Below are 57671 nucleotides of genomic sequence, written 5' to 3' on the forward strand. Positions count from 1 at the left end.
GATGCGCCCCACCAACGTGGACGACACCCGGATGCTCACCGCCGCGGTCGACGCGGGCCTGCATTTCCTGCGCATGCTCGAACTCGACCCGGCCGGCGCGAAGTACCGGGCCGTGTTTCGCACCCGCTACCCCGTGCCCGACACGCAAACCGACGACGCCGCCACCACCCGGTTTCTTCAGGCCATGGCCGGCCGCGCGGTCGACGCGCGGCAGCTGGTTCCGGCTTTCGCGATGCAGCCGATCGTGTTCGACCCCACCCTGAGGATCGCCGCCGCCGATGTCCCCGCCTTGCAGCGGGTGGCGGCCGGGTGGCTTTCCTGGTACAGCGCGCTTTTCAGCGAACCGACCGGCCCCGGCGATGATGCCTGGGATCCGGCGCGCCTGGAGTACTCGGCCTCGGTCGCGGCGCGGCTGGCCGACGAGCCGATCACGCTGTCCGCCGCCGAGTTCAACGGCGGCCGGCTGGACTGGAGCAGCTTTGACGTCAACCGCAAGTCCAATCTGGACACTACCGGCGACCAAGGCACCACCACCCTGAGCAAGGTTATGCTCCCGGCACCCATCGTGGTCCGCGGCGCGCCCGCGCCGCGCTTCTGGGAGGTCGAAGACGCCAAGGTCGCCTACGGTCTGCTCCCCACCGGGCCCACCGACCTGGCCCACCTCATGCTCATCGAGTACGCCAGCACCTACGGCAACGACTGGTACGTCGTGCCGCTGCAGCTGCCAGTCGGCACCCTCACCCGGGTCGACTCGCTGGTGGTGACCGACACCTTCGGCGTAAAGAATCTGCTGCGGCCCATCGGCGATCCAACGCTACCCGCCCCCCACTTCTCCATGTGGCAGCTGTCCGACCTGCGCGCCCCCGGCGAACGCCTCGGTGTGCTGCGCGACGCCACCCGGCCGCTGGATCCGCGGGTTGGTTCCCCTGTGCCCAACCGATTTTTCCTGGCGCCCGCGATCGGCCGCAGTCTCGACGGGTCCACTTTGGAGGATGTGCTGTTCATGCGCGACGAGATGGCCAACGTGGCATGGGCGATCGAGCAGAGCGTGGAAAGCCCGGTCGAGCTTGCGGTCGCCCGCGACAACGGCGTCGCGCCCCCGCCTGTCGCCGGTGAGCTCGCGCGCTACTTGCTGGCCTCCAGCGTTGCGGACAACTGGATTCCGCTGCTGCCGGTCCAGCTGCCCGCCGGCCAGGACCACCCGGCCCAATCCCGGCTGCGGGTCGGCCAGGTTCTCCAGCCCGACGGCACCGGCAAAACCCATCCGGCCATCGGCCAGATTCTGCCCGCCGACACCGGTTTTCTCCTTTACGACGAGGAGATCCCGCGCGAAGGGGTGAGGGTGACGCGCTCCCGGCGGATGGCCCGCTGGAGTGACGGCAGCACCTGGATCTGGGCCGCGTTACGCAAACAGGCCGGCCGCGGCGAAGGCAACAGCGCGCTGGCTTTCGACCAGCTCATCGAGCCGTGACCGCAAGTTGCCCGAACTTGATTCATCGGGTTGAGGTGGCGATACGATGCTTCTGACCAGCGTTTCATTGGCTGAACAGCGATCTGAGCGAGGGGGAGCCGCGATGACGAAGCCAGTGGGAATGACGGGCAGTGGGGCCTTGCTCGCTGAGGGAGAGCTGGACCTGTTCGACATCGACCTAAGGGTCTCGGCGCTGCATACAGTCCACGCCGAGGAGCCCGGGCCGCAGCCGACGCAGGGTGAGTTCACCTGCGAGCCCGCCTGCGACATCAGTGGGGTGAAGGAGTGCAACCCGAGTCCGGGGACGGACGACTGTTGCGAGGGCGGAGCCAGCATCATCCCGATCTCCGACGGCGCGTTCACCTGCGATTGCCCTGATACGGCAACATGCCCCAAGTAGCGGGGGTCCGCTTTCCGCCAGGGCACATGACATCCGCCGAGGCCGCCGTAGCGCTGCCGCTCGCTGAGCGGTGCACGGCGGCCGTAAGGCGGCTGGCGGACCACCTTCGCGACCCGCAGCGGGTGACCGCGGCTATCGCGTCGCATCGCAGCCAGACCCAGTTCCCGCGCACCGCCCATTGGCGGGCGGCCAGTATTGCTCAGGGCGACGCCGGAATCGCCCTGGCGTGCGGCGCTCTCGACGCGGCGTATCCGGACGAGGGATGGGATCGCGTCGGCCACCTGTGGCTGTCGCGTGCGGTGCTGACGCCCACCCCCGGCAAACAGCCTGGCGCGTATGGCTTACTGACCGGTGCGACCGGGCTGAGCCTGGCGGCGTGGCGGCTCTCCCGCGGTGGCCGCCGCTATCGGCGGCTCCAGGACAGTCTTGACTCCGGCATGCTTGCCGGGATCCACCAGCAGGCTCAGCGGGTCAAGGAATCGCGGCATGGGGTGGCCAACGCCGACTACGACGTGGTGTCCGGGCTGGCCGGCATGGTCGCCGGGTTGCTGCCCCGCCAACAAAACCCAGACGTGCACTCTGCGCTGCTCTCGTGTATCGATGCCCTGGTTACCCTCGCCGACCCGGCGGTTCCTCCGCGCTGGTTCACCCCGCCGGAACGCACCGCCGATCGCGGCCTGCTGACCGCCCATCCGCGAGGTCACCTGAACCTTGGGATGGCGCACGGTGTTCCGGGCATCATCGCCGCTCTCGCGCTCGCGCACCGCTGCGGGTTGCGCCGCAACGCCATCCAGGACGCGACCGCCCGGCTGACGCGATGGGTGCTCGGCAATCGCGTCGACGACCGGTGGGGGCCGAACTGGCCCAGCGCTGTCTCCGTGGACCCGCCGGAGGTCGCCCCGCGCCCGTGCCGTGGCGCGTGGTGCTATGGCGCGCCGGGGATCGCCGGTGCGCTCGGGATGGCTGCTGAGATTCTCAACGATGACGCTCTCGCCCTGCTGGCGGTCGACGCTGTGCTTGCGGTTCATCGACGGCCTGCCGCCGTACGCAATATCGAGGCGCCGACCGCGTGCCACGGAATGGCTGGTTTGCTTCAGGTGACGCGGCGCCTGGCAAGTACCTGCCAAGACCCCCGGCTGCTGCGAGCCGCTGACGACATCGCCGAGTCGATCCTGCACCGAGAGGAACCGGATTCGCTTATGGGCTACCGAAATCTCGAGCCGGGCGGGCGGCCGGTCGACCATCCGGGCTTGCTGGATGGCTCGGTCGGGGTAATGCTCGCGCTGCTCGACCTGACCACCGACACCGGGTGGGACCGCGTCCTGCTCCTGGCGTGAGCCGATGTCGAACACGACCGTGTTGCGCCCGTTCGGAGAGGCCATGGTGCGCACGCCACTGCTTCCGGTCGAAGCTGCGATGGATCTTCTCACCGACCGGGATGCGGCCCTGGACCGTCTCGTGGCCATGCCCGAAGTTCGGCGGGCCTTGCTGCTGAGCAGCCCGGCACTCTTCGACGCCGTCGAGCGAGGGCCATCGCGGGACGAACGCACTCGGTCGGCGTTGCTCAGGTACCTCATGCGGATGGCCACGCGCCCCACACCTTTCGGCGCCTCTGCCGGGGTCGCCTTGGTGAGCTTCGGCAAGGAAACCACTGTCCAGCACGCGGGCGAGTCGATGCGCACCCGTTCGCGGCTGGATCTGGAATGGCTCGCCGGGCTGATCCAGTCCCTCGAGGAGAATCCCGATGTCCGGCGCAGACTGCGGTTGCGCACGCATCCCGCGGCATGGCGACGCGGCGGTCGCGTGGTCCTGGCCGAGCGTGCGCCACGGATAGGGGCTTCCCGCGAGCAAGTCTCCGTCCGGGCGACCGAGGTGGTGCTGCGAACTCTTGAGGCTGCCAGCCAGCCCATCGTGTACGCCGACCTCGTCGACCGCGTTTCGCTGACCGCGCCCGGCGCGACGTCGGAACAGGCCGCGGCGCTCATCGACGCACTGTGGCGCAACACGTTGCTGGTCAGCGACCTATGGCCGCCACTGACCTGCCCCGACCCGGCGTCCTATCTTGTGGAGCGCCTTGACGGCATCTCCGAGTCCGGAGAGACCGCCCATCGCCTGCGCGCGTTGGTAACCGCCGCCACGGCGTTGGATGCGGGCGGAGTCGACGCGACGGTGGGAGGCCATCGCCAGGTGGTGCAGATGGCCCGCGCCCTCTCGCCACACGCCGCGGACCGCCCGCTGATGACCGATAGCCGGATCACCCTGCGCGGCGACCGCATCAGTGCCGTCGTCGGCGCGGAGGCGGCGCGCGCGGCCTCGCTGCTGCTGTCGATGACTCCCCTGCCCGACGGCCCGTCCTGGCTCGCAGCCTGGCGGCGCGCTTTCGTGGCCCGGTACGGCATGGACCGCACTGTCCCCGTGATGGAAGCGCTAGACCCAGCCACCGGGATAGGTCCCCCACCGCCCGGATCGCCGGTGGCACAGGTGAGCGCCGGGGTGGCCGCACGCCGCGAAGCGGCTCTCGTGCACCTCGCGGCCGGTGCCCTAGCCGCCGGAAGCGTCGAGGTGAATCTGGACGAGACGGTGCTCGGCCAGCTGCGAACCTGGTCGCCGTCGTCGACGGCGCCACCATCGGTCGATGTCAACGTGTTTGTGGCGGCCACCTCCGCGGCGGCGATCGACTCGGGCGACTTCGAGATCGTGGTCGGCCCGAACACCGGTGCGCGCCGAGCCGGCAAGGGCCTTGGCCGCTTCGTCACACTGCTCGGCGCGGGCGGCCGCGGCCTCGCCGAGCGTTGCGCGGCCGTGCTCCCGCAAGGCCGCCTGCCGGTGGAGCTGGTCTACCTGCCGTCCAACGTGCGTTCCGCGAATGTCGCGGTGAGACCGTCGCTTGTGCGACGGGAGATCTGTTTGGCGGTGGCCCCCGGAGTCGCCGACGAGCAGGTCATACCCATAGACCAGGTCCAGGTCGCCGTTCGCGACGGCCGCCTCGTGCTGCGGTGGGGCGCGCAGGATGCGGATTTGCACGTGGTGTCCTCCCACATGCTCAACAACCTGCAAGCGCCCGCCTTCTGCCGGTTCCTTGCCGACGTGGGAGACGACGGGGTGGCGCAGCTGGCGCCTTTCGACTGGGGCACCGCCGCACGGTTCCCACGCCTGCCCCGAGTGCGTTGCGGCAAAACCATTCTGCGGCCCGCGCAGTGGCGAATCACCGCGCATGCGCTGAACACAGAGCTGGCCGCCGCAGAAAAACGCCATTTTGGTACGGCATTCGCGCGCTGGCGGGCTACCTGGTCGGTCCCGCAGCACGTCTATATCACCGCCGCGGACAACCGCCTTCTGGTCAATCTCGACGATGGCGCGCATGTCGAGATCCTGCGCCGCGAAGCATCACGAGCTCTGCGCACCGCAAACCAGCTGCGCCTCGAGGAGGTCTACCCGCCGCTGGATCGCGCGTGGCTGGCGGGTCCGAAAGGTCACTATCTTGCCGAGTTGACCGTCCCCCTCGTGACGGAAGCTCCTGAGCCGGCGTCCGCGCCCGAGCCTGCCTTGACCGTGCCGAAGCTACCCGAACCGGGTGGCCACACCGCCTTGCGGCCTGCGCTGTCGGCCACGGCATACCGGCAATCGCCCGCAGGAAGGTGGTTGTGCGCGCACCTGCTGCTTCCAGCCGACGCCATCGACGACGCCGTCGCCGGCCAGATCGGCCGGTTCGCCGAATCGATGAGAGCGGCCGGGCATGCCCGGTCGTGGTTCTTCGTCCGATATGCGGATCCGGATTCCCATCTGCGGCTGCGTTTCCTCGGCGATTCCAACAAGCTGCACGCGCGCGTGCTGCCAGCCCTGGCCGCGACCGCGGACGCGCTTATCCGCGAGGGCATCTGTGCGGGATGGTCGATCGAGCCATACGACCGTGAGGTGGAACGGTACGGCGGCAACGAGGCGATGGAGCTCACCGAGGAAGTCTTCGCGGCGGACAGCCGCGCGTGTGCCGAACTCCTCGCCGCGATTCAGGCCCGCCGCACGCCGCTAGACCGGCTGACCCTGGCCGTGCTCAGCATCGACGACCTGCTGAGCTCTTTCGGACTGGACGTCCAGCAACGGCTCGGCTGGTGCCGTGCCTTGGTTGTGTCACGACAAGCGGCGGGCGCGGCCTTTCGCGATTCCAAGGCGACGCTCCGGCGGCTTCTCGGCGTCCCCGGCGAAGCAGCCCAAATCGCCGGTGGCGCAGTGGTTTCCGCCCTTGACCGCCGCCACGGCGCGCTGTCGCCCAGCGCCGGACGCCTCGCCGAGTTGGAGGCAGCGGGACGGTTGAGCCGGCCGCTGCCCCACATCCAGCGCGCCCTGGTGCACATGCACTGCAACCGGCTGTTCGGCATCGATCGCGATCCGGAAAACCAAGCCCTCGGACTTGTGCTGCGCACGCTGGAGTCGCTGGAGCGAGCGCCTGTCCGGCTCACCGAAACCACCACGGTGCACATTGCGCACACCGGTGATTCAAATGCCGAATACGCAGGTCAGGTCCAGGTCGGGCGTGGTTGACTAAATCTGGACGGACGGCGACGCACGTCCTATGTGAATCCGACGGCAGTCAACGACGACCGACCGCCCGACAGGAGGATCAGGTTGCGGCATGACTGGTAAGAAGCAAGCCCGCGACGCGGCCGGCCCGCTTGCCGCAGCCACCAGCCAGCTGGCCTCCTGGCTCAAACAGGTCACCGGCGTCGCGGTGCTTTTCGGCGACACGACCGACGAGCAGTCGCCGGACGACACCGCACCTGCGGTGGGCGCGCTGCGTTTGTGGCCGCTGGGGCTGCGTCCCGAAACGCAGACGCGCATGCCTGGCAGCACAGATCCAGCCGCCTTCCGGGTACGGCATCTGGTCGCGCCGGCCGATGCGCCGATAGGCCCGGACTCGTTGCGGCTGCTCGACATGGTGCTGGTGGCCGCGGTCCAAGCGGGAGAGCCGACGATCTGCCCGGAGCCGCCCGATGCGCTGCTGTGGCTCGCGCTGGGCACGACGCCGCGTCCCGGTCTGCTGGTGGACGCCACCGCGCACGTCCAGCACGAGCCGCCAGCCACGTCGCCGCTTGTGTTGCAACCGTTGCGGCTGCAGTCGCTGGACATGCGGCCGCTGCAGGGACGCGTGCTCGGGCCGGGCGATCAGCCCGTGGCGGGCATGCGGGTCACTGTCGCTGGCATGTCCGGCGCTGCTTACACCGATCCACGTGGGATGTTCCAGTTCGCGGCTGTCCCGCAGCACGGCCCGGTCCGCCTCGAGCTGAGGGGCCGCAACCGTTCGCTGATCGCGCAGGTCGAACCCGGCCATGCCGAGCCGCTCGTCATCCGATGCGACTTCGAGGAGTCATGATGGGCCCATACGACGCGCCAGGCATATATGTCGAAGAGGTACCCGGTGGTGCGCGGCCAATAGCGCCGGTCGGCACGAGCACCGCCGGTTTCGTCGGCCGCGCCCCGACCGATGCCGCGATCGATGAGCCGAAAATTGTCAACAGCTGGGCTGACTACTTGCGGATCTATTGCGAGAAGAAGGGCAACGAAACACTGGAGAGTACCGACCTGACCCGGGCGGTGTTCGGCTTTTTCGACAACGGCGGCAGCACTTGCTGGGTCGTCAACATTGGCAACTCCAAGTCGATCACTGGCACCCAGGGACGCCGTTCCGGCCTGGACCTTTTTGAGGCTATCGATGAGATAGCCATTGTCGCCGCCCCGGGCTTCGCCGACATCGGCTCGCACATTGCGCTGACCAACTTTGCCGCCAACCAGACTTTCCCGATGGCCATCCTCGATCCCACGAAAGACCGTGTCACAGACGTTAGCCAGTTGCTTGAGGTGGAGACGGAGGGCGGCTCGCCGCAATCGGCGCCAGCGGCGGCCAAGCCACCGGACAAGAAGCCGCCAGAAAAGAAGGCGGACAAGGACTCCGAGTCCGACAGCGCCGAAGGGGCCGAGGGCGCCGACACACCCGCCCCGCCGGCCACACCGCCCGCGCCGACCAGCGGGGGCGGGCTGCGCCCGGCAACGTCCGTCAACGCCGCGTTCTACTTTCCACGGATCTCGATCAAGGATCCGTTTACCGGGCTGACAGTCAACGACGTGCCGCCGAGCGGACACATCGCGGGCGTCTGGGCGCGCACCGACGCGCTCCGCGGCGTCCACAAGGCGCCGGCCAACGAGCCGCTGCGCGGAGCGACCGGCGTGGCCTACCGGGTGACCCGCCAGGATCAGGAGAGGCTCAACCCCCAAGGCGTCAACTGCATCCGCTACTTCGCTTCCGAGGGCATCCGGGTCTGGGGTGCCAAGACCCTCACTCAAAAGGGAGACCCTTGGGAGTACATCAATGTGCGCCGCCTTTTCAACGCGGTGGGCAGATCGATCGAGCTGGGCACCGGCTGGATGGTATTTGAACCCAACGACTACACACTGTGGCGTTCCATCAAGCGCGATATCACCGCCTACCTCACGGGGGTGTGGCGCGATGGCGCGCTGCTGGGCCGGACGCCCCAGGAGGCCTTCTTCGTCAAGTGCGACGAAGAAACGAACCCGCCGGATCAGCGAAACATCGGCATAGTCATGGCTGTCATCGGTCTGGCCGTGGTCAAACCGGCCGAGTTCGTGGTGTTCCGGCTCAGCCAGTGGGCCGGTGGTTCCCAGACCGAAGTCGTCGGAGGGTGAGTTCAATGACACAAGCCGCTTCGCAGCCCGGCGGGTGGGTGGACCCCTACCGGGACTTCAACTTCAAGCTCCTGATCAACAACATCACCAACGGTCATTTCACCCGGGTCAGCGGGCTCGGTGTGAAGGTCGACGCCATCGAGTACCGCGAGGCCGGCGACAACGCGACCGTGAAAGCGATCCCTGGGCGCACCACCTACCTGCCGGCCACATTATGGTACGGCGCAACGGCCTCGACCGAGGCGTGGGACTGGCTGCACAGCACGATCACCGGAAAGGTGAGCAGGCGCAACGTGTCGATCGCCCTGCTTGACGTCGCCGGGTCCGCAGAAGTCATGCGATGGAACCTCACCAACGCTTGGCCCTGTGAATGGCGCAGCGAGTCGCTGGACGCGATGAGCCGGGAGATATTGCTCCACTCGCTGGTGATCGCCTACGAGGGACTCGACCTGGAGCCGGGCAGTGGCGGCGGGTCGTAACCGGCCGCGCGAGCTGGTCGCGGCGGCGCTGCTGCGGCTTGCCGCCCTGGCGCAGCGGGTGGCCGCCACGCTGATGCGCGCGCCGCAAGACAAGCCCGGGGCGGCCGCCGCCGCGCTCGACTCCGGCCCGCCCGAGGCGTGGCTACAGCTCGTACGCACGCGCACCGGGGATCCCGCCGCCCTGGACACGGATCCCGCCCAAACCCACGCCGGCAGGAGGCCACCCGGGCCAGCTTCACCGGCAAGCACCTGGCCGACGGTTGAGCGGCTGGGACTGACGAGAGTGCCTGGCCGAGTCCAGAAGGCGACGCAATGGGTTACCGGGCCGCAGCCCATCGGCGATCCGGAGTCCCCCTACTTCGCGCCGGGACCCACCGCGAGCCGGGCCGCCGGCCAAATATCGGATCCGTCAAGTCATCCAGCCGCCACGACGGCAACCACCCACGTCGCGCCAAGCCCACCCGACACAGCCGCTCAAGCCCAGCCCCACCCGCCAGCGGCACCGCCCCTTACGCAAACACCAACGCCGCCAAGGGATGCGCGAAGGCGAGCGACACTGGCCGACGCCCAAACACCACCGCCGCCATCGGCTGCGCACAAGCCAGCGACACCACCCGACTCCCAAACACCACCGCCGCCATCGACTGCGCGAAAGCAAGCGGCGCGGGCTGACGCCAAAACACCAGCGGCACCATCGAATGCACACATGCCAACGACACCAGCCGACGCCCAAACACCAACGCCGCCATCGAATGCGCACAAGCCAGCCACGCCGTCAGATACTCAAACACCAATGGCGCCGTCGGATGCGCATCGGCCAGCGGCGCCTTCCCCTGTGCAAACGCTAGCGACGCCGTGGCATGGGCCAGCGACGCTGTCTCTTGCGCAAAAGCCTGCGGCGCTGGGGGATGCGGCAGCGTCTGTTGCGCAGACGTCGGCGGGCGTGGCGGCGCCCGCCGCCACGGCTGCTGTGCCTCGGCTATTGGTGGGTTCCCCGCCCTGCGCGGTCGCGCCCGTGGTCCCTGTGGCGGCCGACGCGCCGATCGCGCCGCCGACCGGCGACCGGCGGAAGCTGTTGGGACCGCACGGTTTGACGCCAGCCAGCCAAACGCTTCGCCGGAATCCACCACCGGCCGCCGACGCCTCCACGCGAGGACCTGACGTGGCACACGATCCTTGGCCGGCACCCGACACAGCGGTAGCCGCGCACGCAATGCCATTCAGCTTCACCGCTATCGGGCAGCCCGGTGTCCCGGCTTACGAGGCGGGGGCCGAGGTGCCCGGCGACCAGTGGCCCGACCTCCCCGACGACAGTGCTGTTTGGACTCCGCCGGTCTGCGACGACGACCCCGACCACCTGCTCCGGCTCGCCCGCGAACAGCGGGGTGAGTGACGGATGGAGCGTGTCGCCTTCCTCGTGGACGCCACCGGCGAGCGGGTGGACTGCTTGCTCAATCCCGAAACGGTGCAAGTCAACCGGCTGGCCGGGGTACGTGTGCGCGGCACCGCCGCCGGACAGCTGACCGGCGCCGGGCTAAGCGACGACCCGCTGGTGTTCACCGGTGGCGGCCGCACAGAGATTCGGCTCGATGTGCTCTTCGACGTTGATCTGGTCCCCGGGCAGTCCCGTCCCGAGGACGTGCGGGCGCTCACACGCAAGCTGTGGGTACTGGCGGAAAACTCGGCACAGCAAGACGGCGCCCTGCGGCCACCGCTGGTTCGCCTGGTGTGGGGCAAGGCGTGGAACGTCCCCGGGATAATCGCCGCCATCGCCGAAAGGTTCGACTACTTCACGCCCGGCGGCAACCCCCGGCGGTCATGGCTGCGAATGAGGATGATCCGCACCGCGGAGAGCACGGCACAGGTACCACAGCAGATGGTGATGGATGAGTCCCAGACGCCGACGGACAGCGGGCCCGCCGGTGAGACCAGAGCCGAAGCCCATGCCGCCGCACCGGCCGCCACCTCGTCCTCTACGCCCGCCGCGGCAGGCACGGCAGGCACGGCCGTGACCGTCGTGGGTGACGGCCAACCGGTGGGGCCGGGCAACGCGGCCGAGGGTTCCGGGTACAGCGGAGTGCGTTTCGACCTCGTCTCCAACGAGGTGCTCGGAAGCCCGCTGCCCTGGCGGTCGCTGGCCGAGCACAACCACATCGACAATCCGCTCACGCTGAAGCCCGGTACGGTCATCTTCGCGCCGCCGCCCGGTACACCGGCACCGGTCCTGCCCCTTAGCGGCACACCCCCTCGGCGGGGGCTGCCATGACCGCACAGGCCGATCGCAAGTCCCTTACCGCGTCGATTCCCGCGCTGCTGGTGCGCTCCGACGGACGCAAGCTACCCCCGGAGGTGATCGCCAGACTTGTCACCGCCCGGGTCAGCGCCGCGCTTTCCCAACCAGCCCAATGCGAGCTGTCGTTCGTCACCCGTTCTGGCAGTGCCGCCGAGGAGGGCCTGTTCGCCTTGGGCAGCCAGTTGACCGTCCAGGTCCATCCGGACTCGACGCAACTGTTCGACGGCGAGGTGACCGCATTCGAACTCGTCCACGCTGCGGACGGCGCTGCGACCCTGCGGGTGCGCGCCTACGATCGGCTGCACCGGCTGCGAAAAAGCCGCCACACGCAGGTATTCGAGGCTACGAGCCCGTCCGAGCTGGCCCAGACGCTTACCGGCATGCCGGTCACCGCCGAAAACGGCGGACCGCGCTTGGACCGCGTCGTCCACCACCACCAGCACGACCTCGAGCTGCTTGTCGAAGTGGCGAACGGCGCCGGACTGCACCCGGTCATCGACGGCAAGAAGGTGCGGTTGGTCAGCCTCGAAGGGTACGGCGACCCGGTGGCGCTGCGATTGGGAACAGCACTGCTGTCGGCGCGGGTGGAAGCCAACCTGGATCGGGTGGTGCAACAGGTCCGCGTGCTTGGCTGGCATACCCAACGCGCCGCGCTGATCGACCAGCGGGCGGACGCGGCCCGTACCGGACGGAAGGTCAGGTTGCGTCCTGACGCCAAAAACGTTGGCGGACAACCCGAACGGCTGCTCGTGGAACGACCCGGCTGCGGCGAGGACGAGATGCGGGCGGCGGCGCAAGCGGTTCTGGACCACGGCGCCGCGGCCGCGGTAACGGTGTCGGCGATAGCGGTGGGCGACGCCCGGCTGCGACCCGGCGCACGGGTGCGGCTGGAGGGCATCGCCGCCGGCGTCGCCGGAGTTTACGTGCTCACCGAGACCACTCACACGGTCGACGCCAGGGGCTACCTGACCCAGTTCAGCACCGAACCGCCACGCCCCGCGGCGCAGCCGCGCGCCACCACCCTGACCATGGGACGGGTAACCGAAGTCGAGGACCCGGACGGCTGCGGCCGGGTCCGGGTCAGCCTGCCCACCTACGGGGATCTCGACGCGGGATGGCTGAGCGTGCTGTGCACCGGGGCCGGACCGGGACGCGGCCTGGTCGCGTTGCCGGACGTCGACGACACCGTTCTGCTGGCTCTGCCGCATGGCGAACCCGCGGCCGGCATCGTTCTGGGCGGTCTCTACGGCACCGTCAGCCCGCCCGATGCCGGCACCGCGCACGGCAGGGTACGACGATGGTCGCTGCAAACCGCCGGCGGCCAACGCTTGCTGGTCGACGACGACAACCAAAGCCTGATCCTGCGCAACAATGCGGGAAGTCACCTCGATCTGGGCGAGAAAGACGTGTTGTTGCACGCGGCGGGCGACCTGGTGATCCGGGCGCCCGGGCACTCGATAAAGATCCAGGCGGCGAGCGTCGATTTCGTACAGGCGCTGGTGCCCACCGAAGGAGGCATCTGACGATGCTCTGGCTGGACGAGGGTTCCGTGCTGACGTGCGACCATCAGGGCCGGGTCATGAACCTGGCCTCCCAGCGCTGGGTCACCATCGGGGCGGTGCCGGTACTCGTCGAAACCGACATCCCGGGGCGGGTGATCGTCGGCTGCCCGAACGCGGGCCCCAACATCAAGCCCTGCACCTCCACGGTGCTGCCGGCGGCCGGCGCAAGCATCTTTGTGCGCGTGGGCGGCATGCGCCTGGTGACCGATGCCCTGGCCGGGCTGACCGATGGCACGCCGCCCGGCGTCACCAGCTTCCGGGTGCTCGACGCGCACCAGCATTTCGTGGGGACCGACCGGTGACACCGCCTCCTCGCGCCATACTCTTCAACGGCGCCGGGTTCGTCGCTGAGCCCCGCAGCGGATTCGTGCTGACCCAAGGCGGGGTGCTCGGCTTGGCCGACGGCGACGCCGCGGTAAGGCAGGCGATCCTGCTCCTTATCTCCACCGCCCCCGGCGAACGGGTGATGCGGCCCGGCTATGGCTGCCACCTGCACCGGCTGGTCTTCGCACCCAACGACGACACGACGGCAGGACTGGCCATCCACTATGTGCGCCAGGCGCTGCTGCGGTGGGAGCCGCGAATAGCCATCATTGACATCGATGCGGGCGCTGACCTGGACTTTGCGTCATACCTCAACATCCGTCTGGACTATCGGATTCGCCGTTCCCAGGCGGTCGACACGATCACCTTCGCCCTCGACCTGCAGAAGGTGTAGAACGCCTATGTATCTTCCCGTACCCAATCTCGACGATCGCGACTTCAAGCATCTGCTCGACGCGGCGTGGGCACGAATTCACGAGGTCTGTCCAGATTGGACAGATCGATCCCCGCACGACCCGGGTGCGGTACTGCTGGAGGCTTTCGCCTACCTGACCGAAGTGATGATCTATCGGCTGAACCGGTTGCCGGACAAGGCGTACGTCGCCTTCCTGAACCTGCTCGGCACCAGCCCGCACCCGCCCAGCGCAGCCTCGGTGATGGTCGAATTCGTACGCGCCGACGGCACGTCCGGACCCTTGGTGATACCCAGGGGCACGCAGGTGGTCACCGCCGGCGGAGCCGGCAAGCCGCCAGTCACGTTCACCGCCGTCCAGCCGGTGTCCGCGGTCGCGGGCAGCGAACCGGTGCGTGTGCTGATGCACCACTGCGAATTCGTCGAGGGCGAGCTGATCGGGGTGGGAAACGGCCAAGGCGGCCAGATCATGCAGACGAAGTCTTCTCCGATCGTGCACACCTCCCACCCCGACGAGGGCGTCATGCTCGCGGTCGAGGTGTCGCCGAACGCCTCGGACGCAGACCGGCCATTCGAGTTCGCCGGAAGGGTTTTCGAGGCTTGGGAACGGGTGGGCGCGTTCACCGGCTCCGCCCTGGGCCGAAAGTGCTACCTGATCGACCTGGCCACCGGAGTGATCACCTTCGCGCCGCGCCTGGACCTGCGCCCGCCCGGCTGGAAGAGCGCCGAGGAGGACCTGCCCCCAGATGAGCAACCGGACAAGAACGCGTCGCAAACGGGCGGGTTGATCGCGGACGTTCCCGGGGCGGGCCTACAGGTACGGCTGTGGTACGCCACCGGCGGTGGCCCGGACGGCAACGTGGCTGCCAACACCCTGACCCGCCTGGTAAAACCGATCGACGGGGTGAAGGAGGTCGGCAACCCCATATCCGCGCAAGGTGGCCTGCCGGCCGAGCCTTTGGAAGCGGCTCTATTGCGCGGCCCTTACGAGTTCTTCTCCCGGCAAAGGGCTGTCACCGCGCGCGACTTCGAGATGCTGGCCATCTCGGGCCGCTCCGAAGTCGCGCGGGCCTACGCCTTCACCAGCGCTGAGATGTTCCGGTTCGCGCCGGCGGGCCAGGTCGATGTGGTGCTGGTGCCGGAGGTGACACGCAAGCAGCCCGACTTCCGGTTGTCGGTGGAGGAGATCTTTGCCGAACAGCAGAGTCATGCCCTGGACCTGACCAAGAACGATCTGGACAATCGCCGCGCGCTGGGCACCAGTGTGCGAGTCAGCTGGGCGAAGTACAAGGCTGTATCCATCAAGGCCACCGTCGTTGTCCAGTCGCAGCAGCATGTCGCAGCCGTCCGGAAGACCCTGCACGAGCGCCTGTACCAGATGATCAGCCCGCTGCCCGCGGATAAGAATACTACGGGCTGGAAATTCGGCGAGCCGCTGCGACTGTCCAATGTGTACCGTGCGCTGGAGGGGGCCGACCCGGCGGTGCGCTACGTCAATGGAGTAAGCCTCCTGGTCGACAGCGTGCCCTATGAGCAAGTCGGCACGGTCGCCGCCGACCAGTACCAGCCGCTGACCTTCTATGCCGGCGCTAAGGAAATGTTGTTTCGCTCCACCAACGCCGGCCGTGGCTGGGAAGAGGTGAAGCGATTCACCGGCGAGACCGTGCGGCACATCGCACCTGCGCCTGCCCGGGTGCGCCCCGGCATAGTGGAGCGGCCCGGTTGGGTCGCTGCCGTGACCGAGCGCAGCACCGCGGACGGCATCACCGGCTCGCGGGTGTGGGTGTCGAAGGATCTCGGCGACGCCTGGCATCAAGTGGCCGAGCTCGCCCCTCGCATCAACGATGTGGCCTGGTCCGGTCGCGACGGCAACAACGGTCTCCTGCTGGCCACCGACGCCGGGCTGTTCGAGCTGGCGTTGGGAGAACACGATGCCATGCCGCTGCCGATCCAGGTCGACGCCGCCGACGCGGACCGCGGCTTCTACGCCGTATGCGCATTCGTTTCCGAACACGGCGAACGCGGCGTGGCCCTGGCGGCCCTGGGCCAGTTGGGCACCTACCTGTCGCTGGACGAAGGCCGCTCCGGCACCTTCCGCCACATCGGATTGAACAATGTGGACACCAGGACGCTCGCCGTGCAGTACGACGGCCCGACAACGTGGCTGTGGACCGGCGTTGGCGAGGCCGACCCCCAGATGGAGGGCCAAGGCTGCTTCCGGGCCAGGCTCTACGAGGCCGACGTCGCCTGGCAGAGCGTTCAGGCGGGCTGGAAGGGCGGCACGTGCCGCGCCCTGGTATTCAGCGACCGCATGGCAGTGGCGGCCACCCACCGCGGCGGTGTCATGTTCATGGACACCGGGATCGAGCAGCCGGCCTGGCAGTCAGTGGGCGTCAACTGCGGTCTGCCGCTGCGGGACCCGCGCGGGTTCGAGCCCGTCGAAGCCATCGCGGTGATGACCGCCGATCCGCGGGCAGCCGAGCCGGTGACGGCCGCCGACCCGAACACGACCGAGTCACCGGCGAACCCCACGGGGCTGCTGCTGGCCGGTGGGGCGCATGGCGTGTACCGCAGCGCCGACCTAAGGCATTGGAAGCCGTCGGCGAACCGGGATGCCGGCGAGACGGTGACCATCCCGGGCGCCTGGCTCATCTGTTCCGGCGAGCACGACATCGAGGTGACCACCCGCGATGAGACGCGACGCGATTGAACGTCTGCTGCCGGCCGTATTCCAAGCCGCGGCACAAGCCGACGGCGGCCGCAACCCGATGGCGGCATTGCTCGATGTCATGCAGATGCTGCACGAGCCGACAGAAGGCTCGCTTGCCGCCCTGGACAACCTGTTCGCGCCCTACCGGACCCCCGACAAGTTCATGCCCTACCTGGCTCGCTGGGTTGCCGTCGAACACCTGGGAGGCGATAGCGGCGGCATACCCGTGGCACGGCTGCGCGATCTCGTCCACCAGGCGACCACGCTGGCCAGGTGGCGAGGCACAAAGGTCGGTCTGCTGCTGGCGCTAAAGCTCGCGACCGGAGTCGACGGCTTCACCATCGAAGAACCTCGAGCCTTTCATTTCATCATTCGGGTACCGGATACGGCCGCCGATCAGCTAGAGCTCGTCAAAACGCTGGTGGCCGCCGAGAAACCGGCCGCTACCACCTGCGAGATCATCGTAGCGCCGGACGCGGAAGGAGCGCCATCATGACCACCCAATGGGCGATCACCACGGCCGGAAACCGGCTCACCCTAAACGCGGAGCGTCGCGGCGAGATCGCCTTCACCGTGACCCACGAAGGTCCCGCCTCAGATCTGGCCGTGTTCGGCGTGGTTCCCAGCGCCGGAACCGATCCGTCGTGGTTCACCGTCACCGACCCCATTCGCAATGTTCCATCGGGCGGCTCGGTTTCGTACCTGGTAGAGGTTGCCGTTCCGGCCAATGCCCCGCCGGGCCACTACTCCGTCGCCGGCCGCGTCTATTCGGCCAACCTGGCGCCGGAAGAGACCAGCAAGACCAGCAATTCGGTGGTCTTCGACCTGGTGGCCCCGGCCCCCGTAGTCCCCCCGCCGCCTCCTCCTCCCCCACCACCGCCTCCCCCGCCGCCACCGCCGCCTCGCAAGCGCCGCTGGCCGATCGTCGTTGCCGTCGCCATTGCCGCGGTATTCGCTTTAATAATCGGCCTGGCCGCAATCAGTGCGCTCTTCGGCGAAGGCGAAACCGATGTCACCACCATCATCGAGGACGATGCCACCATCATCGAGGCCGAGGACCAGCAGATCGTGACCGACCCGGGCGCTGTCGCCGAGGTGCGGGAACCGTTTTCCGACAAAGCCTCCGGCGGCAAGTACATCCTCTTCCAGGCTGACTACAGAGGTCCGGCGATGAGCCTGAAATTCGACATTCCCGAGAGCGGCCGCTACATCATCTCCACGAAGAGATCACGCGGTCCGGACCATGGCAACGTCGTCCTCAGCATCGACTGGAAACAGCTCGGCGGGGAGTTCAAGGGCTTCGACCATTTCGAAGAGATCACCGATTGGCAGACCGACGGCAGCCTCTATCTCGAGCAAGGCCAACACACCTTCGGTCTCACCATGCGCGGCAAATCCCCAGACTCCTGCTGCTATCGCGCCGGAATCGATGCGATCAAGATCGAAAAGGAGTAGTACCCGTTCGTGTCGGGGTTCTGTCAGGGATGCGATTCAACATTGGGTTGCCGCAGCGTATGAATAGTGTGGTGAGGGCCGAGGAAGGGTGGCGACATGTTCGAGGCGCAGCTGACGGCACCGAAGACGACGGCCGCTGCCTCGAGCCGGACCACCTTCCCGCCGAGCCGGGACATCGACGCTGACAGTGCGAACGAACAGGCTTTCTCGCGCGGCACTTGGGATTTCCGCACGCTGCCGATCCAGGCCAAGTTGCGGGTCGGCGCGGCCGATGATGTCTACGAGCGCGAGGCCGATCGGATAGCCGACCGGGTGATGGGCTCGGCCGGCCCGGTCGGGCCGGTGAGCCCGGCGGTCGCGCCGCAGGTCAGCCGGGCCTGCTGCGGCCCTTGTGAGGAGCAGGGCGCCAGTTGCGGGGACGAGTCGCCCAGCGGGGTGCGCGAGGCGCTCGGCTCGGCCGGCCAGCCGCTGGACTCGGCGGCACGGGCCTTCTTCGAGCCGCGATTCGGCCGTGACCTTTCCTTGGTACGAGTCCATACCGGAGAGGCCGCAAGACGCTCGGCGGCGGCCATGAACGCCCGCGCCTACACGGTCGGCAGGGACATAGTCTTTGATTCCCAAGGATATGCACCGTCCACTAACGAGGGACGACGGCTGCTTGCCCACGAGCTGGCGCATGTGCTGCAGCAGGACGGTCACGAGGAGCGCGTGCAGCGCAGCTGTCAGCCCGCTGAGCTCGGAGCGCCCAAACCCGACTGCCAGCCGAGCCAGGCTGGTGTCGTCGGTGAGCAGTTCCTGTTCAAGGTCGGATGCGACGATCTGCTGCCCGGCGAGGAAGCCAAGCTTGACAAGCTCAAGGTGGGGTACCAGCTCGAGATCCACGGGTTCGCCAGCATCGAGGGCGATGCCGACTTCAACACGGACCTGTCCTGTCATCGCGCCAACGCCATCGCCAAGCTGGTAGCCGCGCAGCGCGCCGACTGCCCGATCGTCGGGATCTTCAAACATGGCGCGAGTCCGGGGTCCGCGCCCGGAGTTCCGAAAGATGTTCAGCCGCGGGACTTCTGGCGCATGGTCATCGTCCGGCAGACCCCTACGCCGCTGGAGTCGGGTGAGGCGTTCCTCGATCCAGCCTCGGCGATCAACCTGAGCCGGGCATTGCTCAATCGAGCCAAGGTGAATCCGACTCAGGCGAACCTTGACCTGATCGCGAAACGGCGAGCCGACCTCAAGACCTGGGTCACCACCATCTTCAAAACGATCGCCGCCGACCCGAACAGGCAACTGGACCGGCGTAACCTCGACGACTACCGCCGGTTCTACGGGCGTGCCGAAACAGTCTGGGCCGACATCGATGCGCTGCTCGCCCTCAAGAAGCACCCAGAAGCGGCCAAGGACACCTACGCGGATTGGGCCAAAGGGACCGGGACCCGCGACCAGGGCCCCGACGCGCACGCCAAAGGTGTCACCACCGGGAGGTACCACATCGACCTCTTCGGTGAGGGATTCTTTCCCGGCGCCGCCAACATCGGCATCCAGGATCGCACCACCACTACCGGAGTTTCCGGCTCGCGCGTGCCCAACTTCATCTACCGAAAGTTCTCCGGAAGCGACATCAAGGCCAACAAGATCCCCATCGCCGATCACGTGGCCGACGTGGTTACTGCCGAGAACGGCCCGATCGGATTTCCCGGCATCGCCGAAGAGATCGCCCGGATCATCGCTCCCGGCGGCACGATTGTGCTCTACAACCCGGCCACTCAGGAAGCCGAGCATGACAAGGTGGCCAAGGCCGTCGGCGGCAAGGTGTCCAAAGTGAAGGGCAAGATAAGCAGCGTCGAAACCATTCAGACCACCATCGTCGCCCCGGGGCCGTGACCATGCCCTATCAAGTCAGCAACGATGTCGATGGCCGGCCGCGAATCACGCTGACCGGCGAGCCCTCCTACTGCCACGCGCTCGACAGCGCCACCCCGACGGACGGAAGGCAAGGCACCTGGCTGGTCATGGATTTCGCGGCGTGGAGTGTGTCCGACGTGGTGGCCGTGCAGACCGCCCTGGACGCGGCACGGCACTTCGGCGGCGCGCTCAAGCTCGGCCTGCTGCCCTACACCGATCCGGAGGATCTTGAGGGGTGGCCCTGGCACGAGGACGCTGATGGTCCAAGCCCGCATTGGGTTTTGACGCGCGATGGCGCGGTGAGATGGCGGCACAGCGGGGCGCTTGCGCTTGACGAGCTGATCAAGGCCATCAGCGATCAAGCCACCGTGACGTGACCGTGACACCTGTGCGGACCATGGCGGCATGCCTTCTCTGCTGCCGAGCGACTACGAGATCCTCACGAGGGTCTCCCTCGACCTGAAGCCGGTGCTCGACGCCGCTCAGGACGTCATCGACTCGCCCGACTATGCCGGCAGCGAATGGCTGGAGTTGTGCTGCGGCAACCGGTTGCTGCCGCTCTACGTAATGATCGACTTCTGCGGCAACATCCTGCACGTCGAACGCGAGGCGACCAGTTTCGCCGACGAGAAGCTGACGATCACCTATCTGCCGTCGTGGTTCGCCACTATCCTGACCCACCTGCCGGCGACAATGGTGGCCCGCTACCGCAGCGGCAGCCGGATGGAGACGGTCAACGTCCAGGTCAGCGATAGAGACGCGGCGGTCCCGCAGCGTTTCCAGATTTCGGTGAAGCGCCCGACGAACACCCGGCTAACGCTGACGCCACCCGGGACGACGCCGCTGCCCGGGGCGGTGTCGCGGACCGCGCTACTGCCGCAGATCAGCTACGACCTGCAGCCGTCGCAGGGCAGCATGCTGCTCGCCGAGGGTGTCGATCCGGCGAAGGTCGCGGCGCTGAGCCCGGCCGAGGGCGCCGTTTACGTCGACCGCATCCACTGGATCGCGCCGTCGCTCAAGGTCATCGCCGGTCCCGGCGTGACGATCGAAGTGAGCGAGCTGTTTCCGGTGGTGGACTACGACTTCGACCCGTGGTCGCTGGACTTCTCCAGCGGCGTGGACGCGCTGGCGTCCTCGCCGTTCTGGGGCTACTTCGTCATGGAGGCGGCGCACCGGCTCGATTCGGCCGCCCGGATGGGTTCGAAGGCGCGGTCCACCAGCCAGCAGGCGCTGCAGTTCCTCCTCGAGCGCTACCAGAACACCGAGGCGGTGCCGCCGCCCGGCGCGCCCCGGCGGGGCACCGGTGTGTCCGAAGTGGAGCTTCTCGGCGCCGATTTCCTGCCGCTGGCCCGGTTCGAGGAGCAGACCCGGCCCGACGGCGTCGACCTGCTGTGCCTGACCTCCGTCGCGGCGATGGCGCTGGCCCGGCAGCGGGCCGACCCGATCTCGGCGATGCGCTCGGCGATGCAGGTCTACCTCTCCGGCATGCACGGCGGGTTGCCCATGGACGCCGGTATTCCAATCAGTATCCGCATCGATCCGATGAGCCCCGACGACCGGTTCGCTTACTCGGTGACGGCGCTTGACGGCGGGCGGCCCACGACCGGAGTCCCGCGCGGTTCCGGGCCACTGTTCCGGCTCAGCGTGATCCGTACCGAATCGGTGAAAGTCAAGGTGGACTGGTTCTTCAGCGGCGAGGGTTCCCGCCAGATCGCCGAGATCGTCGACTATCGCGAGCAGATCGCGGACTTCGATGACGTACCCGTCGTCATCCTCGACCATGGCGAACGTCTTCCCGCCGGGCGTCTGGAACGCCGGGAGCTGACCAACTACGAGATGGGCGACCTGTTCCTGACCGCCCTCGGGATGATCCCTTTCCCGCCCTGCCAGGTGCTGTCCGACCTCAACGACTATGCGACCCTGCTGCGGTACCTCTATGACGGCAAGGACACCTTCGGCCGGGAGATGACGCGGGTGGACTTCGCGGTCAGCCTGGCCGGCATCCTCCTGCCCGAGGTGCTGGAGGCGGTCGCGAAGAAGGGCATCCGGCTGGTGGCCACCTATGGCCAGCCGGGGGTGAGGATCGTGGAGTCCTTCCTCGGCGTCAAGCCCGCCGCGCTGGCCGCGACGGTCACCCCACTGCTCAAGCCGGTGACGCCGTGAACCTCTCCCTGGACACCCTCACCGACCTCGTCCGCCGGGGCCTGCACAAGGATCTGGCCGAGGCGTTCATGCACCCGGCGCTGGCCCGGACCGTGGACACCATCTATCCCCGGTCGCTGAGCGCCTATCATCGGGTGCTCCTGGAGCCGTTCGAGAAGGCGCGGGCGGCCAACCCGTTCCTCACGCTGCGCGAGTTCATCGCGACCTCCGGCCGGCAGCAGCAGAACATGCTGCGCAAGGCGCTCGGGCCCGACGGATACGTGATGGCCGTCGAACATTCCGGCGCGAACTACTTCGCGGCGCGGCTCAACGCGCTGAAGGCCGGACGGCCGGCCACCTCGCCGGTCTCGGACCTGCTCGGCTGGGGCCATTGGGGCCGCACCGTGCCGGTCATCGACACCACCGGACGGCCCTCCCGGATCCTGCCGCTGGATTTCCCGGTGCAGCGGCGGGTCAACGGGGTGGTCCAGTGGGTGTATCCGGACTTCAACACCGGCCGCCAGCGGCTGTTCTGCAACCTGGGTTTCCTTGAGCTGCAACGGCGCAACCCCACCATCACCATCCCGACCAGCGGCGGCGCGGCCGACCTGCTGCGCACGCTGAACCTGCCACACGACCCCACGCCCAAACCCTTCCCCGGTGTCGCCGGACTGCACCTGAGCGACCTGCAAGTGGCCAAGATGCTGCAAACCGGCTCGGTGCCGCCTTACAAGACGATCCTTCTCAAGCCCGGAACGCCTGCCCCACCGGGCTTCGAGCTCTCGGCGGGCAAGGGGCACTTCGGCGCCGCCGACGCCCGCTGGGAGCTGGCTTCCCGGCTCGGCAATCCGGATCTGGTGCTGTCGGGCAGCTTCGACCGCAACATCGCCAAGCATCCGACGGCGATGGACACGACCGCACCCACCGGTGTGGTGAACCCGGACCACCCGGTCACCACGCTCAGCAACGCCGAGCTGGTGGCGATCGCTCGTTACGAGGTCGGCTGCTGGGAGGTGGCGCAACAGACCTACCAGGTCGAGCACAGGCGGGCACAGCGCACGCTGCGGCAACTTCAGTCCATTATGGACGCCGTCGACGCCGACGTGGACACCAGCCTGCTGGCCAACCTCGTCGGCCTGTGCGACCCGCACAATCTGGCCATCGTCACCCCCGAAGGGCACGGCGCCGCCGACTTCTTCGCCTACTACGTGCAGAGCTACGGAAACTGGGTCCCCAACACCGTCCGGGCCGGATCGCTGAAGTTCGACAGCTTCGACGCGCATCCGGATTTCCCCCGGTCGGTGAACGCCTTCACCGCTTTCTCGCCCTACCACCTCGAACCGGTAGGAGCGCTGTTGCGCGATCCGAAGGTGACCGATTTCATCGCCACCAAGGCCCCACCGGAGGTGGTCGAGGCCTACAACCACCTGTCCGGCTGCATATCCGCCGCCATGCGCTCCTACGAGATGGACCGATCCGTGATGCCTCTGATTTTCGTGAAAGGACAATGGTTATGAGCCAGACCCCAGCGCCCGCGCTGTTCCGCTTCGTCGGCGTACGCCGGCCGGCCCCGCCACAACCGCCCCTGCCGCCACCGGACGACGATCTGATCGACAAGGCGTTCGACTTCACCGACGCGCTGCTACCCGTGGTGGCACAGGTGTTGCAGCGCGACGACCGCCAGCTCGCCATGAAACTTGTCCGCACGCTGTTGTCCCCGCTGCCCAAGCCGCTGGCGACACTGGCCACCAGGGTGCGCAAGCTGCGCCGCCGGGCCGGTGTCGACGACACGCTGACCCTCGGCGACGCCCGCCCGCACCTGCCGCCGCCCGGAGCGGGAAACGGTTCCCCGTACAGGGATCTGGCCCAGCGCGCCGCGACGGTCGTGGTCCTCGTGCGCTGGCTAGGCCAAGCCACCTCGCCGGAGATGGGGCGAGCCGCCGGACTGCTGCGGGGGCTGGCCATCGCGCGGCTGGCGCAGTCCCGCCTGGACGACCGCTACATCGTCGCTGACCTGACCCGCGGGCATACCATCCAGCTGCCCGACGTGGTACGCGACACCGAACCCAGGCCGGGCCTGGATACCAAACGCGTCCAACAGGATCTGCGGCGGCTGACCGGCCGCGCGGCGGCGCTCGGCCGCCAGAGTGATCCAGCTCTGGACGGGCTGCAGGGCGAGGGTTTCGCCGACCTCGCCCCGGCCGCCGAACGGGTGACCGAGGCGGCGCAGCGGTACGGTCTCCCGTCGCATTCGCGATCGTCCTCGCTGGCCCGGATCCTGGACGGCGAAATCGTCCAAGGTGGAACCATCGACCCCGACATCTTCGACACCCTCCCCGGCGGCTTCCCGACCACCTCGCTGCCGCCGCCAGCCCTGCCGGTCTTCGACGGCCGCGCCCGCGTCCTGGGCCGCGGCGACCTCATGGTGGTCCGCATCGAGCATCTGCGCTACGACTTCGGCGAGATCGCCTATGTCGAGAACGTGCTCAAGTCCGAGCTTCGCGGCCGGACGCTCATCGTCGACACGCGAACCAGCGAGAAAGTTGTCGAGTCGTCGAGCAGCTTCAGCGAAAGCACCCACGAGCTTTCCACCGATGAGCGGTCGGAGTTGCAGGACGCGGCCAGCTCCACCAACACCTCCACCAACGCGATGTCGGCCGGCATGAATGTGGCCGGCGGCTGGGGGCCGGTAAAGGTCGGCATCGACCTGAACGCCAGCCACTCCAGCACGACCACCGAAAGCAACAGCTCGTCGTCGAGCTACGCCAAGGAGGTCACCGACCGGGCCACCGAGACGATGCGCAGCGAGGCGTCGAGCAAGCGGGTCACCACGACCAGGACCCGCATCGCCGAGACCAACAAGCACGACTTCGACAACCGCGCCGGGGCTGACCACATCCGCGGCGTCTACCGGTGGCTGGAGAAAGTCGACCGGGCACAGGTCTTCAACTACGGCGAGCGGCTGCTGCTGGAGTTCGTGGTGCCCCAGCCGGCCGCGCAGTTCGTTTACCTGGCCAACACGAGCGCTTCCGAGGGCGAGCCGGAACCGGTGCAGGCGCTGGATTTCCGGCCGCACGACATCACCGAGCAGAACTTCGTCGGCTACGGGCTGCGCTACGAACTGTCCGGTTTGGACCGGCCGCCGCCCGCGCAGATCGCCGTCCCGGCGACGTTCAGCTTTCCGCCGACCCGCACCACGAAGGAGGTCAACCCGGATCCGAAGAAAGACCCCGTCCCGATCATGATGGGCAGCGGGGTCACCACCGGCGAGGTGACGATCCCCAGCGGGTACGCGGCGGGCACCATCATCGCGTCGGTGGCCCACGGCGGCGACTTCGCCGACACCGAACCGCTACCGCCGAACTCCGGTGTCCCGTCGGCGATCGTCCGCCAGGAGCCGGTCCAGATCGCCGCGGGCGGGCAGCGGTTCAACATCTACCTCGGGGACACGGAACCGGCGAAGGTGGTCGAGCTGGAGGCACGTAAGACCGGCAACCTGCCGATCGCCATCGGCTCGCAGCAGATCGACGGGCAAGCGATCTCGATGCGGGTCATCGCCTACCGTACCGACGAGGCGATGAAGGCCTGGCAGCACGACACGTTCGAGCGCATCCAGAAGGCGTACCAGTCGAAGGTGAGCGAGTACGAGTCGGCGCTGTCAGTGGCCCAGCTGCGCAAGGGCTACACCGCGGTGACACCCACCGACGTCAACCGGGCCATCGAGGTGCGGGAGCTGACCCGCGGCTGCCAGACCATCCTGACCGGCCAGGACTTCACCATGTTCGGGTCGGTGGACGTTACGGCCAGCGCGATTCCGAGCATCGACCTGGACGAGGCCTGGGTGGAGGCGGACGCGATCCAGTTCTTCTCCGACGTCATGGAATGGGCGCTGATGACCTACGTCTTCTACCCGTACCAGTGGGCCGGGCAGTCGCAGTGGGCAGAGCTTTCCGCACGAACCAGCCCCGACCCGTTGCACGAGGCGTTCCTGCAAGCCGGTGCCGCCCGCGTGGTGGTGCCTGTCCGCGAAGGCTTCGAGCACATGGTCGGCCGCTATCTCAAAACCGGCGACATCCCCGAGTGGGGGCCAGAGCCGTGGCGGGGCCGGGTGGTGCACTACCCGAAGGTCGACGAGCTGATCGCCGACGCCAACGACCGGCCGCAGGGCGAAGTCGCGGTGGGCGAGCCGTGGGAGGTCGTCTCCCCCACCTCCCTGATCTACTTGCAGCAGGACGCCTCGCTCAACCTGCCTTCCACCGAAGAGGTCGCCGCGGCCATCGCCGCCGGGCCGCCACCGACCCCGCCGCCCACCACCGAAGCGCCGCCGCCGATCGCGGAAGGTGAGCCGACGATGCAAATAATGGCTTAACCCCTAGCCATCGGCTGTGGCGGCTTGCCCACCGCAGCCGATGGCGTCATGGCCGCAGCAGAAGCTTCAGGGCATTGATGTCGCCCTCAGCAAGTCCGATTGACCGCAGATAATTTTCGGTACGAAAGCTCCGTGCCCATTCACGCAACGCGGGTAATCGTTGAGCTATTTGACGCTCAACCTCGTCGGGATGGGTCGCGGGCAGGTGATGGCGATGCCACTCGTGCTGATCGGTGTCGTAGACCCAGCCGTGGCCCGAATACGTTGCGGCGCCGCGCCATCCGGCGACGTAGTCGTCGATGATGGCCTGTGTGGTCGCCTCCGCCAGGTCCAGCAACATCGCGCAGATCATGCCGGTACGGTCGCGCCCTCCCGCGCAATGCACAAGCACCGCTGGTTGAGCGCCGGCCACTGCCCGCATCACGGCCGCGAGGCGGGCGGGGGCAAGCCGAACGTTGTCCATCCACGACCGCGGATGATCCAGCCAGGGGCCGCAGACCCTCAAAAATTCAACGTCGTCAGGATCTTCCGTTGGCGCGCAGACAAAGTCCAGCCCGCCCAGCGACTCGGGGCGGACAATGGGGTGATCCGCTGTTCGCTGGGTTTCAGCGGGCGCATTCCGAAGGTCGACGATCGTCCGTAAGCCCGCAGCCTTCGCGTGCACCCAGCCCTCATCGGTGAGGTACTCCGGCGCGGCCGAGCGATACACCCGCCCAAAACAGGTGGTTCCTCCGTCGCGCAGCTCCCGGCCACCGAGGTCATGAATGTTGCGCCCGCCGGGCCATGACAGCGACACCTCACGCTCGCAGGGCCCGCACCGCGGTGGACGACATCGACGCCAGCTCCGGCCGGGCAGGCACGAACAGCGTTGTCACGCCTAGCACTTCGTTCGCCGCGGCGAGTTCGTGCTCGCGCATCCAATCGGCCGAGTTCCTGATCCCGCGGATGATCACCCCGCAGCCGTTGCGCCGGCAGTAATCCACGGTCAACCCGGGCCAGGCCGCCACCTCGACGTTCGCCCAATCCGCCGGGAGCAGGCCGCGGATCTCCGCCGCCCGGGCGGCGGTCGTCTGGGACGGCCGCTTGTCATCGTTGACGGCAACCAGAACCGTGACCTGATCAAACATGCGGCGCGATCGGTCGACCACATCAAAGTGACCCGGCGTGAACGGATCGAACGTCCCCGGATAAACCGCGCGGACCGGCCCGAGACCGCGGTCAGAAACGTGAAGCACCGAGCCAGCATATGCCAACGCGAATCCTGCGGGTTCGCTGCGGTCTATGGCAGGTCCGCGCCCCCGACCCGGCCTGCGAACGACTTCATGGCGGCGGCAACCGCCGCGTCATCCGCCGGTGTCAACCCGGCCCTGGGAATCAGGAGAGAAATGCCGTCCGCGGTTTCAAAACGCCAGAAGCGCGGGGTCTCGCTGAAGGCCCGGACCGCTTTCCACCGGGTCAAGCTGCCATCAGCTTTGATCAATGGTCAAGGGCGCGGCAGATCCACGCACTCATCTGCTCCTCGGCCATCGCAACCGCGCCGCATGTCGTTCGCAGATTGTTCGCCGGCCCACCGTCGCCCCAACGCTCGGAGTACCCAGTTCCCAGCGAAAGGATGGAGCCGAAATGGCAAGGCTTCGAACGTTACTGCTTGGCGTCGCCATGCTGGTCACCTCGGCCGGTGTGGCGCTTGCTCCGGCCGGGGCGGCCTATGCCGTCGACGATTTCACCGCGTTCAACCGCTGCCAGACCGGGGCCACCGCGCAGCTCACCAACGGGTTGGCGGCGGCCGGCAACGCTTTGACCACCTTCACCCCGCCCGCATTCATGCTCAACAATGATGCGTTCCGGATCACGGCCTCCGGCAGCATCACTGTCGACCTCTGGCGAACAAGCAAGAGCGTCGGCGGCGACCCGGTGCCGGCCGGGGCCGGCTTCCCCATTCCCGGTGCCCGCAAGTACATGCTGATCGCCAGGGTGAACAAGGGCTGGTTCATGACGGCCACCGGCGCCATTTACCCGGCCGGGCGATGGTTCCCGGTTGGCTTCGACAGCGGCTGCCTGAAGTATTCGCGGCAATCGCCGGTCACGCCGGCAGACCCGTCCGCGTTTCTGACCTTCAGCTACAACGACGACAACATCGCCGACAATGGCGGCGCCGGCAATGTCCTTGTCCGCCAGTGGTATTGCACCATCTGCTAGCGCACAGCAACCCCTCGAAAGGGCCGGCACCGTGAACGGTGTCGGCCCTTCTTGCTGAAACCCCGGAAACGCGATAATGACGGCATGGACCCGGTGTGGACGTGCCACTAATCCATTCTGGACTGACACCTGGCAAGGCCGTGGGAACGTCTTCCCATGGTTTGGGGCACATTCACTGTGGACAATCGGTTGGCAACAACACCCCAACCGAAAGGAATCCGGATGAAGCGCAGACTCGTCCAGGCGTTGGCGGCCTTGGCTATTGCCGCCACCGGCTCGTTGGTGGCAGCCACCCCGGCGGCTGCCGATGACGGTGGCCCAGTGTGCATCCTCAACCAGAACAGCTGGTTGCGTGAGTTCCCGTGGGGGCCGGTTTATCTCACCCTGAGTGCCGGGCGTGGGTTTCGCGTTCATGTGGTAAGGCCACCCGCCCCCTACTCGCCAGGGACCTGGTACTACGGCCACGGGGCCGAGGCGCCCAACCGCGACGGCTGGATCCCGGCCGAAAACTGCAACTTCTAACGCCATACTGGAGGGCGTGCCTATCCCCCGGGTTGCGGTGCGCCATGTCGTTGAGGCCGACCGGCCGCGTTTTGTCGAGCTGTTCTGCGATGAGGGCTTCATGGCGTTCTCGGATGGCGTGCTGTCGACAAGCCATCGCAGAATGTCTGCCAGAAGCTGGGATTCCGGTACTGGAAGGAAGCCCCGGTGAACGGGCAGCTACGCAACATCTACCGATTGCGACTGCCGGCCGCCGAAAGCTAAGCGCTTGCTCGGCTCCTCATACTGGTCGATATGTGGAGCAGGGTGTCCAGCCCGGTGCTGATCGGCCGGTCCCAGGAGCTTGCCCAACTCGACGCGGCCCATCAGCGTGCGGCCGCGGGCCGGTCGGCGGTGGTGCTTATCGCGGGCGAGGCGGGCGTGGGCAAGTCTCGCCTGGTGGGTGAGTTCGCCGGTTTGGCCGAGCGGTCAGGCGCGCGGGTCCTGGTCGGCGGTTGCGTGGCATTGGACGAGGGCGGCCTGCCCTGGGCGCCGGTCGTTGACTCGCTGCGTGGGCTGGTGCGCTCGGTCGAGCCGGCTGAGCTGGACGCGCTGCTCGGTGTCGCCCGGGATGAGGTTGGCCGGCTGCTGCCCGAGCTTGGCCACCCACGCGCCGAACCCTCGCCCGACAGCGCCGCGGCACAGGCCCGGCTGCTGGAGCTGTTGCTGGACCTGTTCGGGCGCCTAGGCAGCGAAGCGCCGCTGGTGCTCGTGCTGGAGGATCTGCATTGGGCCGACCGGGCTTCCCGGGACCTGGTGGCCTTCCTGGCGCGGCGGCTGCGCGACGAGCGGCTGCTGCTGGTACTCACCTATCGAAGCGACGACTTGGGGCGCGGCCATCCGTTGCGCCCGCTGCTGGCCGAGCTCGGCCGCAGCGAACGGGTCGATCGGGTCGGCCTGCGCCCCTTCGAACGGGCCGAGCTTTCCGCGCTGCTCGACGCGATCCTGCAGACGCCGGCTCCCGCCGAGTTGGCCGACGACATTTTCGTAAGGTCAGACGGCAACCCGTTCTACGCCGAGGAATTATTGGCCGCCTGGCGCCGCAGCGAACATCCGGGTTTGCCTGGGTCGTTGCGCGACACGTTGCTGACCCGGGTCGAGCGGCTGTCCGGGCAGGCTCAGGCCGTGGTGGCCGCTGCCGCAGCGGCTGGACGACGGGTCGATCACCGGCTGATCGCGGCCGTTGCCGGCCTGACCGAGCCGCAGTTCGCCGATGCGGTAAGGGAGACCGTGGCCGAGCAGGTGTTGCTGGCCGATCCGGACGGTCGAGGTTTGGCGTTCCGGCATGCGCTGATGCGCGAGGCGGCGCTGGCCGAGCTGCTGCCGGTGGAACGGGTGCGGTTGCATGCCGGCCTGGCCACAGCGATCACCGCGCACCGCGACTGGACGTATGGCACCGAGGCCACGGTCGCGGCCGAGCTGGCCTACCACTGGGATGCCGCGCTGGATGCCGAACGTGCCCTGCCGGCTGCGGTTAGGGCAGGCCTGGCCGCCGAGCAGGTCTACGCCTTCGCCAACGCGGCCTGCCACTTCGAGCGTGCCGCGGCGCTGTGGGATCGGGTCGCCGACGCGGCCGCCTTGGCCGGGCTGGACCGGGCCGGCGTCTTGGCGCACGCGGCCGAGGCCGTACACCACACCAACGTACCGGCGCGGGCGGTGGCGTTGCAGCGTGCCGCGGTGGCCGCCCTCGACGGCGAAGCCGAGCCCGTGCGGGCCGCGCTGTTGCAGGAACGGCTGGGCCGTTTCCTTTGGCTGGCCGGTGATCCGGGCGCTCTTGCCGCTTACGCCGACGCGGTCGGCATGCTCGCGGACGCACCGCCGTCGGCCGAGCGGGCGCGAATATTGGCCGCGCATGCCCAGGCACTGATGCTGGTTTCCCAGGCGCAGCAGGCCCGGGAGGTTGCCGAGCAGGCTTGCGCCATGGCACGTGCTGTCGGCGCTGGCTTGGAGGAGGGCCGGGCGGAGGCGACGCTCGGCGCTGCATTGCATGCCCTGGGCGACCCGTGGGCGGGGGTGGCGCATCTACACCGCGCCCGTGCGGTCGCCCTCCAGCAGGCCGACATCGACGGGATCGGCTGGTCGTGGATCAATCAGGTTTACGCCGTCGCGACCACCGGCCAGCTGACCGACGCACTCGCGCTGGCGTTGGAGGGTTCCGAGGTCATGCAGCGCCTGGGCACGGCCAACACCTACGGAGACTATCTGCACGGCTTCGCCGGTCAACTGGAGTTCCGGCTCGGGCGCTGGGCCGACGCCGACCGGCGCAGCCGCGAATTGGTGCAGCGGGACCAGGCCACCAGCGTCAAGGGGATCTTCTTGCGGCTGTGGCGGGCCAGGCTGCTGATCGCCCGCGGTGACCTGCCAGAAGCACACCTGCTGCTCGACCAAACAGAGGCGCACGTAACGCGCAGCCAGGCGCCCCATCTCGGCGAGATCCGGGCCTTCGCCCTGGCCGAGCTGGCGCTGGCCGAGGGCCGCCACGCCGACGCGGCCGTGGCCGCCGGCGACGGGATCCTCTTGACCAGCGGCGCCCAACCCCGCGGCCGGGTTACCCTGGCCGCCCTCGGCCTGCGGGCCCTGGCCGAACAGGCCGCCGCGCTACGGACCCGTAAAGCGCCGGAAGCGGTGAAAACGTTGCAGGAAATCGGCAGCCGGGGTGACGACCTGCTCGCCGGCGCCCAGGAAGCCGGCGCGGCACGGCCCCCCGGGAAATCGGTGCCGGAACCGACTGCCTGGCTGCGCCAATGCCACGCCGAACACGCACGCCTGCACGGCCGTCCCGATCCTGCGGCGTGGGCCGAGGTGGCCGCAGGCTGGGATCAGCTCGCCGAGCCGTACCCGGCCGCCTACGCCCATTGGCGGCGGGCCGAGGCGCTTCTGTCCACCCGCGTCACCAGAACCGAGGCGGCCGCGCCGCTGCGCGTCGCTGCCCAGCTCGCGCAACACATCGGCGCGCGACCGCTGCTCACCGAGATCACGCGGCTGGCCCGCCGGGCCCGCATCCAGCTCGTACCACCAAAAGAAACCCCGCCTGCGGCAGACGCGGCACCCTTCGGCCTGACTCGCCGCGAGCTGGAAGTCCTGGCACACCTGACCGCGGGACACACCAACCGCGAAATCGCCAAGGCACTGTTCGTCGCCGAAAAGACCGCCAGCTTCCACGTCTCCGGCATCCTGAGCAAACTCGGCGCTTCCACCCGATCCGAGGCCGCCGCCCTCGCCCACCGCCTCGGCCTGCTCGGCGACGCCGGCGCAACCAGCCGATAGAACCTAGGCACGCGAGCGACCCGATCCTGGGCAGATTCCCAGTGTGCGCACCGCCCCTGTCAGACCACAGTGGGCTCCTGAAGGCGCCAAACACGCCCGCCCGGTCCATCCCAGACACCAGGAGGCAACCATGAAGGCCCGAACTACGCTGCGACTGCTGGCCGCCGCGGTCACGGTCAGCGCGCTCGCCATCGGCACCCCGGCGCACGCCGCACCACAACCGGATTCGAATGTCGCGCCCGCTTACGTCGCCTACCTCATCGTCAACCACAGGTCGGGAATGTGCCTGGCCCCCAACGGCCCCTTCGCCAACGCCGGCATCGCCCAGGTGCCCTGCCAGCCGTGGAACACGCAGCAACAGTGGAACCGCATCGATCGTGGCGACGGCATCTACCTATGGCTGGTCAACGTGGCCTACGGCTTCTGCTGGGATCTCGTGGCCAACAGCGTCCCCGAGGTGCGCCCCGGAACTCTGGTGCAGCAGTTCTGGTGCAACCCCGAATGGACCAGCGAGGACTGGAGAACCGAGCCGAGCAACAGGTTCCTCCACGACCTGATCCGCACCAAGATTAACTCCCTGTGCGCGCAGGTCGAGAACAAGTCGACCGCCCCGAACGCCCGGCTTCGCCTAGCCGGATGCAGCTACTCCGAGTCGTCTCAGCAATTCCAGTTCGTGGCGGTCTAAGCCACTTACCCAGAATCCGAACCGCTCATTCAGATGGCCGGTTCGGATTCTGCAACCGTTCGAGGCCGTCGAGGATCAAATCGAGCCCGAACGGGAACTCGTCGGCGAAGGCGTAGCCGGGCCGGAGAGCGTGCTCCTTGATCATCTCTGTGAGGTGGGGGTACGCGCCCGCCTCCATCAGATCGAACATCCCCTTTGCTACGTCCGCGACCTCGGCTGGCGTGTCGAGCGGCAGCGTCCGTTCCTGAAGCACGAACCCGAAAACGTAGCTGTCGACGACCGCGAGCGCGTGCGCTGCCATCGCGATGGTGAATCCCGCTTCGCGCAGCCGTCCGATCACCCAATCGTGGTGGCGCATCGTCACCGGCCCGGGGGTGCGCCGGGATTCCAGAAAGCCCAGCGCCCACGGATGTCGCGATAGGACGGAGCGGGTGGAGACGGCGCGCTGGCGCAGGGCGTCTTTCCAGTCCACCTCCGGGCCGGGCAGCTCGATCTGGGCGAACACCACGTCGGCGATTCCGTCCAGGATCTCGTCCTTGTTGGCCACGTGGTGGTACAGCGACATCGCCTCGACCCCGAGCCGCTCGGCGACCTTTCGCATGCTCACCGACGCCAGGCCCCGCTCATCGGCCACCTGCACGGCCGCCTCGAATACGAGTTGCTTGCTCAGCTTGGGCACCAGTCGGCTCTCCGATTCAGCGCGAGGTTGACTGCCTTACAGGTGTAAGGATACGGTACAGAGAGCGCCTTACACTTGTAAGGCGCGGTCGCCGGGAGGGGCAATGGTGAAGATCTGTGTCGTAGGCGCCTCGGGCAAGCTGGGGCGCTATATGGTCCGGCACGCGCTGGCCAGGGGCTACGAGGTCGTGGCCGTCTGCCGCGCGCAGAGCGTGGCGAAGCTCGACGAGTTCCGGGACCACATCACGATCGTCGCCGGCCACACCAACGACCGAGAGGCCATCCGCAGTGCGGTCGAAGGCTGCGATGGGGTGCTGACTGTTCTGATGCCGTGGGGCGTGCAGGGCTACTCCACCGGAACAGCCCAAGCGGTGCTTGACTACGCGTCGCCCGGGGCCCGCCTGGTGTTCTCTTGCGGCTGGCACATCTCCCGCGACGGACTGGATCGATACCCGTTGCGCCTGCGCGCTTTCGTCTGGGCCTTCGGCCCGCTGACGCGGCTATTTCGCGTCGCCGACCTGCGCGACCAGGTGGAGGCATGCCGCCGGATTTTCGCCAGCGACACCCGCTGGACCGTGGTGCGCGGCAGCGACCTCGAAGAGGGCGACAGCCAGGGCCTGCCGATATGGCGTCGGCACGTGGGCGACCCGGCCCTCAACAGCAACATCACCCGCCGGATCGACTTCGCGCTGTTCATGGTTTCGGCCCTCACCGATGACAAGCTGATCCACGAGGCTCCAGCAATCGTCAGCCGCGCAGCCCCCTCAGCCCGCGCCGCCGCCACGACCGATGCGCCACGTTGAATCATGAACCTTCGCGCTGGATTTGTTCGCGGATAATCTCCACCTCGACCCGGTCAGGTATCCGTCTGGCTTCGCCGCCGTCAAGTCCCCAGGTGGAGTAGCACTGGCAATCGACCCGCGGGCACAGCATGATCCCGCCATCAACCGGATCGCCGGTCGTCGAGATGATCGCGTGCGGATCGAATGGATGGCCACACTGCAGGCACAACTCGCTGTCCTCCACGACGCGATGATACCGAGAGCCACACGATCAACTGCGCCGCAAGGGTTTTGCCCGCTATCCCCGGTCGATGTGATCTTGCGAGGACAGGATGAGGACACGGCGGGGACGATCAGCGTCAGTCTCAGCTTTGCCAAATCAACGCCATTCAGTCCCGAAAGGAGACCTAATGCGACGCAGAGCTGTGCTGGCAACCTTGGCAACGGTTGCCTCGACGTTGTCCATCGTGGGCATCGGCACGGGGGCCGCAGCCGTGCCGCCACCGTGTGAGAACACGCAGCACTACGACCAGAGCTACGCCTACTACGGTCCGCCCAAATGGGCGCCCGACGCCGAACAGACCCACCTGAAGAACATCGACTTTCCGACCCCAACAGCGATCTCCGGATCGGTGTCCTCGACCCATCACTGGGGCATCTCCTGGAGCCACGACGCGCGGATCGGCTACACCGGCGACGTGGATGCCGGGGGGCGCATCAAGATCATCGAACTGGCCGCAAGCGTGCGGACCGAAATCGAGCTGAAGTTCCACATCGATGTCGTCGACAAGTTCGAAACCACCACGACGCATTCGACCAGCCCGGTGTTGGCCCAGGGCGAGGGCGTGTACTTCAAGGCGGGCTCCGTCATCCAGACGATCCGCCGAACAGAGGATTACAAAGACGAATACTGCAATGTGGGTACCAACGTCGACTACTTCAATATGGGCGGTAACGCCGCCTACCTGACAAAGGATCTCGGCACCTTTGCCGACCCGGCCGCGGGGCGGGAAGCCATCGGCATCCAAAACCTCGGCTGGGCCTCGGTCAGCCCGCCCGCCTGCTCCTCGGCTGCGGCCGTAACCGCAAGCGCGGCAACGGAATCGGTCTCGGTCGCCGCGTCGTGCATGCCTGGTGACGCTGACGTGGAGACCGCCTGGTACGGGCCGGGCAGCGGCGGCGGCGGAGGCGGCGGAGGTGGGGGCGGCACCTGGAGCGGCGCCCGCAACGACCTCAACAGCGACGGGCTCGCCGATCTGCTGGCGCTTTACAACGATTACACGCTGGCGTGGTACCCGGGCAAGGGCGACGGCAACTTCTGGTCGGCGCGCACCATGGGCCCGGCCGGGTTCCTTCAGGTCGCCAAGGCCGATCTCAACAGCGACGGCAAGAAGGACATGCTCGCCCTCTACACCGACTACACACTTGCCTGGTACCCGGGCAAGGGCGATGGCACCTTCTGGTCTGCCCGCGTCATCGGGCCGGCCGGGTTCAAGCTGATGTCGCTGGCCGACCTTGATAGCGACGGCAAGGTGGACATGCTCGCCCTCTACACCGACAACACGCTGGCCTGGTACCCGGGCAAGGGCGATGGCACCTTCTGGTCTGCCCGCGTCATCGGGCCGGCCGGGTTCAAGCTCATGTCCCTGGCCGACCTCAACGGCGACGCCAAGGCCGACATGCTCGCGCTCTACGACGACAACACGCTCGCCTGGTACCCGGGCAAGGGCGACGGCACCTTCTGGTCAGCGCGAGTCATCGGGCCGGCCGGATTCAAGCTCATGTCCCTGGCCGACCTCAACGGCGACGCCAAGGCCGACATGCTGGCCCTCTACAACGACGACACCCTGGCCTGGTACCCGGGCAAGGGCGACGGCACCTTCTGGTCAGCGCGAGTCATCGGCCCAGCCGGATTCCGGCTGATGGCCCTGTAGCACCGATTAGCAACCACAGTGCCGGCCCGACCTCGGGCCGGCACTCGTCGCTCGACAACGCCCGATCACGCCACCAAATCAGGGTCAAAGTCACGGTCAGCTGACGATGAGCGTGTCAGTGCCGCTTCCCGCGAGATAGGTGAGGCTGGGGTCGTAGGTCACCGTGCCGTTTGTTTGCACAGTGAAGTAGAAGGTGGCGTTGGCGGTGACGATCCGGTGCCGCCCAGGGGCCAGGGTGAAGGTGTGCGGGGTCCGGCTGGGTAGGACGGACCCGATCGCGGTGAGCTCGAAGGTCGGGGCCGATTGCCTCGTTGCGTCGATGGTTATCAAGTAGCCGTGGGCCACCAGCGTGTCGCCGTTGGCGGACAGGAACGCCAAGCCGGAGCTGACGGTGCCGTCTGCCCTGACGGTGAAATCATGGATGTTGAGGCTGGCCGTGGTGACTTGGTGGCCTCCAGGGAACACTCTGATTGTCGCTACCGGATCCTTGGGGATGATGCTGCTGATTCCGCCCACGCCAAATTTGCTATAGGTCAGCTCGCGCATGTCGACATGGATTGTCAGGCCGTGCCCTACCACGGTGTTGGATCCGCTGACGGTCAGGAACGGCTCTGATTGGGTGGTGGTGACTGAGCCGTCGGGGTGGACGGTGTAGTCGAGAGTGGTCGTGAAGCCGGTGACCTGGTGTCGTCCAGGAAAGACGGAGATGGTCTTTATGCTGCTGGTCGGGATGATGCTGCTGTATCCAGGCACGCCGAAGTAGGCGTAGGACAGCTGACGCATGTCCAGGTTGACGCGATGGCCGCGTACGGTCAGGGTAGCCGTGCCTCGACCATCCAAATAGGACGCATCTTCGTCATATTGAATTGTACCGGCGGTGGTCACGCTGAAGGCGAAGGTCTTGCCACCGACCGAAAGCTGGTAGGCGGCAGGCGCAAGCGACATGGCCTGGGGCTGGCGGGAGCTGAGCGCGTTGGCCACTCCGCTGAGGGTGAACGACGAGGACATGGTGAGGTCGGTCAAGTCGATCCCGATGGGAAAAGTCCCCGCCGGCGGCGTAGTGGTTGGGCAGCAGGTCGACCCGGTGGTGGATGGAGAAGGCCCCGGCGCGGCGGCAACAGCTTGGGTGGAGGCGATAGGGTCAGCCGAAGGCGAAGCTGAAGACTGGGGCGAATTTGTTGCTGTGGTGGTGGTGCTGGCACTGGCCGACGGTGCCGCCTGATAGGTGACGACTGGGCCGTTGCCGATTAGCACGAAAGCCGAGACTACTGCCAGCAGAAGGACGCCCCCGCCGCGGGCCGCCTGCCCGAGCGCCGGGCTGTGCTGGAGGACGGTGACTGGCGCCGTGGGGATTCCCGGTCTGATGGTGAGGGCCTTGTGCCACAGCGGCGGCGCAGCCGTCGAAGCGACGGCCGGGGTGGCAAGGCGAGCCATGGCGGCCGCTGACAGCGCTTCACTCGGACCTTTTCCGCCACCGGAACGTCCCCCGGTAAGGATTCTCTCGAACCAGCCGAACATCTCCTCGCGAAGCTGGCGCGGGCGTGAGCGGTGAGGTCCCAGCTGCGTGACCCAAAAGCCTGTCCCGATGCCGGGAAGCAGATGGCGTATAGGCGCCAGTGGCCAATGCTTGCGGAATCGGCCTCGCATACCGACCGAGCGGGAAGTGTCGGGAGCCGCAGCCGCGGTCTGCAGCCGCTGCAGGTTCTCGGATTCGTTGCGAAGGCGCTTGAGAGATATGGGATAGTCGCCGGCCGCCTGATGGTAAAGGTCGACGGCGCTGGCCTGAGCCTCGTAGGCGTTCTGGAACTGATGAGCGTCGACAAAGCACAGCGCCAGGTTCGCCAGGCCGTCCGCCATTTCCACCATTTCGGCCGGGGAGACGGGCTCTGCGTTGCGCTCATGCTGAATCAGGATCGCCTGCTGCGCAGCCGCAACCGCGTCGTCGTGGCGATGGGCTGTGAGCAGAGCGTAGGAAAGGTTGCCGTATGCCGCGGCGAGGTCGCGCCGCAGGTGCGGGTGCGTCACCGCCGCGCGCTCATAAAGCGTCACTGCTTCGCGGGCGCTGTCGACCGCGCCCGCCCGTGATGCCTCAATCAGCAAAAGCGCTTTGACGGTAAGGCAGGCCGCAAGGTCCACGCCGTCGGCGGCTTCCGCTGGCTCGCGGCGGTGAGCGGCCAGTGCCTCTTCGATGGCGGCTAGGCCGTCGACTGGTCTTCTGCCCGCGGCCGCGCATATCGCCAGCGTCTGCAGCGCGTTCGCGAAGTGTGACCGGTACCCGTCAAAATCTAATGTGGACAGAGCTCGAAAGGTTTCCGCCGCGCTACCCGCCAGCCGGATGGCGAGGCTCACCGACTCGCTGCCGCCCGGCTGATCGAGTTGGTGGGTGGCCAGACAGGCCGCCAGACGCAGCCGCGCCGAGGCCGTGCCTAAACGATAGACGAGAGGCTGCTGCGTGCTCAGCTCGTTCATCAACTCGATCGCGGTCGCCGCCGACTCGATCGCTTCGCCGATGCGCCCGCTGGCCCGCAGGGCGTCGGACAGGTTTCCCCATGCCAGCGCCAGCCGATAGGTGTAGTCGGCGCTGGTGGCGGCCTGGCGGGTGATGGCCTCGATGACCTCGCGGGCGTCCCCGATCGCCTCCTGCGCTTGACCCGCGTCGATCTGGCATGCGCACAGGTTCACCAGCGCAGCCACCAGAGCGGGAAGATGAAGTCTTTCGTCCATATCGGACAGACGCCGACGGATCTGCGCCGCCCGCGTGAACGCCGCGATCGCTTCTTCCATCTGACGGTGTTCGGTCAGCCTGCTGCCCAGGTTGTTCCATGCCGAGGCGTGTGTCGCGGCCTCACCAGGATCCCAATCGCCAGATTCGCTTATGCCGCACGGAACGTGTACGAGCAGACCGGTCGCCTGCCGGGCGGCCGTCAATGCCTCGCCGTGGTGACCCGCCTCGGACAGCCGCCGGCTGAGGGTGATGAGGTCATCTATATAGGCCTTGCCCGGACTGTCGGATGGCACAGCGAGTCGTCTCGACACCTGCACGGCCACCTGTCTGAGGCGGGGCAACAGCTGGTCGGCCAGAAGCTGGTCAACGGCCCTGACCACGTGCAGCTCGGTGGCCGGGTCGCGAATGGCTTCCAGCATCAAGGCCGTGAAGCGCTCGTGGTGGTCGGCGGCTACCAGCGCGGGAAGGTAGGTGGCAGGGCTCATGCGCACCAGGGCCGCCACCGCATGGCCGAGCCGTCTCGCACCCAGTTGGTGCACGGTGTCGGCGGTGGGTGCGGACAGCGCGCGCAGAAGCGTCGCGATGACATGACCGGCCTGCGCGGCGCTGCTGCCGCGGGTGAGGTTGGTGATATGGACGGCCCAATCTTCATCGCTGCGCTTATCCATCGCCCCCTTCAGAAGGTGCAGATCGCAGAGCCGATCCGGCTTGGGCGCTTGCCAGATCGACACGTCGCCTGGGTACATGCCCGCCAGCGTGCGGACCAGAGCGTCGACCGTCGCTGCGGGAACGTCCGCCAGCTGCGGCAGGGCGGCCATCGCGCGAGCGGCCTCACGGCTGTGCTGAAACGGGAGCAGGCACACGACATCGAGGAGCCGCATCGGCTCCGGTCCGAGATCGATGTCGCCTGCCGCCGCGGCGAGAGCCAGCCTCAGCTGGCGGTGCTCGTGGGCTTCCAGCAAGTGCTCAATCGGGTCCATGGCGCGCGTCGCCGTGGTCGGCTCGATCTGGTCAAGCACACTGATGAGTGCGTCGGCGTAAAGGTCCAATGTGGTCTGGAAAGGTCCCGGAGGCTCCCGCGGTAACGCGAGCTCGTTGGCGAGCAAGCCTTCAGCGATAGCTTTAGCGGCAAACGATTCGGCCGCAGCACGCCACAGGAGTCCCGTCCTCTGGTCAAGCGACTGACCCGACGCGGTCAGCGACTCGGGCAGCGAGGCAAGCCAACGAACCTGGGGATCGACCAGTCCAAGTCCGCTCCTGTGCCTGGTCACCAATTCGCTCCACCAACGGCCGGTCTGACGCGCCAGGAGCAGCAGCCGCACCGGCGACACCTCACGGTCCACACCTGCCACGACGTCAAGCAACGCGGCCGCAAGCTCGGCGTTCGCGTCGGCGTAGTCGACCACAAGCAGCGCACCCTGCACGTCGGGCAGCGTGGCCGAGTGTGCCGCCGCCGCGAGCAGCCGCTCGCCTTCGGTTGACCTCACCACACCCGCCAGCCATCCTCTGTCGCGAAGACGCTGGCAAAGCTGCAAAGCGAGCACGGTCTTGCCCTGACCGCCCGGCCCGCAGACGAGCTGGGCGGCTGCCGCCGGACCGTTGACACACCAACCGAAAAGCTCGTCGGTTTCGGGCCGCTCGACCACATCGAACACCATTGCGGCCGGATCCAGCCATGTGCTCAACCTGTTGGCAGGAGGCGGACTCGCCGGGCCGAACAACCATGCCGCAGCCTCATCACGGTCTGCCGGGGGCACCGTCGGCACCGGCAGGGCCGCGTTGTTGATGCCAAAGATGTTCACCCCACCGCGGATGGTGACATCGCGGTGGAACGCGATCTCCACGGCCTGGAAGAGCTGATCGCTGCCATCATCCATTGCGAATGCCGAACACGTTGGACCCGCCGTTGATCGTCAACTCCCCCATGACTTTGGTGGTCACGCTTTGCGGGGCGCCTGCGGTGGTCGCGCCCGCCCGGTCAGGTGCGCCCTCCGGCACGACCAGACTCAGGCGATGAGTGTCAGTGCCCGGCAGCCACAGCCAGGCCTTCTCATCGAACTCTTTCTCGGTGACCTGGACCGCGCGGAACCACTCTGGCTCGACATCGGACAATCGGCTGCCGATCCAATCACGAAAAACCACCTGCGACACAATGACCGCCAGCACAGCGTCGTCAGCCAATTCCAGCGCCCTTTTGACGACAGCGCTGTTGACGAGGCGGCTCACCCCCACCACGGCCTGACCCGAATATCCGTTGGCGGCCGGCTGCACCGGCCCATCGTCGATGGCGAGCCGGAGCCTGATCCGGTCCCGGTGGTCGCGTGAAGCGTTGAGGTTGCGCAACATAATGTCCAGCTGTTGGCTGAACGCTCCAGCCACTCGAGGCAGCATTTCCTTCGCGGGTACCAGACACAGCTCCTCGTCGCCCTTGGCCTGACGCAACCAGCAGGTGCGATCCAGGCCCGCGGCTTCGGCCGCTGCCTCCAGCGAAGCGAGCAGCTCCTGCTGAATACGCGCCTGCCGCGGATCGTCGTTGCGGCCGTAGCCGACCACATCGACCGCAAGACACAGGTACCGATCCACGCTGGCTGGATCGACCATTGCCACCCCTTCCCCTGGCCGTCCACCTTGCCCGAAAGCAAGACTTGCCATTCCGTACAGTTACGGGATCCGCAAAAGCATTAGCTGTTTCCCGTGTCGGCCCTGCGCCACAGCTCCTCCGGGTCGCTTACCACGATGCGGCGGTAGCCGCGGTGCAGGATCTTGTCTCGGGCCAAGGCCCGCAACGTCTTTTCCACCGTTGCCAGCCCGACGCCGGCCAGCGAGGCGATCTCGCTTTGTGTCAATGGCACCGCGAGTTGCAGACCCTCCGCGGCCGGTCGACCGTACATGTCGCTCAATGCCACCAAAACTCGGCACACGCGCGAGGCAGCGTCGGTGGCGGCGAAGTCAATTCGCCTTTGATTGGCCCAGCGCAACCGATCCGCCAGCAGGCATGCCAGCGCGAACGACACCTCCGCCTGGCTGCACAAAAACGCGCGCAGGTCAGCGGCAGAAATCGCATGCGCCATGGTCGCCGAGCACGTCGTCACCGAGGCCGAACGTCCCGCGGCAGAAAGCACTCCCATCTCCCCGACCAGATCACCGCCCGCCCGGATGGCCAGCAGCGGTTCATGTCCGCTGTCGTTACCATGAACCTTCACCAGACCATCGATCAAAAGAAATGCGTGCCCGGACGGCTCACCCAGCCGCATCATGCAACGGCCGGCCGGAAACCGCGCCTTCGTCCCCAACGACAGCATCGCCGCCCGCGCCGGCTCAGCCAGCCGACCGAGCAAACTCACCGCGGGCCAAGTGACCGCCACATCATCAATATATCGCGATAGCTGATCCGCCAAAGTCGCCGATCGGACGAGACCTGTCAGCCAGAAAACGGGGCAGTGACGAACAAAAACGTCAGTATCACCACCGCGACGATGGTGAGCAGCACCGATCCCTGCAGCATCCGGTACTTCCTCCAGTTGATGCGGCTCAGCGAGACCAGCTGATGAGCCGTCATCACCTGCCTCTCCTGCGCGGTGAGGCTGCGGAGCTGCCCGGCCAGCGCCTGCGGCTCCCACAGCCGCAGGTGCCCAAAGAAAATCATATGATTCCGGTACTGGGCCACGTGTCTACGGGCCGAGCCGAGCATCGGCATAATGACCAACGCCGCCAGACAGGTCGCCACAAGAAGCAGGCCAACCCCGACCACCCCCACCTTGGCCGGCCACGGCGACCTCGACTGAAGCAGGCGTTCATATCCGCTGAGCGACAAAACAAGCGCGCCGCCCTGCAACGTCAACAGCACCGAGGCCTTCAGATCGGCCCTGTTGGCCCAAGACTCCATCAGCGCGTGAGTCATCGACGCAAGCTCCAGCCGACCCACCGGCTGCTGCCCACCACCGCTCGACCGCCGCCGCCCCAGATACCGCACCACACCCATAACCACCGTCCACCGTCCGCGTCCGACAACCCACCCACAAGAATCGACCTCATGGCTGAGCAAACCCCGTCAGCCGACGGATTGTGAACCCCACCACCGCCTCGACGAGATCTGGCCGAGTTAGTCAAGCCCCCGGCCGGAGGAGTTCATACATCGACGGGAGTCACCAGAATGTGACGGGTGGGCGACCTGCTGGAGGCATACCGGCTGTGGTGGCACGGGCCGCAAGATCCCCACCATCATCTGTGGTGGTGGGATCTCTACGCATGGGGCCGCGCGGGCAAAGTGGCCCAGGGCGTAGCCGCAGTGACGATCATTCTTGATCTCCTAGGCGCAAAGCGGCTCAAAGGTGCGGGCAAGTGGGCGAAACAGCTTCGGCCCTCTGTCGGCCAGGTGCTTTATGGCCTTGCCAATCGGAGCCCAGTGGCAGTGCTGCTTGTGGTCTCGGGGCTGGTGGCCCCGCCGGTGGTCCTGTATTACCTCATATTCCACGTCCTCAGATCTCCGGCCATCGAATCTCCTTGGTTGTGGCCCATCGTCGGTATTTTGTGGTTGCTGGGGATGTGGCTACTCCTGAGCGACAGGCAGGAATGGCGACAGATAGCCGACGAGGAAGCCGATCGACTCGGCCGTCCGCGGTGGCTCAACCGCGTCGGGCTGTTGTTGCTCGCTGTCGCCATGGCGCCTGTGGCCGGGGCGGTTCTCGCTGTGGACTTCACGCTGCTCGTACTGCCTTGGATTGTCGTGTATGCCGCGGTGGTCGTCATACTCAAATGTCTCGGCTGGCTAATGGACCGGGCGGAGCCAGCAAGACTGTTGAGGGTTCTGGCCGCCATACTGTTCTTCCTCGGCCTGCACTTTGACATCCTGGCGTCCTAATCTCCGCTATGGCGTTGGCTATCCGCGCTCAGGCAGCGACGGGATCAGCCCGCAGGATGGATGAGCCAGCGCGATGCCGGTTTCGCCATAGGCCGCAAGTTGAGGCCAACCTGCCTACGCCCTCGCAGTCACCTCCCGCATCTACGACGACACCGGCCAGCAAATTACCGAGGTGCCCGCCCACTATCCAGCCCATCGCCAGATTCAAAGTCCGCTGGCCCTGAGGCCTCGGCTGATGAAGCGCCACAACTGTCCGTCAGTTCAGGCCCGCGGCTGCCATATAGCAGATGGAAAGGCGTCAGATTGACGTGATTTTTTTTAAAGTGCGTGGTGCCAGTGGCAGCGCAACCCACGCGACAAGACCGGCCGCGATAGTCATGATAGCCAGCCATACCAGGCCAGATAGCGATTGTGTGGACGCAGGAACCTCGCTGGCGGCGGCAAGCGAGGCCAGCAACGCGACGATCAGACGACGCGTGTCCACAACGACATTGTTCCACCACCTGTCGAGATACGACACAGGCCGCTGTCCTCACCGCGTTGCTCTCGCACCTACCGCTGACGACACGGTGAAGTCATCAGGTCGCACCTTTCGAAGATGCGCGTACCGCTCGTGAAATATGTCGATCGCCTCCTTCAACCCGCAGCTCCGGACCTCCCGTATCTCCTGCATCGCGTCAAGGATGCGGCCTTGAACGATGAAGTCGTCGACCTGCCTCCACGAACTCACGCGAGCCATCTTGCCCTAGCGCGCCAGTAACCAAGGGCGACGCCTTTCGTGTCAACAAGGTCAAGCTGCATCGGAACACGATGTCCGACTCCGCTTGATGCGTTACGAAATGGCTCCGGATGATGCGTAACTCTTCGCCGAGTGTTGGTGGAGTTGAACGTGACCGAGCGTTATCGAGCGGTTTTGCAGGTTCAGGCGGGGGTCACCGTTGAAGCAGCCGACCGCACCTTCCGCGTCTACGACAACGACCCGTTACGCACTGAGGTGCCGGCCACCACCGCCAGGCCTATCTCCCGATTGAAAGTCCGCAAACCCGAACCACCACGCCAGAAATCCCGACCGAACTGAGCCAGAAGCACGACGACGGACACTGTCACTTGACGACGTGGAAGTCAGGGTGAGCGATCCAGGCAGTCATCGCCGCTGCGTCCAAGTAGACGGCGTCGTCGACGCGAACGCAGCGACCGGCGCTGGCCAGATAGTGGAGCAGCTCTGCCGAAGGCGCAGCGCGGAAATCGATGAACACCCAGCCGTCGGCCCGCCGTGCCACTCGCTCGGCAATGCGGGCCAGGGCAGGTCGGCCGCCCAGGTCGCTGACGAAGATGTGCAACACGATGTCACAGCACATGACCGTGCCGGCCGCCTCTGCGACGAACTGCAGCTCCTCGACACTAATCTCGAAGTCTGGCGACTGAATGTCGTATCCGTAGGGCAGGCCATCGGCAGACTGCCAGTAGCCTGGGTCGGGCTCGTACCGGACCAGGCCCTCGCTGGCCATCTCCTCCAGCACGATCGGCGCGACATAGCCTGCGGTACACGGACTCAGCACGCTCAACGCCGTTCCACCCATGACGAAGAGTACACAGCATCCCAGCAAGCTGAGGCCACACAACTCAGCGCGCCCTGCCGCTGGCCTTGAGCGTCACCATTGCGTGGACAACCCGATCAAGAGTGACGCACCCCACGTCCCGATAAAGATCCGTCACCGGGATCCTGAGACTCCACAAGAAACCGACGGATTTGTGCAGCTGACCCGGATCGCCGCCCGAAGGGAGTTCCATGGACATAGACGAGAGCCTTCGTCGTTATGGACTGCACCCGTCCTCAGCTGATCTGCCCCGCATACGCGACATATTGCAAGCCCAAGCCGATCTTGGGCAGGATGACCAGGACAGAGAGCTCATGAACCTGTGTTGCCTGCAGCTGTTCAACGCTGGACAACTGAGCGACGTACTTGTCATCTGGCTGGCCAAGGAATCGAGCTGGGACGCCCACTGCTCAATCGACGTCCAACTGCTCTGCGGAGCAGGACTCTCCGCCACCAAGGCGCACCTGGAGGCCGCTGGGGGTGAGGATGCTGCAGAAGCGCTGCGCTACCTGCTCGAGTGCGAGGCTGCCGGCGACTTCGACAACTTCTCTATAGGCGAACAAGCCCGCTGGAGGGCCAACTACTACCTCAGCTGAATCGAGTCCCCGAGTCATCAGCCGACCGATTCGCCTGATGCCATGCCAGCCGACCGCAGCCATTTCGTTGGCCGCGGCAGCCGCGGTGAGGCCTTCTTCCAGCCCCCCATCGGCGCGGTTCGGCGTCCGGTCCGGAACTGGGGCTGGCTCACGATTTTCGATCGTCCTGCTCGCCCTGGGGCGTCTGGTGGGGGTGGTGGAATTTGACCCGGACGGCGTGGGCGTCGGGGTGCTCGAGTTGCTCGAGAATGGCCAGGGCTTGTTGCCAGGTGTCGCGAGCCGTCTGGAGGTTGCCGGTGGTGTGGTGGGTGTCGCCGAGGTGGGTGAGGATGGTCGCTTGGTGGTAGCGGTCGCCGAGGTCCCGGTAAAGGTCGAGGGCGTGCTGGTAGCAGGTGATGGCCTGGTCGTGGTGGCCGAGGTGGTGGTGGGCGTAGCCGAGGCTGTCCCAGACGGCGGCCTGCCCGTGGCGGTCGTCGAGTTCCTGGTGCAGGGGCAGGGCCTGCTGGCAGTGGGTGAGGGTCTGCTGGTGGTCGCCGAGCAGGGCGTGGTACCAGCCGATGTTGTTGAGGGCGTGGGCCTGCCCGCGCCGGTGGCCAGCGGCCCGGAACAGATCGAGGGCCTGCCGCGTGTGGTGCAGGGCGTCGGCGGGGCGGCCGCGCCGCTCCCACACCTGGCCGAGGTTGAGATGGGTATGGCCCTGCCCGGCCAGGTCTCCGGCTTGGGCGGTCAGGTCGAGGGCGTGGTGCTGCTGGGTGTGGGCGTCGTCGAGGCGGCCCAGCCGGATGTAGGAGGCTGCCAGACGGCGGTGGGCGCGGGCTTGTGCGGCGGGGTCGGCCAGACGCCCTGCGGCGGCCACCGCCGCCTGCCCGGCGGCGACCTGGTCGTGCCAGTGCCCCCGCCGGCCGAGGAAGTCGTCGAGGGTCCAAGCCAGCTGCCAAGTGTGGGTGTCGAACCCGATGACGACGGCGTGATCGACAGCGGCCAGTAGCACCGGACGCTCATCGGTGAACCATTCCACGGCCTGCTGGTAGTCGGTGGGGTGTTCCGGGATTACGCCGAGCTGGGGCGGGGTGAGCGTGATCGGGTCGCGGGCCGGTTGCAGCAGCCGGACGGCAGTGTGGGCGGTGTGCAGGTAGTGGTCCAGCAACCGGTGCGTAGCGGCGTGGCGCTGCTGGTCGAGGTCGAGGCGGTGGGCCTGTTCGGCGGCGTAGGCACGTAGCAAGTCGTGGAAGGTGTAACGGCCCGAGACGCTCTCGACGAGCAGGCTCGCCCGGGTCAGCTCACCCAGCAGCGCCCGCGCCTCGGGCAGCGGAACGGCGGCGAGGCTGGCCGCCGCCGCCGCGGAGGTATCCGGGCCGGGGTGCAGGCCCAGCAGCCGAAACAACCGCGCCGCCGCCGGGGTCAGGGCCTCGTAGGACCAGGACAACACCGCCCTTACGTCAGTGGCCGGGTCATCGGTGCTCAGTGTGTCGAGCCGCCCGCCGCTGCTGTTGTCGTGTAATCCATCGGCCAGGGCGTGCAGGGGCAGGTGGGATTGGTTGGCGGCGCGGGCGGCCACGATGGCCAACGCTAGGGGCAGCCGCGCACACGCGGTGATGATCTGCTCGACCGCGCCGGGCTCGGCGGCGACCCGGGCGGGGCCTAGACGGCGGGTCAGCAGCTGGCGCGTCTCGTCCCGAGTGAACAGGTCCAAGGTGATCGGATGGGCGCCGTCAGCGGCGACGAGCCCGGAAAGCTGATTGCGGCTGGTCACCAGGACCAGGCAAGTCGCCGCTCCGGGTAGCAGCGGGCGCACCTGGACGCTGTCGCGGGCGTTGTCCAACACGATCAGCATCCGCCGCCCTGCCAATTCACTGCGGTATAGGGCGGCCTGCGCATCCAGATCCTGCGGGATCCGCTGGGGTGGCACCTGCAGGGCGTCCAGGAACCGGCGCACCGCCTCGGCCGGGTCCATCACCGACCCTGCCGGGTCGAACCCGCGTAGGTTCACAAACAGCTGCCCGTCCGGGAACTCCTCGGCCACCTGATGCGCCCAGTACACCGCCAACGCTGTTTTGCCTACCCCGGCCGTACCGCCGATCGCCGAAATCATCACCGCGGCGCCCGCCACTGGCTGATTTTTCTGATCACGCAGCAGGCCGGTCAGCCAGGCCACTTCGCCAGCCCGGCCAGCGAAAAGGGGTACCGCCGCAGGCAACTGCCGCGGCACCACCCGCGCGGCCGCGCCCACCGACTCCCCGCCGCCGACGATGTCCACAGCACTGGGCACGTGCCGCGCCGCGGCCTCAGCCGACGCAGGTATCCTGAGCTGGCGGTACAACGCCCACGAGCCCAGCATCGCCGCGACCGCCAAGGCAGGCACCGCCACGGGCAGTTCATCTTGGAGCAGCCCCGCCGCCCCCGCCACAAACGTCGCCAAGCCGGTCGACGCCACCACGAACACCTCCGGCCGCAACCCACCCCCGCGGCGATGTGGACCCACGGCGGCCTCCAGAATGTCGTGACAGCTTGCCCCACACAGTGTCCAGCCCTTCACCGCGTCCAGCCAGGCCATCCGCCTACAACCAGCCGACAGGTACCTCCGCGGTTGCGGGGTCGCGTGCTGTTCAATCGATCTCGCACCTATGCCGACTCGGCTATGTCGATCTCGGCCTCTCAACTAGATGCCTCAATCGGACGCGCATTCACTTGATATCACAAGGGAACGGTGACCGGTGCGCGGCCATCGTCGCTGCGCGCCGACCTCTTTTCCGGTGCTGTCTTTGAAGGAACGGACAGCCCTGCTGGCCACTCACCGCAGCAGGCAAGGTCTCCTACCTCATCAGCCTTCCGTCCCGCGCTCGTGGCGCAAACAACAACATCGCCAGAACCGAGTGACGTTTCAGGCCTTCTCCGCAGGTGTTTCCGGGCGGCTTCAGCGCACGATGCCAGCGTTGTGGGCAGAGGCGAGACAGGCTCGCCTCAGGCTAACAACGGAAAGAGGCAACATGAATCGTGTAAGGATGACGGGGCGGTTTCTGCTGGCGGTTGCCGCCGGCACCGCCCTGTTGTTCGCTACGGCGAGCACGGCGTCGGCTGCCACAGCTGTCCAGTCCGGCGGCGTTGCTCCGGCGGCGGTCGGCGCGAACCTTACCGGCGCGACAATCACGTTCTTCACGCTAGACGAAAACAAGGACGACAACACGTTCGTCCGGGTCCAGGTACGGGACGAAAACGGTGCGCTCGCCTCCACGACCAGTGGGTTCTTCGGCGAGTTCAAGGACGGCACGACCCGTGGACCGCTTCCGATGACGGTGCGGTCGGGCATCAAGTGGGAAACGCTGACTTTCAACAGCGTCACCATCAGCATCGTCCCGGACGGAAACGACACGTGGAGGTTCGGGTTCGAGGTCGACTTGTTCTTCTCCGACGGGTCCGTCGAGCCTGAGTTCATCGACTTCGTGTCACTCAGCCAAAACCACAGAAGCGAAGCATTCGAGTTCGTGTTCTGAGCCGGGACCTGAGAAAGTCCGTGGCCGCCCGCATCGACCAGCGGGCGGCCACGGCCGTGAAATGGCAGCGTTAGCCGCGGAAGAGCGCGTGAGCGGTCCTGACGGTTCCCTGGATCCAGCCGACAGTCCACATGGTCCCCGTTTGCTTATCGACGCCGGCAGAAGCCAGTGCCAGCGCGGACGCCGGGTGATCTGATGAGGTTGTTACCGGCGGCGGCGGCACACTGCGATCTACGGTGAATCCTGTGCCGTCCCAGTGCTCGATGTGGTCCAGCACTGCCGAGGGCGGCCCTGATTGGCCGAAAACCCATACATCCGTGGGGGAAAGCGCTAGTACCGCGGTCAGCGTGACCCCGGCCGAAGCGATCTCCGGCCGCCATCCGCCCTCGGTCAGGTGCAGCACACGTGACGTACACAGCAAAATGCAATTCGTACCGACCGCCCACACATCCGTTGCCGAGTTTGCCGCCACGTCGCTGAGGGCCACGGTGGCGATGTCGGCCGGAATGGGCACCTGACTCCATCGGACGCCGTCCCAGTGCAGGACCAGCGCGGCCGATCGGCCGTTCTGCAGCTGGGCCCCGACGGCCCACGCGTCCGTCGGCGAGACGGCGAATACCGATGCCAGGGAGGAAGGAACGGCTAACGGCGGCGCCAGCGACTGTTGCCATTGGCCGGCTGTCCGGCGCAGGATCAATGGCCGGGAGTTGCCGGTGCCGACAGCCCAGCCTTCAGCGGCGGTGAGCAGATCGATGTCGGCGAGGTCTCCGGTCAGCCCGGCCGGGCCGGGTTGCTCGGTCCACGCGACGCCGTCGTAATGCACCAGCAGGGGCGCTATCTTCACTGCGGCATTGGGGGATTCGATGTCGCCGACCGCCCATATGTCATCGGGCCCGACGGCATCGACGGCGTTCAGACCGGCAACGCTGGTCTCGTCTGTGGGGTCTGGAGTCGGTTCCAAGCTCCACCTGCTGCCGTTCCAGTGGACTGCCAGTGTGCGCCTCATGTCCGTGGTCCATGCACCGACTACCCAGACGTCGTCCGGCGCGACGACGGTCACGCCGGTCAGCACGACTTCTGCGGCCTCGCTGAAGGTAGGTGGTGGCGCCACCACCCAGGCAGACGGCCCGGCGGAGGTGGAACCGGCGAACAGAACCACTGCGGCTGATGCTGTTGCGGTGAGAATTCGAGTCACGATTACTCCTATTGTCGAGGACCGTTCAATCCTGCCCAGCAGTCCACGACCGGCGCCCGCCGTAACGCACGAGGATTCTCGGTCGGCATTACCCAGATTTCTGCGAGCTCCTGATGCGGTCGGCGAAGGTGATCAGCGCGGTGCGTTCCGCGGCGCCGGTCTTCGCCAGCAGGCTGGCCACATGCTTTTCCACGGTGCGCGGGGACAGGAACAGGCGCCGTGCGATCTCGAGGTTGGTCAGCCGGTCGGCGACGCAACGGAGCACCTCGTGCTCCCGTACCGAGATGCCGTGCGCCAAGGCGAGTGGCGGTAAGTCACCGTGCCCCCGGCGGTGCTGCGGCACCGGCGTTCCGGCCTGGCGCAGCAGTTCCCGGCAGGCCCGGGCGATCGGCGGGATGGTGGTGTGGAAGTAGCCCTCCGCGGTCCGTAGCCAAGCGCTCGGCTCCCCCCAATGATGTTCGAGCGCATGTGGTGCCACCAGACGCAAACCGAGATGCCGAGCCGTCGGGTACGCCTGCGACTCGTGAAGGAAGCGTTCCACGGCGGCTGTGTCCGCATCGATGACGGCACCCGCCAGCAGAATGAACAGGTTGTTCCATCCTGCCTGGGCTTGAACGGAGCCTGCCATCTTGGCGTGCTCGGCCCGGCCGGATTGTCCATTCAGGACAGACAGCAAAAGATGCGGGCCCTGTATGAAAGACAGGTACGAAGTGGGCTGCCGCGCCTCTCGAGCCGCGGCGGCATCGAGCTCGGCAACGGCTGCGGCCCGATCCTCGTGCAGGAGGTGGCCGATCGCCAGGCCAAAGCCGTGTACCGCGGAAGCGAAATCGTCGTCCTCACCGCCCAGACCCTGGAAGATCGCCATCAACCGTAGTGCCTCGGCACGGTGACCGCGATGAGCCTCCGCCATGATGCGTTCACCCAGCGCGACGCGCTGCATGCTGGTGAGGCGAAGCCGGGCCGCGGTCTCCTCCACGCTGCGAGCGGCGGCGGCCGCCTCCGTGAACTCGCCCCGGCAGATCTGCGCCACCGCGGTTTCGAGGCGGATAGACAGCGCGGTGGCGACCGCGCCCGCGCTCTCGGCCGCAGTGAGCGCGTCGGCCAGCCGACCGGTGTCTCCATGGCGAATCGCATCGTCGGCACCCAGGTTGTACAGCAGCCTGATCCGCCAGTTGACCAATCCGTGGGCCTCCGCGATCGCCAGGCCCCGCTGGTACAGAGCGTCGGCCTCGGCGAGGTCACGTAGCCGGGCGACCCCGCCAAGCGATTTCAGCGCACGGCACATGACCTCGGGCATGTTCGCCGCCTCTGCGCCGATGAGAGCCCGTTCGGCGAGGACGGTCGCCTTCGCGTACCGGTCCGCGGTCGGGTTGCCGAAGGCGAGCTCCGCCTCGACAGCGTCCAGTGCCGGATCGGGCCGCGACCCCAGCAATGTCCGGGCGCATGCCACCTCGCCGAGTCCACGCTGCCAATGCCCGGACGCCTCGGCCACCCTGGCCATCCGTATATGCATCGCGGCCCGCGACTCAGGCGTCGCCGAAAGCCACGGCTGGCCGCTAATCGCATCTGCGTCGGCGACACGGCCGGCGTTCGCGTAGGCGTCAACCAGTTCCACGGCAAGCGACGTCGCCAAGCCGTCGGCATCGGCGCCCGACGCCATCGATAGGGCCTGCTCCAGCAGGGCTGTCCCGGTCGAAAGCGCTCCATGTGCGACGGCCTGGCATCCCGCGACGCCGAGCAGCTGCGCCGCTCGTCGAGGCTCACCCGCCGTGGCCCACAGCCGGCCGGCAACTCTTTCCCAGCCAGGGAACCCGTCGTCCGCAGCGGCTTGTAGGGCCTGAGCCGCCCGCGCAGCCAGCATCGTGCGCTCGATCGACAGCAAACGGGCGACAATTGCTTCGGCCGTCAGGGCATGGCGAAACCCGTACCAGAGCGGGCTGTCTTGAGCCTCGACGAGCTGCGCATCGACCGCCGCGCGCAGGCTCCGCACCAATGTGTCCTCGTCAACGCCGGCCGCTGTGGCGGCGCTCCGCACCGGGAACCGGCGGCCGAACATGGCTGCTGCACGCAGAACTGTGACCGTATCGGGATCAAGCCGTTCTACCCGGCTGGTGAGCGTCGCCGCCAGGCTCATTGGCATCGGCGCCATCGCCGAGCCGCGCATCGTCCACCTTGCTCCATCGTGTACCAGAACACCGTCGTCGACCAATCCGACAAGCAGCTCCTCGATGTGCAGGGGCACGCCGTCGGCCGCTTCCGTAACCCGTTCGAGGACGGGTGGTGGCACCTGCTCCGCCGCCACGCCAAGGCAGGCACCCGCAAGCTGCCGCACCGCGTCGTCGTCAAGACCGGCAAGCTCGATCACGTCGGCGATGCGCCTGAGGTGTGCGGCGCGTACCAAATCGATCGCTGCACCAGGCGTGGTACGCGTGGTGCCGATCAGCAGCAGCGAATTCCCGGCCAGATTATCGATCAGATAGTCCACGATCGCGAGCGTGTCCGCATCAGCCTCGTGGAGATCTTCGAGCACAAGCAGGCACCCACCGCGCCTGCCAAGGAAGATCAGCAACCGCAGGACCGCCTCGGCAAGCACGACAAGGGAATCGTCGAATTCAGCCGTCGCGTGGATCCGCAGCTCCGGCAGGAGACGTGCCAGCGCCGGCAGGTATGGGCGCAGCTGCGGATCGTCAACCGGCCCGGATCGCCGCAGCGTCGACATCAGTGCCTCGTTCAACGGCCGGAACTGGATGTCAGCAGACGTGGCGCGGCCGCGCAGCACTGTCATGCCACGCGCTGCCGCGAACCGCTCGGCCTCGGCTGCGAGCCGGGACTTGCCGATGCCCGCTTCTCCGACAATGAAAACCGCCATGTCCGCCGCAGCAACCGAGGCCCGCAACGCGGCCAGCTCGCTGCCGCGGCCGAACAGGTCGCACTCGCCCAGGCGCACCCGCAATCCGGCAGGTGCCGGGGGCAGCGCGGTCTGCAAGCCGGTTTCCTGGCGCAGCATCGCCGATTCAAGCTCGCGCAGGGCCGGGCTCGGATCGATACCCAAGTCGTCGGCGAGGGTGCGCCGAAGCTGCCGGAACACCTCGAGAGCATCGGCTTGCCTGCCGCTGCGGTAGAGCGCCAACATCAGGTGCGCGTTCAGTTGTTCGTCGAGCGGAGAGTCCTTGACCAGCTGCTCCAGTTGCGGCACGAGTGCCGCGTGCTCGCCGAGCGCGAGCCGCGCTTCGATCAACGCCCGGGATGCCTGAAGCCACAATTGATCCAGATGCACTGCCTGGTCGTCGAGCCAAGCCACCCCGACCACGTCGGCGAGCGGCTGACCGCGCCACAAGCGCAGGGCGTCCTGAAGATATTCCACTCGCCGCGCCGGATCGACCGGCCGAGTCCCCTGCTTGATCAGATCCTCGGCGAGCTCGACGTCGACGGACCGCGGATCGAGCTGGAGAAGGTAGCCGCCCTGCCGAGCGACGATCGCGTTGCGATCGCCAAGATTGTCACGCAGGTACGAGACATGGCGCTGCAGCGTGTTTACGTTGGTGGACAGCCGTTGTGGCCCCCACACCACGTCCATGAGCGTCTCAGCGCTGATCACCTCACCGCGCCGTAACGCTAGCGCCGCAAGTAAAGCCCTGCGGCGCAAGCCTTGCACTGGCCTGGCTACCCCGTCGATCACTACGTCAACCGGACCTAGTAGCCGTATCAGCACCTCTCACCCCCGCGGACGCCTCCGGCTCCACGCTACCGATGAGTGGTCGTTCCTCATGCCGACAAGTCGGACACGCGACCGTGGTACCACGACTTATCAGTGTTTCGGCAGAACAGATAGCTTATCGACAGAGCCACATAATTGACTCAATTCATTGTGGCCTTGCTCACCTAGTCCAACCGATTCCCGTCGGTGTCGCGAGTGGAGTGCCTGTCGTCGTGGCGGTGGTCACGCTGTGGCCCTCTTCTCCTGCCTCGCCGCTCGCCCGTGAAGTTGGCTCGTCGCAGACCCCAGCCGTCTAGTTGCAGTCAACGGCGCCCTCCACCAAGGCGGCGACCTACGGCGTGGGGAACAACCTCTGCCCTGCGATCGATTTCGCGCCTGCGTCCCACCTGCGCTGGGCAGACGCTCGCGGTGTCAGCTGACGCAGAACTCGTTGCCTTCCGGGTCTTGCATGACGACGAAATACTGCTGGTCGCCCGGCTCGTCATAGGTGTTGCGGCTCAGCACAGTGGCGCCCGCCTCGACCAGGTCGGCGACCTTCCGCTCGACGATGTCGATGCACTGCTGCAGCGAAAGGGCACGATCACGTCCGGTGGGATACAGATCGAGGTGCAGCCGGTTCTTGCCTACCTTCGACTCGGGAACCTGCTGGAAGAAGATCGGCGGGCGCAGCCCTTCCGGGTCGAAGAGCCGGTTGCCGAAAGCGGCGGCGTCGCCGAGCCGGGCACGGTAGAGCGCATTCCAGGTGGTGTCGGGCTGGGCCGGAGGCACCGGCACATAACCCAGGGCACGAGCCCAGAACGCCACCATCCGTGCTGGGTCGTGCACATCGAAGGCCAGCTGCCAGAACATCATGATCCCGACACTAGCCCTGCCGTGCGACAAGCAACCCGGTGAGCCGTCCATCGCCAGCCGCGATGCCAATCAATTGAGCAGAGCCGCGGCGGCGGATAGGAACTGATGGGCACCACTAGAAGAAGCTGAGTTAGATTGGCGACCCGACAGAACGAACCCGAATACGGCACCACAGACAGTGAGCTGGAACCCACCAGATGGACGAACCCGTGGGTGTCGGATACGAGGCGGGTAAGGCCGAAGGGGAACCTGCCCGGCTGGGCAGGTTTCCCAATCGGTGTGTATCAGGGCTGGCCGATGGCGAGCTGGAACATCGCCTTGTATTCCTGGAAGCCTGTGACTGTCGGGTGGAAACTTTCTGGCCGCGGGTTTAGCTGTGGATCCAGTTTGACCGCGTGTATCCACGGGTCGAATGTGTCGCAATGGCCATGCCCGGCAAAGGGAGCTGGATCCACGTAGGTGACTGGAATTTGCTGGGCCTGCGCCTGCGTTACGGCCGCGTTGATGATGTAGTTGAGCGCGTCGGCCTTGGCGTTGAGCCATTGTGCGTCGGCGTGGTCCACCCACGCGGTGATCGGGCCGATCGTAGCCACCACGCATTTGTAGCCGCTTGGCGTTTCGGCCTGCTCGTAGCCGTCAGTGAGGGTGCCGAAGAGGCGCGGATATCCGGCAATGTAGATGTGTGCATCAGGTGCGCGGCTGTGGATGTCCGCGAAGATGCTGGTCAGTGGATGGATGGGTCGTTCCGTGGACTCTGAGGTTGTTTGCCAGGCGAGCGCGGCGATCCGCTCGTCCACCTCGAGGCCGAGTTCGTAGGCGCATCCAGAGTTGTCCTCACCCAGGGTGCGGCTAATGCAGCTTTCGAGCACCTGTTTGAAGCCGACGTCGTTGCCGCCGATGGTCATGGTGACGATCTCGGTGTCGGAGGTGATTCGGTCGAGCTGCGCTGGTTCGTGGGGGTTGTCTGGATTGGCGACGTAGAGGTCGTCGGTCACGGCGCCGCTGCACGCGCCGAAGGTGAAGCCGCCCAGGTTCACCGCGTCGGCCAGGAGCGGGCCGTACGCCTGAGGCGAACGATGGCACTTGCTGGGCAGCTCGGCGCTGTCGGAGTCGGGATGGTAGATGAATGTCCCCTCACCTGAGGAGTAAGAGTCGCCCAGCGCCACATAGCGTGCCGGTTCGGATTGTATGGGCGTGCGCGTGGATACGTACACGTCATAGAAACCTCCGGTTTCACCGGGTGCGATGCTGTCGGGGCCGGAGAACGTGGCCGTCTCGGCATCGCCTGCTACCGCGAAGTCCCAGATATGGCCTGAAACAATCGGTTCGAGGGTTTGGGCGCCGGTGTCGTAACGCCAGTACTGGCTACCGGCGTTGTTGGGGGCGCAGGCCTGGAAGATGAATCGGGTGGCGTCGTCGCTGACCCAGGTTTCAGGGGATGGCTGATAGCACCACACTGGCCCGGCGGGGATGGCCACGTGGGAGTATTCGTCGGTTTGCAGGTCGTGCAGGCTGATGCCGTCGCTGCCAGCGCGTGCGACATACCTGCCGTTCGGACTGGCATGAAATCCCCACGACAGCGGGCCCAACAAGGTGGTCTCGCCCGCAGCGATGTCGCGTCTGAAGAGGCGGTAGCCTGACCCGTTCGAATTGGGCTCGGGCAAGTTCGGTGAGTCGCTGTAAAAGTAGGCATGCTGACCATCTGCCGACAGCCACCCGGTGTACGAGTACCAACTGGACAGACCGCCAGCGTTGTTGAGCCCTACCAATGTGTATTGGCCGCTCTGCCGGTCATAGCGGGCTGCCTGAAAGTAGTTGTTGTACGGCCCGCCGGTGATTTCGCTGGGGAACTGTACTGAGAAAAGCAGATAGCGTCCTTCATGGCTCATGAAGGTGGGACTGGGGTAGATGCCCAATGCCGCCTGCCCGTCCGGCCGCGGCAAATACGTGATCTGACGGGTTACCCGATCGACAATGGCTTGACGGCGGGAGCCGTACCGGTCGGACTCGGCGAAGGAGATCGTGCTGCCGTCTGGGCTGATTGACGGATAGTAATACCATGTCTGCGGTGCCGCGATCGGCAGCGCGGTGGCGGTGCCAGACAGTGCGTCGGCGATCACCACTTTCTGGCGGTAGCCGTCGCCGTACTCGGGTGCATCGCTGATGAACACGGTCCACCGGCCATCGGCGCTGGCTGCCGCGGAGGTGGCGTTGCCTGAAGCGCCTGTGCCGTTGGGGCTGAGGCTGACCCGCAGCGGTGAACTACTGACCTGTGCCACGGCAGGCACCACTGCGCAGACAACAGTAAGGAACTCGACGGCCAGTATGGCTGTGGTTA

General features: G+C 66.9%; 47 protein-coding genes (1 of these 47 only partly in view). 30 read left to right on the forward strand and 17 right to left on the reverse strand.

Annotated features, from left to right (window positions below):
* The 7 genes from Rhe02_RS01475 to Rhe02_RS01505 all read left to right on the forward strand — a co-directional run.
* Positions 1–1471, forward strand: partial view of a hypothetical protein gene (locus tag Rhe02_RS01475; protein WP_203906145.1) — the 3' portion only. It extends 986 nt beyond the left edge of the window; the window shows 1471 of its 2457 coding nt (coding positions 987–2457); its start codon lies off the left edge, out of view; the stop codon is at positions 1469–1471.
* 103 nt (positions 1472–1574) lie between these two features.
* Positions 1575–1871 carry a hypothetical protein gene (locus Rhe02_RS01480; protein ID WP_203906146.1) on the forward strand — a complete coding sequence of 99 codons (297 nt, stop codon included), beginning with the start codon at positions 1575–1577 and terminating at the stop codon, positions 1869–1871.
* A 26-nt stretch (positions 1872–1897) separates the two neighbouring features.
* On the forward strand, positions 1898–3208 hold the full coding sequence (locus Rhe02_RS01485) for a lanthionine synthetase C family protein (protein ID WP_203906147.1): 1311 nt from the start codon (positions 1898–1900) through the stop codon (positions 3206–3208).
* A 4-nt stretch (positions 3209–3212) separates the two neighbouring features.
* Positions 3213–6410: a lantibiotic dehydratase gene (locus Rhe02_RS01490; protein WP_203906148.1), complete on the forward strand. Its 3198-nt coding sequence runs from the start codon at positions 3213–3215 to the stop codon at positions 6408–6410.
* Between the two features lie 91 nt (positions 6411–6501).
* The gene (locus tag Rhe02_RS01495) at positions 6502–7239 is read left to right on the forward strand and encodes a carboxypeptidase-like regulatory domain-containing protein (RefSeq protein ID WP_203906149.1); all 738 of its coding nucleotides are present in this window, start codon (positions 6502–6504) and stop codon (positions 7237–7239) included.
* Complete coding sequence (locus tag Rhe02_RS01500; protein ID WP_239123193.1) at positions 7236–8567, forward strand: phage tail sheath family protein; 1332 nt, start codon at positions 7236–7238, stop codon at positions 8565–8567. Before Rhe02_RS01495 ends, Rhe02_RS01500 begins: the two co-directional genes overlap by 4 nt.
* 5 nt (positions 8568–8572) lie before the next feature.
* The gene (locus Rhe02_RS01505; RefSeq protein WP_203906150.1) at positions 8573–9046 is read left to right on the forward strand and encodes a phage tail protein; all 474 of its coding nucleotides are present in this window, start codon (positions 8573–8575) and stop codon (positions 9044–9046) included.
* A gap of 509 nt (positions 9047–9555) precedes the next feature.
* Here Rhe02_RS01505 and Rhe02_RS01510 read toward each other — a convergent pair.
* On the reverse strand, positions 9556–9837 hold the full coding sequence (locus Rhe02_RS01510; RefSeq protein ID WP_203906151.1) for a hypothetical protein: 282 nt from the start codon (positions 9835–9837) through the stop codon (positions 9556–9558).
* Positions 9838–10208: 371 nt separating this feature from the next.
* Here Rhe02_RS01510 and Rhe02_RS01515 point away from each other — a divergent pair, with 371 nt between their 5' ends.
* From Rhe02_RS01515 to Rhe02_RS01575, 13 genes are all read left to right on the forward strand, one after another.
* Positions 10209–10439 (forward strand): hypothetical protein, encoded by a 231-nt coding sequence (locus tag Rhe02_RS01515; RefSeq protein ID WP_203906152.1) that lies wholly within the window; start codon positions 10209–10211, stop codon positions 10437–10439.
* Between the two features lie 3 nt (positions 10440–10442).
* The gene (locus Rhe02_RS01520; protein WP_203906153.1) at positions 10443–11312 is read left to right on the forward strand and encodes a CIS tube protein; all 870 of its coding nucleotides are present in this window, start codon (positions 10443–10445) and stop codon (positions 11310–11312) included.
* Complete coding sequence (locus Rhe02_RS01525) at positions 11309–12862, forward strand: phage baseplate assembly protein V (protein WP_203906154.1); 1554 nt, start codon at positions 11309–11311, stop codon at positions 12860–12862. The genes Rhe02_RS01520 and Rhe02_RS01525 overlap by 4 nt, the downstream gene beginning before the upstream one ends.
* A 2-nt stretch (positions 12863–12864) precedes the next feature.
* Positions 12865–13203 carry a hypothetical protein gene (locus Rhe02_RS01530; RefSeq protein WP_203906155.1) on the forward strand — a complete coding sequence of 113 codons (339 nt, stop codon included), beginning with the start codon at positions 12865–12867 and terminating at the stop codon, positions 13201–13203.
* Positions 13200–13619 carry a GPW/gp25 family protein gene (locus Rhe02_RS01535; protein ID WP_239123194.1) on the forward strand — a complete coding sequence of 140 codons (420 nt, stop codon included), beginning with the start codon at positions 13200–13202 and terminating at the stop codon, positions 13617–13619. The genes Rhe02_RS01530 and Rhe02_RS01535 overlap by 4 nt, the downstream gene beginning before the upstream one ends.
* 7 nt (positions 13620–13626) lie before the next feature.
* Positions 13627–16347, forward strand: a complete 2721-nt coding sequence (locus tag Rhe02_RS01540) for a baseplate J/gp47 family protein (RefSeq protein WP_203906156.1) — start codon at positions 13627–13629, stop codon at positions 16345–16347.
* Positions 16328–16843, forward strand: a complete 516-nt coding sequence (locus Rhe02_RS01545) for a phage tail protein (protein WP_203906157.1) — start codon at positions 16328–16330, stop codon at positions 16841–16843. Before Rhe02_RS01540 ends, Rhe02_RS01545 begins: the two co-directional genes overlap by 20 nt.
* Complete coding sequence (locus Rhe02_RS01550; protein WP_203906158.1) at positions 16840–17802, forward strand: hypothetical protein; 963 nt, start codon at positions 16840–16842, stop codon at positions 17800–17802. Before Rhe02_RS01545 ends, Rhe02_RS01550 begins: the two co-directional genes overlap by 4 nt.
* 96 nt (positions 17803–17898) lie before the next feature.
* Positions 17899–19680: an eCIS core domain-containing protein gene (locus tag Rhe02_RS01555; protein ID WP_203906159.1), complete on the forward strand. Its 1782-nt coding sequence runs from the start codon at positions 17899–17901 to the stop codon at positions 19678–19680.
* Between the two features lie 2 nt (positions 19681–19682).
* Positions 19683–20078 (forward strand): hypothetical protein, encoded by a 396-nt coding sequence (locus Rhe02_RS01560; RefSeq protein ID WP_203906160.1) that lies wholly within the window; start codon positions 19683–19685, stop codon positions 20076–20078.
* 28 nt (positions 20079–20106) lie between these two features.
* Entirely contained in the window at positions 20107–21864 is a 1758-nt protein-coding gene (locus Rhe02_RS01565; protein ID WP_203906161.1) for a hypothetical protein, read from the forward strand.
* On the forward strand, positions 21861–23360 hold the full coding sequence (locus Rhe02_RS01570) for a hypothetical protein (protein ID WP_203906162.1): 1500 nt from the start codon (positions 21861–21863) through the stop codon (positions 23358–23360). Before Rhe02_RS01565 ends, Rhe02_RS01570 begins: the two co-directional genes overlap by 4 nt.
* Positions 23357–26212, forward strand: a complete 2856-nt coding sequence (locus tag Rhe02_RS01575) for a hypothetical protein (RefSeq protein WP_203906163.1) — start codon at positions 23357–23359, stop codon at positions 26210–26212. The genes Rhe02_RS01570 and Rhe02_RS01575 overlap by 4 nt, the downstream gene beginning before the upstream one ends.
* Before the next feature lie 46 nt (positions 26213–26258).
* On the opposite strand, the gene Rhe02_RS01580 is transcribed toward Rhe02_RS01575, so the two are convergent.
* Genes Rhe02_RS01580 through Rhe02_RS50830 form a run of 3 tightly spaced genes read right to left on the reverse strand, consistent with a single transcriptional unit; the run spans position 26259 to position 27692 of the window.
* Positions 26259–27008: a tyrosine-protein phosphatase gene (locus Rhe02_RS01580; protein ID WP_203906164.1), complete on the reverse strand. Its 750-nt coding sequence runs from the start codon at positions 27006–27008 to the stop codon at positions 26259–26261.
* Between the two features lies 1 nt (position 27009).
* Positions 27010–27447: a pantetheine-phosphate adenylyltransferase gene (gene coaD / locus Rhe02_RS01585; RefSeq protein WP_203906165.1), complete on the reverse strand. Its 438-nt coding sequence runs from the start codon at positions 27445–27447 to the stop codon at positions 27010–27012.
* Positions 27448–27491: 44 nt separating this feature from the next.
* A complete protein-coding gene (locus tag Rhe02_RS50830; protein WP_373320568.1) occupies positions 27492–27692 on the reverse strand; it encodes a YcxB family protein in 201 nt (66 codons plus the stop codon).
* A gap of 143 nt (positions 27693–27835) precedes the next feature.
* Between Rhe02_RS50830 and Rhe02_RS01590 the strand changes: the two genes are divergently transcribed.
* The 4 genes from Rhe02_RS01590 to Rhe02_RS01605 all read left to right on the forward strand — a co-directional run bounded on the left by Rhe02_RS01590 (position 27836) and on the right by Rhe02_RS01605 (position 32903).
* Positions 27836–28411: a hypothetical protein gene (locus tag Rhe02_RS01590; protein WP_203906166.1), complete on the forward strand. Its 576-nt coding sequence runs from the start codon at positions 27836–27838 to the stop codon at positions 28409–28411.
* 222 nt (positions 28412–28633) lie between these two features.
* A complete protein-coding gene (locus Rhe02_RS01595; RefSeq protein WP_203906167.1) occupies positions 28634–28933 on the forward strand; it encodes a hypothetical protein in 300 nt (99 codons plus the stop codon).
* A 273-nt stretch (positions 28934–29206) separates the two neighbouring features.
* The gene (locus Rhe02_RS01600) at positions 29207–32218 is read left to right on the forward strand and encodes a helix-turn-helix transcriptional regulator (protein WP_203906168.1); all 3012 of its coding nucleotides are present in this window, start codon (positions 29207–29209) and stop codon (positions 32216–32218) included.
* 130 nt (positions 32219–32348) lie between these two features.
* Entirely contained in the window at positions 32349–32903 is a 555-nt protein-coding gene (locus Rhe02_RS01605; protein WP_203906169.1) for an RICIN domain-containing protein, read from the forward strand.
* A 25-nt stretch (positions 32904–32928) separates the two neighbouring features.
* Here Rhe02_RS01605 and Rhe02_RS01610 read toward each other — a convergent pair whose 3' ends face one another.
* Positions 32929–33582 (reverse strand): TetR/AcrR family transcriptional regulator, encoded by a 654-nt coding sequence (locus Rhe02_RS01610; RefSeq protein ID WP_239123195.1) that lies wholly within the window; start codon positions 33580–33582, stop codon positions 32929–32931.
* 103 nt (positions 33583–33685) lie between these two features.
* Between Rhe02_RS01610 and Rhe02_RS01615 the strand changes: the two genes are divergently transcribed.
* Entirely contained in the window at positions 33686–34384 is a 699-nt protein-coding gene (locus Rhe02_RS01615; protein WP_203906170.1) for an NAD(P)-dependent oxidoreductase, read from the forward strand.
* A 1-nt stretch (position 34385) separates the two neighbouring features.
* Here Rhe02_RS01615 and Rhe02_RS01620 read toward each other — a convergent pair whose 3' ends face one another.
* Positions 34386–34607, reverse strand: a complete 222-nt coding sequence (locus tag Rhe02_RS01620; protein ID WP_203906171.1) for a hypothetical protein — start codon at positions 34605–34607, stop codon at positions 34386–34388.
* Between the two features lie 166 nt (positions 34608–34773).
* Between Rhe02_RS01620 and Rhe02_RS01625 the strand changes: the two genes are divergently transcribed.
* Positions 34774–36297: an FG-GAP repeat domain-containing protein gene (locus tag Rhe02_RS01625; protein ID WP_203906172.1), complete on the forward strand. Its 1524-nt coding sequence runs from the start codon at positions 34774–34776 to the stop codon at positions 36295–36297.
* Between the two features lie 96 nt (positions 36298–36393).
* Here Rhe02_RS01625 and Rhe02_RS01630 read toward each other — a convergent pair whose 3' ends face one another.
* From Rhe02_RS01630 to Rhe02_RS01645, 4 genes are all read right to left on the reverse strand, one after another.
* On the reverse strand, positions 36394–40899 hold the full coding sequence (locus tag Rhe02_RS01630; protein WP_203906173.1) for a tetratricopeptide repeat protein: 4506 nt from the start codon (positions 40897–40899) through the stop codon (positions 36394–36396).
* A complete protein-coding gene (locus tag Rhe02_RS01635) occupies positions 40892–41623 on the reverse strand; it encodes a hypothetical protein (RefSeq protein ID WP_203906174.1) in 732 nt (243 codons plus the stop codon). The genes Rhe02_RS01630 and Rhe02_RS01635 overlap by 8 nt, the downstream gene beginning before the upstream one ends.
* Before the next feature lie 80 nt (positions 41624–41703).
* Positions 41704–42324, reverse strand: a complete 621-nt coding sequence (locus tag Rhe02_RS01640) for a Crp/Fnr family transcriptional regulator (protein WP_275411029.1) — start codon at positions 42322–42324, stop codon at positions 41704–41706.
* A 119-nt stretch (positions 42325–42443) separates the two neighbouring features.
* The gene (locus Rhe02_RS01645) at positions 42444–42923 is read right to left on the reverse strand and encodes a Pycsar system effector family protein (protein ID WP_203906176.1); all 480 of its coding nucleotides are present in this window, start codon (positions 42921–42923) and stop codon (positions 42444–42446) included.
* A 261-nt stretch (positions 42924–43184) separates the two neighbouring features.
* Here Rhe02_RS01645 and Rhe02_RS01650 point away from each other — a divergent pair, with 261 nt between their 5' ends.
* Positions 43185–43883, forward strand: coding sequence for a hypothetical protein (locus Rhe02_RS01650; RefSeq protein WP_203906177.1), 699 nt, complete (start codon positions 43185–43187; stop codon positions 43881–43883).
* Positions 43884–44181: 298 nt separating this feature from the next.
* Here the strand turns inward: Rhe02_RS01650 and Rhe02_RS01655 are convergent, their stop codons facing one another.
* Complete coding sequence (locus Rhe02_RS01655; protein ID WP_203906178.1) at positions 44182–44403, reverse strand: hypothetical protein; 222 nt, start codon at positions 44401–44403, stop codon at positions 44182–44184.
* Between the two features lie 369 nt (positions 44404–44772).
* Here Rhe02_RS01655 and Rhe02_RS01660 point away from each other — a divergent pair, with 369 nt between their 5' ends.
* Positions 44773–44961 carry a hypothetical protein gene (locus Rhe02_RS01660; protein WP_203906179.1) on the forward strand — a complete coding sequence of 63 codons (189 nt, stop codon included), beginning with the start codon at positions 44773–44775 and terminating at the stop codon, positions 44959–44961.
* A gap of 25 nt (positions 44962–44986) precedes the next feature.
* Here the strand turns inward: Rhe02_RS01660 and Rhe02_RS01665 are convergent, their stop codons facing one another.
* Positions 44987–45463 (reverse strand): hypothetical protein, encoded by a 477-nt coding sequence (locus tag Rhe02_RS01665; protein ID WP_203906180.1) that lies wholly within the window; start codon positions 45461–45463, stop codon positions 44987–44989.
* Positions 45464–45672: 209 nt separating this feature from the next.
* Between Rhe02_RS01665 and Rhe02_RS01670 the strand changes: the two genes are divergently transcribed.
* Positions 45673–46077: a hypothetical protein gene (locus Rhe02_RS01670; protein WP_203906181.1), complete on the forward strand. Its 405-nt coding sequence runs from the start codon at positions 45673–45675 to the stop codon at positions 46075–46077.
* Positions 46078–46225: 148 nt separating this feature from the next.
* Here Rhe02_RS01670 and Rhe02_RS01675 read toward each other — a convergent pair whose 3' ends face one another.
* Positions 46226–48631, reverse strand: coding sequence for an ATP-binding protein (locus tag Rhe02_RS01675; RefSeq protein WP_203906182.1), 2406 nt, complete (start codon positions 48629–48631; stop codon positions 46226–46228).
* 448 nt (positions 48632–49079) lie between these two features.
* Between Rhe02_RS01675 and Rhe02_RS01680 the strand changes: the two genes are divergently transcribed.
* Entirely contained in the window at positions 49080–49568 is a 489-nt protein-coding gene (locus tag Rhe02_RS01680) for a hypothetical protein (protein ID WP_203906183.1), read from the forward strand.
* A gap of 70 nt (positions 49569–49638) precedes the next feature.
* Here the strand turns inward: Rhe02_RS01680 and Rhe02_RS01685 are convergent, their stop codons facing one another.
* From Rhe02_RS01685 to Rhe02_RS01700, 4 genes are all read right to left on the reverse strand, one after another.
* Positions 49639–50763 carry a hypothetical protein gene (locus Rhe02_RS01685; protein ID WP_203906184.1) on the reverse strand — a complete coding sequence of 375 codons (1125 nt, stop codon included), beginning with the start codon at positions 50761–50763 and terminating at the stop codon, positions 49639–49641.
* Between the two features lie 88 nt (positions 50764–50851).
* Positions 50852–54475 (reverse strand): ATP-binding protein, encoded by a 3624-nt coding sequence (locus tag Rhe02_RS01690; RefSeq protein ID WP_308441973.1) that lies wholly within the window; start codon positions 54473–54475, stop codon positions 50852–50854.
* A gap of 417 nt (positions 54476–54892) precedes the next feature.
* The gene (locus Rhe02_RS01695; RefSeq protein WP_203906186.1) at positions 54893–55333 is read right to left on the reverse strand and encodes a VOC family protein; all 441 of its coding nucleotides are present in this window, start codon (positions 55331–55333) and stop codon (positions 54893–54895) included.
* A 284-nt stretch (positions 55334–55617) separates the two neighbouring features.
* Positions 55618–57504, reverse strand: coding sequence for a GDSL-type esterase/lipase family protein (locus Rhe02_RS01700; protein WP_203906187.1), 1887 nt, complete (start codon positions 57502–57504; stop codon positions 55618–55620).
* Positions 57505–57671 lie beyond the last annotated feature (167 nt).

This window comes from Rhizocola hellebori, assembly GCF_016862955.1.
GTDB lineage: Bacteria > Actinomycetota > Actinomycetes > Mycobacteriales > Micromonosporaceae > Rhizocola > Rhizocola hellebori.

Bases quoted from the DNA above. Each gene is read 5' to 3' on its own strand.
- Rhe02_RS01665 (WP_203906180.1), bottom strand. From the start codon at position 45,463: ATGGGTGGAACGGCGTTGAGCGTGCTGAGTCCGTGTACCGCAGGCTAT.
- Rhe02_RS01635 (WP_203906174.1), bottom strand. From the start codon at position 41,623: ATGGTCGATCCAGCCAGCGTGGATCGGTACCTGTGTCTTGCGGTCGAT.
- Rhe02_RS01645 (WP_203906176.1), bottom strand. From the start codon at position 42,923: ATGACTCACGCGCTGATGGAGTCTTGGGCCAACAGGGCCGATCTGAAG.
- Rhe02_RS01640 (WP_275411029.1), bottom strand. From the start codon at position 42,324: ATGCTGTCGTTGGGGACGAAGGCGCGGTTTCCGGCCGGCCGTTGCATG.
- Rhe02_RS01540 (WP_203906156.1), top strand. From the start codon at position 13,627: ATGTATCTTCCCGTACCCAATCTCGACGATCGCGACTTCAAGCATCTG.
- Rhe02_RS01505 (WP_203906150.1), top strand. From the start codon at position 8,573: ATGACACAAGCCGCTTCGCAGCCCGGCGGGTGGGTGGACCCCTACCGG.
- Rhe02_RS01695 (WP_203906186.1), bottom strand. From the start codon at position 55,333: ATGATGTTCTGGCAGCTGGCCTTCGATGTGCACGACCCAGCACGGATG.
- Rhe02_RS01595 (WP_203906167.1), top strand. From the start codon at position 28,634: ATGAAGCGCAGACTCGTCCAGGCGTTGGCGGCCTTGGCTATTGCCGCC.
- Rhe02_RS01555 (WP_203906159.1), top strand. From the start codon at position 17,899: ATGTTCGAGGCGCAGCTGACGGCACCGAAGACGACGGCCGCTGCCTCG.
- Rhe02_RS01485 (WP_203906147.1), top strand. From the start codon at position 1,898: ATGACATCCGCCGAGGCCGCCGTAGCGCTGCCGCTCGCTGAGCGGTGC.
- Rhe02_RS01670 (WP_203906181.1), top strand. From the start codon at position 45,673: ATGGACATAGACGAGAGCCTTCGTCGTTATGGACTGCACCCGTCCTCA.
- Rhe02_RS01600 (WP_203906168.1), top strand. From the start codon at position 29,207: ATGTGGAGCAGGGTGTCCAGCCCGGTGCTGATCGGCCGGTCCCAGGAG.
- Rhe02_RS01490 (WP_203906148.1), top strand. From the start codon at position 3,213: ATGTCGAACACGACCGTGTTGCGCCCGTTCGGAGAGGCCATGGTGCGC.
- Rhe02_RS01625 (WP_203906172.1), top strand. From the start codon at position 34,774: ATGCGACGCAGAGCTGTGCTGGCAACCTTGGCAACGGTTGCCTCGACG.
- Rhe02_RS01605 (WP_203906169.1), top strand. From the start codon at position 32,349: ATGAAGGCCCGAACTACGCTGCGACTGCTGGCCGCCGCGGTCACGGTC.
- Rhe02_RS01525 (WP_203906154.1), top strand. From the start codon at position 11,309: ATGACCGCACAGGCCGATCGCAAGTCCCTTACCGCGTCGATTCCCGCG.
- Rhe02_RS01630 (WP_203906173.1), bottom strand. From the start codon at position 40,899: ATGGATGATGGCAGCGATCAGCTCTTCCAGGCCGTGGAGATCGCGTTC.
- Rhe02_RS01545 (WP_203906157.1), top strand. From the start codon at position 16,328: ATGAGACGCGACGCGATTGAACGTCTGCTGCCGGCCGTATTCCAAGCC.
- Rhe02_RS01560 (WP_203906160.1), top strand. From the start codon at position 19,683: ATGCCCTATCAAGTCAGCAACGATGTCGATGGCCGGCCGCGAATCACG.
- Rhe02_RS01550 (WP_203906158.1), top strand. From the start codon at position 16,840: ATGACCACCCAATGGGCGATCACCACGGCCGGAAACCGGCTCACCCTA.
- Rhe02_RS01495 (WP_203906149.1), top strand. From the start codon at position 6,502: ATGACTGGTAAGAAGCAAGCCCGCGACGCGGCCGGCCCGCTTGCCGCA.
- Rhe02_RS01480 (WP_203906146.1), top strand. From the start codon at position 1,575: ATGACGAAGCCAGTGGGAATGACGGGCAGTGGGGCCTTGCTCGCTGAG.
- Rhe02_RS01680 (WP_203906183.1), top strand. From the start codon at position 49,080: ATGACGGGGCGGTTTCTGCTGGCGGTTGCCGCCGGCACCGCCCTGTTG.
- Rhe02_RS01565 (WP_203906161.1), top strand. From the start codon at position 20,107: ATGCCTTCTCTGCTGCCGAGCGACTACGAGATCCTCACGAGGGTCTCC.
- Rhe02_RS01530 (WP_203906155.1), top strand. From the start codon at position 12,865: ATGCTCTGGCTGGACGAGGGTTCCGTGCTGACGTGCGACCATCAGGGC.
- Rhe02_RS01675 (WP_203906182.1), bottom strand. From the start codon at position 48,631: ATGGCCTGGCTGGACGCGGTGAAGGGCTGGACACTGTGTGGGGCAAGC.
- Rhe02_RS01590 (WP_203906166.1), top strand. From the start codon at position 27,836: ATGGCAAGGCTTCGAACGTTACTGCTTGGCGTCGCCATGCTGGTCACC.
- Rhe02_RS01575 (WP_203906163.1), top strand. From the start codon at position 23,357: ATGAGCCAGACCCCAGCGCCCGCGCTGTTCCGCTTCGTCGGCGTACGC.
- Rhe02_RS01520 (WP_203906153.1), top strand. From the start codon at position 10,443: ATGGAGCGTGTCGCCTTCCTCGTGGACGCCACCGGCGAGCGGGTGGAC.
- Rhe02_RS01500 (WP_239123193.1), top strand. From the start codon at position 7,236: ATGATGGGCCCATACGACGCGCCAGGCATATATGTCGAAGAGGTACCC.
- Rhe02_RS01615 (WP_203906170.1), top strand. From the start codon at position 33,686: ATGGTGAAGATCTGTGTCGTAGGCGCCTCGGGCAAGCTGGGGCGCTAT.